This is a genomic window from Desulfovibrio sp. X2, assembly GCF_000422205.1.
Lineage (GTDB): Bacteria > Desulfobacterota > Desulfovibrionia > Desulfovibrionales > Desulfovibrionaceae > Alkalidesulfovibrio.
This window is the reverse complement of record NZ_ATHV01000002.1, coordinates 1-55,761: the sequence shown is the minus strand read 5'-3', so window position 1 is coordinate 55,761 and position 55,761 is coordinate 1. Positions and strand designations below refer to the sequence as shown.

Annotated in this window: 51 protein-coding genes and 1 tRNA gene (1 of these 52 only partly in view); 23 read left to right on the top strand and 29 right to left on the bottom strand. The window is 67.2% G+C overall.

What is annotated here, in order from left to right:
- The 3 genes from DSX2_RS01015 to DSX2_RS01005 all read left to right on the top strand — a co-directional run.
- Positions 1–470, top strand: partial view of an ABC transporter ATP-binding protein gene (locus DSX2_RS01015; RefSeq protein WP_020879162.1) — the 3' portion only. It extends 256 nt beyond the left edge of the window; only the last 470 of its 726 coding nucleotides appear in the window; its start codon lies off the left edge, out of view; it ends in the stop codon at positions 468–470.
- Positions 457–1,167 (top strand): ABC transporter ATP-binding protein, encoded by a 711-nt coding sequence (locus tag DSX2_RS01010; protein ID WP_020879161.1) that lies wholly within the window; start codon positions 457–459, stop codon positions 1,165–1,167. The genes DSX2_RS01015 and DSX2_RS01010 overlap by 14 nt, the downstream gene beginning before the upstream one ends.
- A 383-nt stretch (positions 1,168–1,550) precedes the next feature.
- Positions 1,551–2,915, top strand: coding sequence for an NAD-dependent succinate-semialdehyde dehydrogenase (locus DSX2_RS01005; RefSeq protein ID WP_035040084.1), 1,365 nt, complete (start codon positions 1,551–1,553; stop codon positions 2,913–2,915).
- A gap of 127 nt (positions 2,916–3,042) precedes the next feature.
- On the opposite strand, the gene DSX2_RS01000 is transcribed toward DSX2_RS01005, so the two are convergent.
- Together DSX2_RS01000 and DSX2_RS00995 are read right to left on the bottom strand one after the other, a co-directional pair.
- Entirely contained in the window at positions 3,043–3,906 is an 864-nt protein-coding gene (locus DSX2_RS01000) for a DUF2156 domain-containing protein (protein ID WP_020879159.1), read from the bottom strand.
- Entirely contained in the window at positions 3,896–5,344 is a 1,449-nt protein-coding gene (locus DSX2_RS00995; protein WP_020879158.1) for an MATE family efflux transporter, read from the bottom strand. The genes DSX2_RS01000 and DSX2_RS00995 overlap by 11 nt, the downstream gene beginning before the upstream one ends.
- Before the next feature lie 252 nt (positions 5,345–5,596).
- Between DSX2_RS00995 and DSX2_RS00990 the strand changes: the two genes are divergently transcribed.
- The 5 genes from DSX2_RS00990 to DSX2_RS17360 all read left to right on the top strand — a co-directional run bounded on the left by DSX2_RS00990 (position 5,597) and on the right by DSX2_RS17360 (position 12,168).
- On the top strand, positions 5,597–5,965 hold the full coding sequence (locus tag DSX2_RS00990) for a winged helix-turn-helix domain-containing protein (RefSeq protein ID WP_020879157.1): 369 nt from the start codon (positions 5,597–5,599) through the stop codon (positions 5,963–5,965).
- Positions 5,962–7,632, top strand: a complete 1,671-nt coding sequence (locus DSX2_RS00985; RefSeq protein ID WP_020879156.1) for an FmdE family protein — start codon at positions 5,962–5,964, stop codon at positions 7,630–7,632. Before DSX2_RS00990 ends, DSX2_RS00985 begins: the two co-directional genes overlap by 4 nt.
- Positions 7,633–7,995: 363 nt before the next feature.
- Complete coding sequence (locus DSX2_RS17365) at positions 7,996–9,318, top strand: CHASE3 domain-containing protein (protein ID WP_020879155.1); 1,323 nt, start codon at positions 7,996–7,998, stop codon at positions 9,316–9,318.
- The gene (locus DSX2_RS00975; protein ID WP_020879154.1) at positions 9,315–9,740 is read left to right on the top strand and encodes a response regulator; all 426 of its coding nucleotides are present in this window, start codon (positions 9,315–9,317) and stop codon (positions 9,738–9,740) included. The genes DSX2_RS17365 and DSX2_RS00975 overlap by 4 nt, the downstream gene beginning before the upstream one ends.
- Positions 9,741–9,789: 49 nt before the next feature.
- Entirely contained in the window at positions 9,790–12,168 is a 2,379-nt protein-coding gene (locus DSX2_RS17360) for a response regulator (protein WP_020879153.1), read from the top strand.
- Positions 12,169–12,225: 57 nt separating this feature from the next.
- Here DSX2_RS17360 and DSX2_RS00965 read toward each other — a convergent pair whose 3' ends face one another.
- The 9 genes from DSX2_RS00965 to DSX2_RS00925 form a co-directional block, all read right to left on the bottom strand.
- Positions 12,226–13,350, bottom strand: coding sequence for an ATP-binding protein (locus DSX2_RS00965; RefSeq protein ID WP_020879152.1), 1,125 nt, complete (start codon positions 13,348–13,350; stop codon positions 12,226–12,228).
- Positions 13,351–13,562: 212 nt separating this feature from the next.
- Positions 13,563–14,579, bottom strand: a complete 1,017-nt coding sequence (locus tag DSX2_RS00960; protein WP_020879151.1) for an ABC transporter ATP-binding protein — start codon at positions 14,577–14,579, stop codon at positions 13,563–13,565.
- Positions 14,580–14,588: 9 nt separating this feature from the next.
- On the bottom strand, positions 14,589–15,590 hold the full coding sequence (locus DSX2_RS00955) for an ABC transporter ATP-binding protein (protein WP_020879150.1): 1,002 nt from the start codon (positions 15,588–15,590) through the stop codon (positions 14,589–14,591).
- A 12-nt stretch (positions 15,591–15,602) separates the two neighbouring features.
- Positions 15,603–16,517 carry an ABC transporter permease gene (locus DSX2_RS00950; protein ID WP_020879149.1) on the bottom strand — a complete coding sequence of 305 codons (915 nt, stop codon included), beginning with the start codon at positions 16,515–16,517 and terminating at the stop codon, positions 15,603–15,605.
- 3 nt (positions 16,518–16,520) lie between these two features.
- Entirely contained in the window at positions 16,521–17,498 is a 978-nt protein-coding gene (locus DSX2_RS00945) for an ABC transporter permease (RefSeq protein WP_020879148.1), read from the bottom strand.
- A 103-nt stretch (positions 17,499–17,601) separates the two neighbouring features.
- Positions 17,602–19,194 (bottom strand): ABC transporter substrate-binding protein, encoded by a 1,593-nt coding sequence (locus DSX2_RS00940; protein WP_020879147.1) that lies wholly within the window; start codon positions 19,192–19,194, stop codon positions 17,602–17,604.
- A gap of 355 nt (positions 19,195–19,549) precedes the next feature.
- Positions 19,550–20,299: a hypothetical protein gene (locus tag DSX2_RS17355; RefSeq protein ID WP_020879146.1), complete on the bottom strand. Its 750-nt coding sequence runs from the start codon at positions 20,297–20,299 to the stop codon at positions 19,550–19,552.
- 109 nt (positions 20,300–20,408) lie between these two features.
- Positions 20,409–21,197, bottom strand: coding sequence for an EF-hand domain-containing protein (locus DSX2_RS00930; protein ID WP_020879145.1), 789 nt, complete (start codon positions 21,195–21,197; stop codon positions 20,409–20,411).
- Positions 21,198–21,429: 232 nt separating this feature from the next.
- Positions 21,430–21,879: an EF-Hand domain protein gene (locus DSX2_RS00925; protein WP_020879144.1), complete on the bottom strand. Its 450-nt coding sequence runs from the start codon at positions 21,877–21,879 to the stop codon at positions 21,430–21,432.
- Between the two features lie 573 nt (positions 21,880–22,452).
- Between DSX2_RS00925 and DSX2_RS00920 the strand changes: the two genes are divergently transcribed.
- The gene (locus DSX2_RS00920) at positions 22,453–23,106 is read left to right on the top strand and encodes a flavodoxin family protein (protein WP_020879143.1); all 654 of its coding nucleotides are present in this window, start codon (positions 22,453–22,455) and stop codon (positions 23,104–23,106) included.
- Positions 23,107–23,183: 77 nt separating this feature from the next.
- Here the strand turns inward: DSX2_RS00920 and DSX2_RS00915 are convergent, their stop codons facing one another.
- Positions 23,184–23,645, bottom strand: coding sequence for an EF-Hand domain protein (locus DSX2_RS00915; RefSeq protein WP_020879142.1), 462 nt, complete (start codon positions 23,643–23,645; stop codon positions 23,184–23,186).
- Positions 23,646–23,870: 225 nt separating this feature from the next.
- On the bottom strand, positions 23,871–25,226 hold the full coding sequence (locus tag DSX2_RS00910) for an MATE family efflux transporter (protein ID WP_020879141.1): 1,356 nt from the start codon (positions 25,224–25,226) through the stop codon (positions 23,871–23,873).
- A 628-nt stretch (positions 25,227–25,854) separates the two neighbouring features.
- Between DSX2_RS00910 and DSX2_RS00905 the strand changes: the two genes are divergently transcribed.
- Positions 25,855–27,060, top strand: coding sequence for a pyridoxal phosphate-dependent aminotransferase (locus tag DSX2_RS00905; RefSeq protein ID WP_236615053.1), 1,206 nt, complete (start codon positions 25,855–25,857; stop codon positions 27,058–27,060).
- 18 nt (positions 27,061–27,078) lie between these two features.
- Here the strand turns inward: DSX2_RS00905 and DSX2_RS00900 are convergent, their stop codons facing one another.
- Both DSX2_RS00900 and DSX2_RS00895 read right to left on the bottom strand, forming a co-directional pair.
- Positions 27,079–27,864 (bottom strand): ABC transporter permease, encoded by a 786-nt coding sequence (locus DSX2_RS00900; RefSeq protein ID WP_020879139.1) that lies wholly within the window; start codon positions 27,862–27,864, stop codon positions 27,079–27,081.
- A complete protein-coding gene (locus tag DSX2_RS00895; RefSeq protein ID WP_020879138.1) occupies positions 27,857–28,792 on the bottom strand; it encodes an ABC transporter ATP-binding protein in 936 nt (311 codons plus the stop codon). The genes DSX2_RS00900 and DSX2_RS00895 overlap by 8 nt, the downstream gene beginning before the upstream one ends.
- A 248-nt stretch (positions 28,793–29,040) precedes the next feature.
- On the opposite strand from DSX2_RS00895, the gene DSX2_RS00890 reads away from it, so the two are divergent.
- Positions 29,041–29,892 (top strand): hypothetical protein, encoded by an 852-nt coding sequence (locus tag DSX2_RS00890; protein ID WP_020879137.1) that lies wholly within the window; start codon positions 29,041–29,043, stop codon positions 29,890–29,892.
- A 33-nt stretch (positions 29,893–29,925) separates the two neighbouring features.
- Here DSX2_RS00890 and DSX2_RS00885 read toward each other — a convergent pair whose 3' ends face one another.
- From DSX2_RS00885 to DSX2_RS00870, 4 genes are all read right to left on the bottom strand, one after another.
- A complete protein-coding gene (locus tag DSX2_RS00885; RefSeq protein ID WP_020879136.1) occupies positions 29,926–30,552 on the bottom strand; it encodes a hypothetical protein in 627 nt (208 codons plus the stop codon).
- A complete protein-coding gene (locus DSX2_RS00880) occupies positions 30,549–31,193 on the bottom strand; it encodes a DUF2085 domain-containing protein (protein ID WP_020879135.1) in 645 nt (214 codons plus the stop codon). The genes DSX2_RS00885 and DSX2_RS00880 overlap by 4 nt, the downstream gene beginning before the upstream one ends.
- A 95-nt stretch (positions 31,194–31,288) precedes the next feature.
- Positions 31,289–31,579, bottom strand: a complete 291-nt coding sequence (locus DSX2_RS00875; protein ID WP_020879134.1) for a hypothetical protein — start codon at positions 31,577–31,579, stop codon at positions 31,289–31,291.
- Positions 31,580–31,584: 5 nt separating this feature from the next.
- Positions 31,585–32,820, bottom strand: a complete 1,236-nt coding sequence (locus DSX2_RS00870) for a PAS domain-containing protein (protein WP_020879133.1) — start codon at positions 32,818–32,820, stop codon at positions 31,585–31,587.
- Between the two features lie 188 nt (positions 32,821–33,008).
- Between DSX2_RS00870 and DSX2_RS00865 the strand changes: the two genes are divergently transcribed.
- From DSX2_RS00865 to DSX2_RS18490, 5 genes are all read left to right on the top strand, one after another.
- Positions 33,009–33,314, top strand: coding sequence for a hypothetical protein (locus DSX2_RS00865; protein WP_020879132.1), 306 nt, complete (start codon positions 33,009–33,011; stop codon positions 33,312–33,314).
- Positions 33,315–33,766: 452 nt separating this feature from the next.
- Positions 33,767–34,021: a twin-arginine translocase TatA/TatE family subunit gene (gene tatA, locus DSX2_RS00860; RefSeq protein ID WP_020879131.1), complete on the top strand. Its 255-nt coding sequence runs from the start codon at positions 33,767–33,769 to the stop codon at positions 34,019–34,021.
- A 309-nt stretch (positions 34,022–34,330) separates the two neighbouring features.
- Positions 34,331–35,596, top strand: coding sequence for an Nramp family divalent metal transporter (locus DSX2_RS00855; protein WP_020879130.1), 1,266 nt, complete (start codon positions 34,331–34,333; stop codon positions 35,594–35,596).
- Positions 35,597–35,890: 294 nt separating this feature from the next.
- Positions 35,891–37,336 carry a putative sulfate exporter family transporter gene (locus tag DSX2_RS00850; protein WP_020879129.1) on the top strand — a complete coding sequence of 482 codons (1,446 nt, stop codon included), beginning with the start codon at positions 35,891–35,893 and terminating at the stop codon, positions 37,334–37,336.
- Between the two features lie 15 nt (positions 37,337–37,351).
- Positions 37,352–37,510: a hypothetical protein gene (locus DSX2_RS18490; RefSeq protein ID WP_020879128.1), complete on the top strand. Its 159-nt coding sequence runs from the start codon at positions 37,352–37,354 to the stop codon at positions 37,508–37,510.
- A 103-nt stretch (positions 37,511–37,613) separates the two neighbouring features.
- Here the strand turns inward: DSX2_RS18490 and DSX2_RS00845 are convergent.
- Positions 37,614–37,689: transfer RNA gene (locus DSX2_RS00845), tRNA-Phe, on the bottom strand.
- Positions 37,690–37,974: 285 nt separating this feature from the next.
- On the opposite strand from DSX2_RS00845, the gene DSX2_RS00840 reads away from it, so the two are divergent.
- Entirely contained in the window at positions 37,975–38,223 is a 249-nt protein-coding gene (locus DSX2_RS00840; RefSeq protein ID WP_020879127.1) for a hypothetical protein, read from the top strand.
- A gap of 65 nt (positions 38,224–38,288) precedes the next feature.
- Here DSX2_RS00840 and DSX2_RS00835 read toward each other — a convergent pair whose 3' ends face one another.
- Positions 38,289–38,792: a YbaK/EbsC family protein gene (locus DSX2_RS00835; RefSeq protein WP_020879126.1), complete on the bottom strand. Its 504-nt coding sequence runs from the start codon at positions 38,790–38,792 to the stop codon at positions 38,289–38,291.
- A 172-nt stretch (positions 38,793–38,964) separates the two neighbouring features.
- Here DSX2_RS00835 and DSX2_RS00830 point away from each other — a divergent pair, with 172 nt between their 5' ends.
- Entirely contained in the window at positions 38,965–39,549 is a 585-nt protein-coding gene (locus DSX2_RS00830; RefSeq protein WP_020879125.1) for a helix-turn-helix domain-containing protein, read from the top strand.
- A 244-nt stretch (positions 39,550–39,793) separates the two neighbouring features.
- The gene (locus DSX2_RS00825; RefSeq protein WP_020879124.1) at positions 39,794–40,906 is read left to right on the top strand and encodes a linear amide C-N hydrolase; all 1,113 of its coding nucleotides are present in this window, start codon (positions 39,794–39,796) and stop codon (positions 40,904–40,906) included.
- Positions 40,907–40,960: 54 nt separating this feature from the next.
- On the opposite strand, the gene DSX2_RS00820 is transcribed toward DSX2_RS00825, so the two are convergent.
- Complete coding sequence (locus DSX2_RS00820; RefSeq protein WP_020879123.1) at positions 40,961–41,443, bottom strand: helix-turn-helix domain-containing protein; 483 nt, start codon at positions 41,441–41,443, stop codon at positions 40,961–40,963.
- Between the two features lie 131 nt (positions 41,444–41,574).
- Between DSX2_RS00820 and DSX2_RS00815 the strand changes: the two genes are divergently transcribed.
- Complete coding sequence (locus tag DSX2_RS00815; RefSeq protein ID WP_020879122.1) at positions 41,575–42,189, top strand: flavodoxin family protein; 615 nt, start codon at positions 41,575–41,577, stop codon at positions 42,187–42,189.
- A 67-nt stretch (positions 42,190–42,256) separates the two neighbouring features.
- On the opposite strand, the gene DSX2_RS18155 is transcribed toward DSX2_RS00815, so the two are convergent.
- The 5 genes from DSX2_RS18155 to groES form a co-directional block, all read right to left on the bottom strand.
- Positions 42,257–42,859: a hypothetical protein gene (locus DSX2_RS18155; RefSeq protein ID WP_152512793.1), complete on the bottom strand. Its 603-nt coding sequence runs from the start codon at positions 42,857–42,859 to the stop codon at positions 42,257–42,259.
- Positions 42,860–42,908: 49 nt separating this feature from the next.
- Positions 42,909–43,481 carry a TetR/AcrR family transcriptional regulator gene (locus DSX2_RS00810; RefSeq protein WP_020879121.1) on the bottom strand — a complete coding sequence of 191 codons (573 nt, stop codon included), beginning with the start codon at positions 43,479–43,481 and terminating at the stop codon, positions 42,909–42,911.
- Between the two features lie 951 nt (positions 43,482–44,432).
- Positions 44,433–46,766 (bottom strand): nitric-oxide reductase large subunit, encoded by a 2,334-nt coding sequence (locus tag DSX2_RS00805; RefSeq protein WP_020879120.1) that lies wholly within the window; start codon positions 46,764–46,766, stop codon positions 44,433–44,435.
- 247 nt (positions 46,767–47,013) lie between these two features.
- Positions 47,014–48,654, bottom strand: coding sequence for a chaperonin GroEL (gene groL / locus DSX2_RS00800; protein ID WP_020879119.1), 1,641 nt, complete (start codon positions 48,652–48,654; stop codon positions 47,014–47,016).
- A 45-nt stretch (positions 48,655–48,699) separates the two neighbouring features.
- Positions 48,700–48,987, bottom strand: a complete 288-nt coding sequence (gene groES, locus DSX2_RS00795; RefSeq protein ID WP_020879118.1) for a co-chaperone GroES — start codon at positions 48,985–48,987, stop codon at positions 48,700–48,702.
- A gap of 296 nt (positions 48,988–49,283) precedes the next feature.
- On the opposite strand from groES, the gene DSX2_RS00790 reads away from it, so the two are divergent.
- The 3 genes from DSX2_RS00790 to DSX2_RS17885 all read left to right on the top strand — a co-directional run bounded on the left by DSX2_RS00790 (position 49,284) and on the right by DSX2_RS17885 (position 53,627).
- Entirely contained in the window at positions 49,284–50,297 is a 1,014-nt protein-coding gene (locus DSX2_RS00790) for a phosphate/phosphite/phosphonate ABC transporter substrate-binding protein (RefSeq protein WP_020879117.1), read from the top strand.
- Positions 50,294–52,408 (top strand): ATP-binding protein, encoded by a 2,115-nt coding sequence (locus DSX2_RS00785; RefSeq protein ID WP_020879116.1) that lies wholly within the window; start codon positions 50,294–50,296, stop codon positions 52,406–52,408. The genes DSX2_RS00790 and DSX2_RS00785 overlap by 4 nt, the downstream gene beginning before the upstream one ends.
- A gap of 472 nt (positions 52,409–52,880) precedes the next feature.
- Entirely contained in the window at positions 52,881–53,627 is a 747-nt protein-coding gene (locus tag DSX2_RS17885; protein WP_020879115.1) for a type II toxin-antitoxin system death-on-curing family toxin, read from the top strand.
- A gap of 159 nt (positions 53,628–53,786) precedes the next feature.
- Here DSX2_RS17885 and DSX2_RS00780 read toward each other — a convergent pair whose 3' ends face one another.
- Positions 53,787–54,971 carry an FAD-binding domain gene (locus DSX2_RS00780; protein WP_020879114.1) on the bottom strand — a complete coding sequence of 395 codons (1,185 nt, stop codon included), beginning with the start codon at positions 54,969–54,971 and terminating at the stop codon, positions 53,787–53,789.
- A gap of 79 nt (positions 54,972–55,050) precedes the next feature.
- Positions 55,051–55,587 carry a DUF3795 domain-containing protein gene (locus DSX2_RS00775; RefSeq protein WP_020879113.1) on the bottom strand — a complete coding sequence of 179 codons (537 nt, stop codon included), beginning with the start codon at positions 55,585–55,587 and terminating at the stop codon, positions 55,051–55,053.
- Positions 55,588–55,761 lie beyond the last annotated feature (174 nt).

The window sequence follows — 55,761 nt, the reverse complement described above, 5'->3', positions numbered from 1 at the left end:
TCGTCAAGCCCTTCGCCACCAAGAGCGTGCTCTTCAACGTCATGGTCGGCGCCTTCGCGGTCACGGACGACACGGAGGAGGCGCGCGAGAAGGCGCTGGCCGTGCTCGACTTCCTGCACCTCAAGAAGCACAAGGACACGCGCGCGGGCAACCTGACCATCGCGGACAGGAAGCGGCTGGAGATCGCGCGCGCCCTGGCCACGGAGCCCAAGCTCCTGCTGCTCGACGAGGTCATGGCCGGGCTCCGCCCGACGGAGGTGGACGAGGTCATCGCCATCCTGCGCACCCTGAAGGAGCGCGGCATGACCATCTTCGTCATCGAGCACATCATGCGCGCCATCATGGCGCTTTCGGACCGCGTGGTGGTCATCCAGTTCGGCAGGAAGATCTGCGAGGGCACGCCCGAGGCGGTGGCCTGCGACGAGAACGTTATCAAGGCCTACCTGGGGGAGGACTATGTCGCTTCTTGAGGTCAGCAACATCGACGTCGCCTACGGCGACGTACAGGTCATCTACGACCTCTCCCTCAAGGTGGAGGAGGGCGAAGTCGTCTCCATCATCGGCGGCAACGGCGCGGGCAAGTCCACCCTGCTGAAGACCCTCTCGGGCCTGCTCAAGCCCCGCGCAGGCAGCGTCAGCTTCGAGGGCGCCGCCATCCAGGGCGCCGCGCCCGAGGCCATCGTGGACAAGGGGCTCATCCACGTGCCCGAGGGCCGCAGGCTCTTCTCGCTCATGAGCGTGCGCGACAACCTCGTGGTGGGCGCCTACAACGCCCGCGCCAAGGCCCGCGAGGAGAAGACCCTGCGCGAGGTCTACTCCATGTTCCCCCGCCTGCTCGAGCGCCAGGACCAGCTGGCCATGACGCTCTCGGGCGGCGAGCAGCAGATGGTGGCCATCGGCCGCGGCCTCATGGCCGTGCCGCGCCTGCTCATGCTCGACGAGCCTTCCCTCGGCCTCGCGCCGATCCTGATCAAGGAGATCTTCAAGAACGTGCGCAAGATCGCCGAGGCCGGGACCACGGTCCTCCTCGTCGAGCAGGACGTGCGCCACTCCCTGGCACTCTCGGACCGCGGCTACGTGCTCGAGCACGGCCGCATCGTCATGGAGGGCCCGGCCAAGGAGCTCGTGGACAACCCGCACATCAAGACCGCCTACCTCGGTATCTGACGGGACGTCCGCGAAACACGCAAGGCCGTGTTTCGCGGAGGACCGCTCGCCGAAAAACGTGGTTTTCGGCTCGCTCCGCCGCCTTTCGGCGGCGGAGCCGGACATGCGTCCGGCTCGCGCGCCGCGCATCACGCCGTGGGACTGCCCGGTCCCTCCACGGATGCGGCGCGCCCGCCCGGCATCCCCGGACGGATTCACGGTACCCGGCCCGCGCGTGAGCGCGGGCCGGGTACCCGGAGTTTCCGCGTTCCCGCGGGGTTGCATCCCGGGCCGTCACGAAATATTCAAGCTCCCTCGGCTAGACACCCGAGGCCGGTGGTGCCCGCCGCCGCGACCGGCCGCATTCGGAAGACCATATTGCGAGGCGGGAAAGGATGAAGAACATGGCCATGATATCCGTCAATCCGGCGACCGGCGAGGAGCTCGAGCGCTTCCGGGAGATGACGCCCGAGGAGGTCCGCGCCGTGGTCGAGCGCACCCGCGTGGCCCAGCTCGCCTGGCGCGAGACCGCCCTCGAGGAGCGCGCGCGGCTCCTGCACCGCGCGGCGGAGGTGCTGCGCGACGACGTGGAGAACCTGGCGCGGACCATGACGCTCGAGATGGGCAAGCCCATCGTCCAGGCCCGGGCCGAGGTCGAGAAGTGCGCCTCGGTCTGCGACTTCTACGCCGACAACGGCGCCGCCTATCTCGCGCCCGAGGCCGCCGTGAGCGACGCCGCGCGCTCCTACGCCGCCTTCAGGCCCCTGGGCACCGTCTTCCTGGTCATGCCCTGGAACTACCCCTACTGGCAGGTGTTCCGCCAGGGCGCGCCGAACCTCATGGCAGGCAACGGCCTCCTGCTCAAGCACGCCTCCAACGTGCCCGGCTGCGCGCTCTCCATCGAGAAGGTCCTGCGCGAGGCGGGCTTCCCGGAGGACATCTTCCGCACGCTGATGATCGGCTCGTCCCAGGTGAACGCGGTGCTCGAGGAGCCGAGCGTGCGCGCCGTGAGCCTCACGGGCAGCGACGCCGCGGGCCGCGCCGTGGCCGCCAAGGCCGGGTCGCTGCTGAAAAAGTCCGTGCTCGAGCTCGGCGGCTCCGACCCCTTCGTGGTCCTGGCCGACGCGGACATCGAGCGCGCAGCGGCCGTGGGCGCCATGGCGCGCTGCGGCAACACGGGCCAGGCCTGCATCGCGGCCAAGCGCTTCATCGTCGTCGGGAAGGTCTACGACGAGTTCCTGGCGCGATTGAAGGAGCACATGGCCGCGCTCAAGGTGGGCGATCCCCTGGACGAGTCGAACCAGCTCGGCCCCATGGCGCGCGAGAACCTGCGCCGCGAGCTGCACGCCCAGGTCGAGGCCTCGGTGGCCGCGGGCGCGAAGCTCGCGCTCGGCGGCGCGCCCCTGCCCGGGCCCGGCGCCTACTACCCGCCGACCATCCTCACGGACGTGAAGCCCGGCATGCCCGCCTGGCGCGAGGAGTTCTTCGGCCCGGTGGCCATCGTCATCCGCGTCGCGAACGACGAGGAGGCCGTGGCCGTGGCCAACGACACGCCCTTCGGCCTGGGCGGCTCGGTCTGGACGCGCGACGAGGCCAAGGGCGAGGCCCTGGCCGCGCGCATCGAGGCGGGCTGCGTGTTCGTCAACGGCATGGTCAAGAGCGACCCGAGGCTCCCCTTCGGCGGGGTCAAGGAGTCCGGCTACGGCCGCGAGCTCTCCCACTACGGCATGCGCGAGCTGGTGAACATCCAGACCGTCTGGATCGCGTAGATCGCGCAGAACTTCGTAGAACCTCGTAGACCGCGCACGCGCGGATCCCCGAAATAAAACGGCGGGGGAAGGGATCGTCCCTTCCCCCGCCGTCGTGCGTTGCGGGAGTCGCAAAAAAGGCCCGCCGCTAGATGGTGACCTCGAACTTCTTGAAGAAGTCCACGGGATTGTAGGACAGCTTGGCCTTGCGCAGTCCCTCGTCGCCCAGGTCCTGCTCGCGGTTGACCAGCGTGAAGCCGTCGGCGTCGTGGTCCAGGAAGGCCTGGTTGATGGCCTGGTACACGCCCTTGTAGTCCGGGTGGCCCTTCTCGAAGTGGATGACCAGGGTGGACTCGTCCAGGGCGTCGGCCACGGTGTAGGCCACCATGCGGCCGTCCACGCGCAGCGAGCCGCCCATGAGCCCGGGCAGCCGGTCCCAGTCGGTCAGCACGCGCACGATGGCCTCGTTCTCCTGCACCAGGGTGGCCTCGGACTCGCAGTCGCGCCACATGCACCACGACTCCTGCAGCTCCAGGGCCTCCTCGATGCAGTCCGGCGTCAGGGAGCGGTATTCCCAGTCGTAGAGCTTGCGGAACTGGTTCAGCAGGTTCTTCTTCTTGTGGAAGCGGTTGCCCGAGAGGTTCACGAGCTCCTCCACGGAGTAGAGGTAGTCCCAGTGCTCGCGCGCCTCGCGCGTCTCGGCGCCGAGCTTTTCGGCGAAGAGCGCGGCCACGGCCTCGGAGGCGCGGATGATGCGCCGCTCGGGGAACATCTCCGGCGTGAGCGCCACGCTGCCCACCGGGCCGACCGGGGCCCACAGCGCGGGCTCGGGCCGTTCCTGGCGGATCCAGCACAGCCCGTCGCGGAACATCCAGGACAGGCCGTAGACCTCGGCCCAGCCCCAGAGGTTGATGAAGCTGTAGTCGGAGGAGCGCGCGGGCGAGGCCGCGAGCAGGGCGGCGTATTCCTCGCGCCGGTCGAGGCATATGGGGGAGAAGTCTTCAGTCGCCATTGTTCTTCCTTCTGCGGACCAGGGAGAATCTGCTCCAGTCCTTATACGCGAAGATATACAGCACGATGACGGCCTGCAACCCTTGCGAAAGGAGCATGGCCAGCCACACGCCGCGCGAGTTGCCCATGACCACGTGGCCGAGCAGCCAGGCCAGCGGCAGGCGCACGAGCCACGAGGCGCCGCCGAAGGCGAGCAGGATGTAGAGTGTGGCGCCCGCGCCGGTGAGCGCTCCGGCCATGGTCATGGTCGTCAGGGTGAAGGGGATGGCCAGCAGGTTGTACGAGAGGTAGCTCACGCACTGCCTGGCCACGGCCGGGTCCGGGGCGATGAAGGCGGCGAGCGGCGCCACCCAGTGCCACACGGCCACTGCCGCGACGGACATGCTGACCACGCCCAGGGCCAGCACCTTGAAGCCGTAGGACTTGGCGAGGTCCGGCCTGCCCTGGCCCAGGTACTGGCCGACCAGGATGGAGGCGGTCATGTTGAAGGCCACGCCGGGCAGAAAGAGGAACGACTCCACGCGCAGCCCCGCGCTCATGCCCGCCAGCGCGGGCACGCTGCCCACGGGCAGGGAGCCCACGATGGCGAAGAGCACGAGGTAGGCGCCGTTCCAGACCACCTGCATGAGCCCGCCAGGCCAGGCCACCTTGACGATGTAGGGCAGGGCCTTGCGCGCCCAGCGAAGCGGCGGGAAGGCCTCGGCCGTGAGCATGCCCCGGCGGCGCAGGAGCCAGATGTCGAGGCACATGCCCGCGGTGATGGAGCCGAAGGTGCTCCAGGCGAGCCCCCGATAGCCCATGTTCGGGAAGCCCCACCAGCCGAGCCCCAGGCCGAGGTCGCCGATGGTGTTCACGATCGTGGCCAGGACGATGACGTAGAGCGGCTCCATGACCCGCTTCTGGGCGCGGAACAGGGCGTTGCAGACGATGAACACGTAGTAGAAGGGCAGGAGCAGCAGGAAGACGTCGTAGTAGACGTCCATGACCGGGGCCACGGCTTTGGGCACCTGGAGCATGGCCAGCACCGGGTGCTTGATGGGCAGGCCCACGAGGAAGATGCACAGCCCCGAGAGCACACCCGTGACCAGCACGAGGCCGATGTAGCGCTGCACCCGGCGCCTGAGCCCCGCGCCCATGGACTGCGAGACCGCGGCCACCGCGCCGTTGGCCACGGCCGTGGCGATGACCAGGAAGAAGAAGAGCAGCGAGTTGACCATGCCCATGGCCGCCTGCACCGTGCTGTCGATGCGCCCGGCCACCAGGATGTCCACGAAGCCGATGAGGAAGTTGAAGAACATCATCAGCATCTGGGGCCAGGCCAGGCGCCAGATGGTGGATATGGGCCGCGGAGCGGGCGCGGCCTGTCCGGCCTGCGCCTCGCGCGCGCCGGAAGCGGTCCCGGCCGTGCGGGGAGAACGTTTGGGGGAAACTCTCGTCATGTGTGCCTCGTGGAAAGGCCGTTTGTCCTATCCCACCCGCACGGGAAAAGCAAACCGCGGCCGTACGGAAAGCGGTCGTACCCGGGGTACGCGGTCCGCACCGCCTGAAGGTTTTCCATCCTCTATCCACCGAAGCCCGCCTATGGACACGATTACGTCCTGCAATCACGCATTCTGTCCTGGACGTGACCCGTCGGCTATGTTAGCGTTAACACATGTTAGCTTGAACACAAAAACGGAGAGGGGGGCAGCATGTCCTTACCCGAAGCCCGGCTGCGCCTGCGTATGTGGCTCGAGATGGACGGCGAGCAGGCGCTCGGCCTCGGCCGCGCCATCCTGCTGCGCGAGGTCGAGCGGCAGGGGTCGCTGAACAAGGCGGCCAAGGCGCTCGGCATGTCGTACCGCGCCGCCTGGGGGCGCCTGAAGAAGACCGAGGAGGTCCTGGGAGAGCACCTGGTCGTGGAGCAGGAGAAGGGGCGGGGCTTCACCCTCACCCCGCATGCCCGCGAGCTCGTGGAGGCCTTCCAGGAGTGGTACGCCGACGTGGAGGCCTACGCCGTGCGCACCGCGCAGAACCGTTTCCCCTTCCCCGTCGCACCGTTCGAAAGCGAGGAACCATGACCACCAACCCCGCCCTGGCCGCCTGCGCGGTCGCCACCATCGGCCCCTGGACCTTCGACGAGTACATCGAGGAGTGCCGGAAGTTCCACAGCTACCCCGCGCCGGGCCTGATCCTGGGCGGGATCATGGTGCAGGCCGCCCGCCGCCGCCTGCCCGAGGGCGTGCTCTTCGACGCCGTGGCCGAGACCTCCTCCTGCCTGCCCGACGCCGTGCAGCTGCTCACCCCCTGCACCGCGGGCAACGGCTGGCTGCGCGTCGTGGACCTGGGCCGCTACGCCGTCTCGCTCTACAACAAGTACAACGGCGAGGGCGTGCGCGTCTCCCTGAACGCCGAGGCGCTGGACGCCTGGCCCGAGATCAAGGGCTGGTTCTTCAAGCTCAAGACCAAGAAGGAGCAGGACTCCGACCGCCTGCGCGAGGAGATGCGCCTGGCGGGCGAGTCCATCCTCTCCGTGGCCGAGGTGCAGCTGAAACCCGCCCACGTGGGCAAGACCTCCAAGGGCCCCATCGCCGTCTGCCCCCTGTGCGGCGAGGGCTACCCCCGCCGCCACGGCGCCATCTGTCGCGGCTGCCAGGGCGAGGCCCCGGCCGACCTCCTGGGGCGTGACGATGCCCAGATTCCCGATGCCCCGCGGCTTACGGCCGTGCCCGCGGAAGAGGCCGTGGGCAAGACCGCCCTGCACGACATGACCCGCATCGACCCCGGCGAGAGCAAGGGCGCCGAGTTCACCCACGGACAGACCCTGACCGCGGGCGACGTCTGCCGCCTGCAGGCCATGGGCCGCATGCGCGTCTACCTCCTGGAGAACAACGAGCCCGGCGAGGAGTGGGTGCACGAGGACGACGCCGCGCGCGCCTTCGCCCACGGGCTTTCCGCCGACGACGCCATCGTGGCCAAGGGCGAGCCACGCGAGGGCAAGATCACCCTCCTGGCCGCCCGCGACGGCCTGCTCAGCGTGAACGAGGAGGCGCTGGAGCGCTTCAACCTCGTGCCCGGCGTCATGGCCGCCACCCGCCACAACTGCTCCGTGGTCAAGGCGGGCCAGCCCGTGGCCGCCACCCGCGCCATCCCGCTCTACCTGGCGCGCCGCGACTTCACCAAGGCCTGCGCCCTGCTCGACACCGAGCCGCCCCTGCGCCTGCTGCCCATCAAGCCCGCGCGCGCGGGGCTGCTCATCACCGGCACCGAGGTCTTCACCGGCCTCATCGAGGACAAGTTCGCGCCCATCCTCACGAAGAAGATCGAGGCCTTGGGCGGCTCGGTGGTCAAGACCCTCTTCGCCCCGGACGACGCCGGGCTGATCCGCGACGGCGTGAAGAGCCTGCTCGACGCGGGCGCCGACCTGATCATCACCACCGCGGGGCTCTCCGTGGATCCCGACGACGTGACCCGCAAGGGCCTCGTCGAGGCCGGGGCCGAGGACCTGCTCTACGGCATGTCCGTCACCCCCGGCGCCATGAGCCTCCTGGGACGCGTGGGGCACGCCCGGCTGCTCGGCGTGCCTGCCTGCGCCCTGTTCTTCCCCACCACGGCGGTGGACCTGCTCCTGCCCCGCATCCTCGCCGGAATGCCCATCACCCGCGCCGACCTCGCGCGCTCCGGCCACGGCGGCCTGTGCCAGGAATGCCCCACCTGCTCTTTCCCGCACTGCCCCTTCGGCAAGTAGCGGCGATTTCGCAGACCATCCGTTCGACTCCGACAGGCAGGGGAGGGCAAGGCGCCCTTCCCTGCCTTTTTTTCGACCTCTCCGTGACCACCCTCGGCCCCATTCCCACGCGCCGCGGCTGACGCCTGCGCGGTCCCCGCAGTCCGTCGCGGGCCCAATATGCCGCTCTTGGCATAAATGTTCGGAATTGCGTGAATTCGCTTGGAACTGTCATTTATAGTCGTGATATGTATCGGAAAAAATAATAATATAAAGGTATGGTGAAGAAGGGTAGCCAGGTAAATGAGCAGGCATATCGCTCCCCCCGGCGCGGCCGTCGCGCCGGGGAGCGCAAGACCGTGGTCCTGATCAGGGGGAACGTCGGTGCAACGGTTTTTCTCCGCGTTCGGCGCACGCCGACTGGGCATCGTGGCCGCCCTGTGCATCCAGCTCGCGGTGGGCATGTACGTCTACGCGGTCTTCTCCTCCTTTGCCGAGCAGGACGTTCGAAACGGCATCCTGTCCGACCGTCTGGGGCGTATCGCGGACCTGCGCGGGGATCTCGTGGACATGGAGACCGGGCAGCGCGGCTATCTCCTCACCGCCTCCCGGAAGTATCTCGAGCCGTACGACACCGCGCGCGGCCGCGTGAAGATAGACCTCGACGCCTTGCGCGGACTCCTTGGCGCCTCCGAGGCCGAACTCCTGGAAAAGCTGGTCGCGGTCAAGACCAAGGAGATGCAGGAGACCCTCGCCCTCTTTGACTCGGGAGACAGGGACGGGGCGTTCAAGATGGTCCGCTCGGACCTCGGCAAGCGGAGCATGGACGAAATACGCGCCGTGGTGGAGCGGGTGCAGGCTCGCGACCGCGACGAGGTCGCCGCGATCAGGGGGCGGCAGGAACGGGCGCGCGGCCGCGTGCGCCTGGCGCTGCTCGCCGGATTCGTTGTCAGCGCCGGGCTGCTGCTCGGGGCCTTCGGCCTGCTCGAACGGGAGGTGCGCCAGCGCCGGACCGTGGCCGTGGAGCTGGCCGCGCGCAACCGGGAGATGGAGAACTTCACCTACTCCGTGTCCCACGACCTGAAGGCGCCCCTGCGCGGCATCGACGGCTACAGCCAGCTGCTGCTCGAGGACTATGGGGAGAAGTTCGACGAGGACGGCCGCAGCTTTTTGCGCAACATCCGCCACGGCACGCTGCAGATGCACCGCCTGATCGACGACCTGCTCGAATATTCCCGCCTGGAGCGGCGGCCTTTCGAGTACGGCACGGTGGACCCGCGCGCCCTGTTCGAGACGCTGCTGGCCGAATGCGGAGCCGCGGCCGAGGATGTCGACCTCTCGCTGGACGTGCGCTGCGGCCCGGTGCGGGCTGATGCCAAGGGGCTCGGCATGGCCTTGCGCAACCTCGTGGACAATGCCGTGAAGTTCACGCGCGACGTGAACCCGCGGCAGGTCGAGATAGGCGGCGAGAGGACGGACGCGGGCGCGTGCAGATTGTGGGTGCGGGACAACGGCGTGGGCTTCGACATGAAGTTCCACGACCGCATCTTCGACATCTTCCAGCGGCTGCAACGGGCCGAGGACTACCCAGGCACGGGCATAGGCCTCGCCATCGTGCGCAAGACCATGGAACGCATGGGCGGCAGGGCCTGGGCCGAGAGCGAGCCCGGCAAGGGCGCAACCTTCTACCTGGAGTTTCCCGGATGACGGTGAACGAGATCGGCCCGATCCTGCTTGTCGAGGACAACCCCATGGACGTGGACCTGACCAAGCGCGCCTTCGCGCGGCGCAACCTCTCCAACCCGCTGCAGATCGCGCGCGACGGTGAGGAGGCCCTGGGCTTCGTGGAGCGCTGGGAAGACGGGGAGGCGCAGCCCGTGGTCATCCTCCTGGACCTGAAGCTGCCCAAGGTGGACGGCCTGGAAGTGCTGCGCCGCATAAAGGCCCACGAGAAGTACCGCAACATCCCGGTGGTGGTGCTGACGACCTCGGCCGACGACCGCGACGTGAACGAGGCCTATCGGCTCGGGGTCAACTCGTACATCGTCAAGCCCGTGGACTTTCAGAAGTTCATGGAAGTGGCCGGGCAGATAGAGATCTACTGGTGCGTGCTCAACACGCGGCTGTGAAGAGGGCGGGGCCGGTGAGGCGGCCCCGCGCGCCAAGGAAGGATGCGAGATGAAGCTTCTGTACGTGGAGGACAACGCCCTGGACGCCGATCTGGCGCGGCGCGCCATCCGTCGCTCGGCCCCGGGCACGGTCGTGGACACGGCCTCCACCCTCGGCGAGGCGAGGGCCTGCCTGGCGGCCGGAAAGGACGGCGAGGCGGGCTACGACCTGGTGATGACCGATCTGAACCTGCCGGACGGAAGCGGCCTCGAGATCCTGACCGAGATCAGGGCCAGGGACCTGCCCCTGGCCGTGGTCATCCTCACGGGGCTCGGCGACGAGCGGACCGTGGCCGCCGCGCTCAAGGCCGGGGCGGACGACTATCTTCCCAAGCGCCAGGGGTATCTGGAGCGTCTCCACGAGACGGCGACCGGGGCGGTGGAGCGTTTCCGCGCCGAGAGCGCGCGCAAGGCCCGTCCGCTGCACGTGCTCTACGCCGAGAACAACGCGGCGGACGCCGACCTTGCCCGGCGCCATTTCGCCCGCTACGCGCCGCACATCCGGCTGGACGTGGTGGGCAGCGCGCAGGAGGTCTACGCCCGGCTGCCCCGGTCGCCCGGCAGGCCCTGCGCCTACGACGCGCTGCTGCTGGACTACCACCTGCCGGGCGAGGGCGCCCTGGAGGTCCTGCGCACGGTGGCGCGCGATCTCCGCCTCGAGCTGCCGGTCGTCCTGGTCTCGGGGCAGGGCGACGAGGAGGTCGCCTCCAACGCCCTGCGCCTGGGCGCAGCGGACTACGTGGTCAAGCACCGGGACTACCTCTTCCAGCTCCCCCCGGCCCTGGAGAGCGTCAGCAACATGGCCAGGCTGCGCCGCGAACGGGCGGCGCTCAGAAGCGAGGAGGAAAAGTACCGCAGCATCTTCGAGAGCATCCAGGACGTCTACTGCGAGGTTTCGCTGGACGGCCTGATCCTCGAGGCCAGCCCCTCGGTCTCGGCCTTTTCCTGCGGACAGTACGAGCGGGGGGACTGGATCGGCATGTCCTTCTCGTCCCTGTGGGCCGCGCCGGAAGAGTGCGCGCGGCTTCTGGAGGAGCTGGAGCAGGCGGAGAGCGTGGCCGACCATGAGATCGTCCTGCGCAACAAGGACGGCTCGCCCCTCCATGCCTCGCTCGCGGCCTCGCTGTATCGCGACGGACAGGGCAGCGCCGTCTCCTTCAGGGGGACGCTGCGCGACGTCTCGGCCCGCAAGCGGGCCGAGGCGGCGCTGCTCGAGGCCAAGAACCAGGCCGAGGCCTTCAGCCACGCCAAGGCCGAGTTCCTGGCCAACATGAGCCACGAGCTGCGCACCCCCATGAACGGCGTGCTGGGCATGCTCCAGCTCCTGGAGGAGTGCGGCCTGGACGACGAGGCGTCAAGCTACGTCGGCATGGCCCGGCAGTCCTGCGAGCGGCTGACGCGCCTTCTGACCGACATCCTCGACCTCTCGCGCATGGACTCCGGACGGATGCAACTCGTGGAGCGCGAGCTGGTCGTGGACGATATCCTGAAATCCGTGGTGGACACCTTCCTGCTCTCGTGCCGACAGAAGGGGCTGCGCCTGGAGACGGTCAACGAGGTGGACGGCGGCGCGCGCCTGCTCGGCGACAAGACCAGGATCCAGCAGATCCTCTTCAACCTCGTGGGCAATGCCGTGCGTTTCACGGCCGCAGGAGGGGTGCGCGTCCTGGTCGGCCTGCTGCCGGGCGGGGCGGGCGACGCCCGGCACCTGTACATCGAGGTGGCGGACACGGGGCCGGGCATGTCTTCCGAGATGCAGGAGCGGCTTTTCGAGACCTTCTACCAGGGCGAGGGAGTCTACCGGAAGAAGCATCAGGGCGTGGGCCTCGGCCTGGCCCTGGTCAGGCGTCTCGTGGACCTCATGGACGGCGCCGTGGTCGTCCGCAGCGCGCCCTCGAAAGGCACGGCGGTGGAGTGCGTGCTCACGGTCAAGGCCGAGGCCCAGGCGGCGCAGGACAAGCCGGCCGCCGGAGCGGGCAGGCGGGACGCGCGCGGCATGGACATCCTCGTGGCCGAGGACGACGCCATCAACCAGATCTACATCAAGTCCGTCCTGGAGAAGATGGGGCACCGCGTGACCACGGTTGGCAACGGGGAGCAGGCGGTCTCGTCTCTCAGCCGCAAGGCCTTCGATCTCGTGTTCATGGACATCCAGATGCCGGTCATGGACGGCCTTGAGGCCACGCGGCGGATCAGGGGCGGGGCGCAGGGCGGGCTGAGGCCCGACATCCCCATCGTGGCGGTCACGGCCTACACCATGCCGAGCGACCGCGAGGCCTTCCTTCAGGTGGGCATGAACGGCTTTCTGGCCAAGCCCGTGGAGCCCCAGGACCTGGCCGACGTCATCGAACGCATCCTGCCCGCGACCGGGACGGACGGCGCGGCCTGAGCCCCGCCCCGGCCAGGCATCCCGGGCGGACCGGGCGGACCGGACAGGCCCGGCGGCTCACAGCTCCCCGAGCCACAGGCCGAAGACCGGGTCCACGACGCGCCAGCGGCCGTCCGGCCCCTGCTCGATCAGGTCCTCCTCGGCCAGCCTGCGCGCGGTGAAGGCGATGGACGAGGCCGGGGCCCCGGCCAGGGCCACGAAGTGCGCGCTCTGCAGCTCCCGCTCCGGATGCGCGGCCACGGCGCGCAGGATGCGGATCTGCCCGGGCGTAAGCATGGCCAGCACGGCCTGGTAGCCGTAGCGCTCGCCGTGCACCACGCGGCGCAGGGCCGCGTCGATGTCTTCCCGCGAAATCGTCTCGCCCGCGCCCTGGTGGACCTCTCCGGCCAGGCGCTGCACGTAGTAGGGGTAGCCCGCGACCAGGGCGTGGATGGCGGCCGCGTCGTCCGGCGCGATGCGCTTGCCGCTCTGCGCGAAGAGGTCGCAAAGGAAGCGGACGGTCTCGTCCGCGGGCAGGGGGCCGAGCTCCATGGGCAGGGCCGACTGGAAGAGGGGGCGCTTGCGCTCGTTGAAGATGGCCCGCAGCACGCCGCGGCGGCTGCCGAGGAAGAGGAAGCCCGCCTCCATGCCCTGGGTGGCGGCGCGCAGCATGCCCTCGATCTGCCCGGACTCCTTGAGCCGGGTGATCTCCTGGAACTCGTCGAGGACGACGTAGAGCGGAAACGGGGCCTCGGCGGCCACGTGGGCGAGGTCGTCCAGGGTGTTTTCGAGCAGCTGTTCCGGGGCGATGCTCTCCGAGGCGCGCTCCACGCTCAGCGAGAAACCGTCGCCGCTCGGCTTGAAGACCGGACGAAAGGCGGAAAGCCCCTTCAGGAACCGCTTGCCCTTGTGCAGCAGGGATTCGCGCCGGTCCAGGCCGCGCAGGAGCGCCCGTCCGATGCGCCGGGCCACGTCCTCCACCGAGTCCGCGCCGAAGAAGTCCGCGTGCACGCAGACGAAGCCCTCGCCCGCCAGGGCGTCCTCGGCGCGCAGGGCGAGCGAGGTCTTGCCGTAGCGCCTGGGCGAGGTGAGCATGACGTTTCGGAAGTCCCGGGCGTGGCCGAGCAGCAGGGCGAGCTCCTCCTGCCGGTCGCAGAACGGCTGCCCGGGCCGGATGGCCTCTATGCGGAAGGGGTTGCTCATGGCGTCCTCGTCACAAATGAGTTGTGACAAGAGTATTGTCATGAAAGGACCCGCATGACAAGCCGGGCTTCGCACCAGCCCGAGAAGTCCGGAAGCGGGCTGAAGCGCCCCGAAACGGCGACGGCCCCGGCGCCGGGAAGATACCCGGCGCCGGGGCCGCGCGGGGGCGATCGCCCCGGACCCTCCGGGGAATCCCCCGGGGGCGCGTCACGCTATATCCTGCCTTCCTCCACGCCGTGGCAGGCCACGAGGCCGCCGCCTGCGCGCTCCATGCCCGCAGGGATCTCCGCCTTGCAGCGCGCGTTTGCGTGGGGGCAGCGGCCGTGGAAGACGCAGCCCGTGGGCAGGTGGATGGGCGTGGGCACGTCGCCCGAAAGGCGCATGTGGCCGAAGCCCTTGCGCCCCAGGCGCGGAATGGCCGAGAGCAGGGCCTTGGTGTAGGGGTGCTGCGGGTTGTGGAAGAGCTCCTCGGGCGTGGCCAGCTCGCAGAGGCTGCCGAGGTACATGACCGCCACGCGGCTCGAGATGTGCTCGACCACGGAGAGGTCGTGGCTGATGAACATGTAGGTCAGGCCGTGCTGCTCCTGCAGGTCCATCATCAGGTTCAGGATCTGGGCCTGGATGGAGACGTCGAGCGCGGCGATGGGCTCGTCGGCCACGATGAACTCGGGGTTCACGGCCAGGGCGCGGGCGATGGACATGCGCTGGCGCTGGCCGCCGGAGAACTCGTGCGGGTAGCGGTTGCGCCACGAGGGGTCCACGCCGACCTGGCGCATGACCGCCTCGACCTTCTCGCCGACCTCGGCCTTGGAAAGGCCCTGGTTGTGGAAGCGGATGGGCTCCTCGAGGATCTGGCCGAGCATCATGCGCGGGTTCAGCGAGGCGTAGGGGTCCTGGAAGACCATCTGCATGCGCCGCCGGTACTTGATCATCTCGTGGCGCGGCAGGTTGTCCACGCGTTTGCCGTCGTAGTGGACCTCGCCCGCCGTGGGCTCGTAGAGGCGGATGACGACGCGGGCCAGGGTGGACTTGCCGCAGCCGGACTCGCCCACCACGGAGAGTGTCTCGCCCTGCATGATCTCGAAGGAGACGTCGTTCAGCGCCTTGACCACGGTGCGCTTGCGCACGACCTTGCCGCCCTGGATGCGCAGCTGGTCGAGCAGGCTGCCCGAGATGTCGAAGTGCTTGACGACGTTCCGGATGGAGACGAGGGGACGCTGCTGCTTCATATCAAGGTCCTAGTCGAGCAGGTGGCAGGCCGCGTAGCAGACGCGGTCCTTGGACTCGAGGAGCGGAATTTCGTTGCGGCAGACTTCCTCGCACCGCGGGCAGCGGTTGTGGAAGGGACAGCCGGGGGGCATCCGCGTGAGCGAGGGCATGACGCCGGGGATCTGGTTCAGCCGCTTGCCGCGCCCGGCGTTCTCGGGCAGGGCCGCGAGCAGCCCCTGGGTGTAGGGGTGGCGCGGCGAGGAGATGATTTCGGCCGAGGGGCCGAGCTCCACGATGCGGCCCGCGTACATGACCGCGATGCGCTGCGTGACCTGCGAGACAACGGCCAGGTCGTGGGTGATGAGGATGAGCCCCATCTTCTCGGTCTCGCACAGCTGCAGCAGAAGCTCCATGATGTCGGCCTGGATGGTCACGTCGAGCGCCGTGGTGGGCTCGTCCGCGATGATCAGGGCCGGATCGGTGAGCAGGGCGATGGCGATGACGATGCGCTGGCGCATGCCGCCGGAGAACTCGTGAGGATACTGCCTGAGGCGCCGCTCGGGCGAGGGGATGGCCACCTTGCGCAGCTTGTCGAGGGCGATGGCCTCGGCTTCGTGGCGGCTCACGTCCTTGTGCGCGAGGATCGTCTCGACCATCTGGGTGCCGATGGTCAGGACGGGGTTCAGGGTCATCATCGGATCCTGGAAGATCATGGAGATGCGGTTGCCGCGGATGTGGCGCATCTCCTCGTCGCGCAGCCGGGTCAGGTCGGCGCCCTCGAAGAGGATGGAGCCGCCCGAGATGTAGCCGGGCTTGGAGACCAGGTTGATGATGCCGAAGCCGGTGACGGACTTGCCCGCGCCGGATTCGCCCACAAGGCCCAGGCGCTCGCCCGGGGCCAGGGTGAAGCTGACCTTGTCCACGGCCCTAAGCTCGCCCTCGCGGATGCGGAAGGCCACGGAGAGCTCGCGCACGTCGAGCAGGACGTCGCCCGCCTGGGCGGTCTTCTTGTTCTTGGTCTGTTTCGTCATGGCGCTCTCCCCCTAGCCCTTGTAGAGCTTGGGGTTCAGGAAGTCGCGGAGCCAGTCGCCGAGGAGGTTGATGGCCAGCACCAGGACCACCAGGACGATGCCCGGGAAGAGGGTGATCCACCACGAGCCCGAGAAGATGAAGTCGAAGCCGGCCTTGATGAGCGAGCCGAGCGAAGGCCGCGTGACCGGCATGCCCAGGCCCATGAACGAGAGCGCGGCCTCGGACATGATGGCGTTGGCCACCTGCACGGTGGAGATGACCAGCACCGGCGTCAGGGTGTTGGGAAGGATGTGGCGGAACATGATCCGGGCGCGCGAGAGGCCGACCACGCGCGCGGCCTCCACGTACTCCTTCTTGCGCTCGGCCAGCACCGAGGCGCGCACGGTGCGGGCGTACTGCGGCCATTCGGCGATGCCGATGATCACGATCAGCATCGGCACGGCCATCTCCTGGTAGAACTCGAAGCCGAACGCCGCCTGGAATATGGCTCCGAAGAAGATGGCCACCATGTATGTCGAGAAGGACAGCTGCACGTCCGCGATGCGCATCAGGATGGCGTCGAGCTTGCCGCCCATGTAGCCCGCGAGCAGGCCGACGATGATCCCGATGCTCGCCTGCAGCGCCACGGCGCCGAAGCCGATGATGATCGAGACGCGCAGGCCGTAGAGCATGGTCGAGTAGAGGTCGCGGCCCTGGGAGTCCGTGCCCAGGATGAAGTTCGAGCTGCCCCCGCTCATCCACTCGGGCGCGGTCTGGGCGTCGAGGATGTCGATGGTGGCGATGTCGTACGGGTTGTGGGGCGCGAGGATGGGCGCGCCGAAGCCGAAGACGAGCATGATCAGGAGCACCAGGGCGCTGCCCCAGGCCGTCACGTCGCGGCAGAAATTGTAGAAGAACCAGGAGTCGAGGCAGCGGCGCATGAACATCGGCTACTTCCTCCCCGCCACGCGGACCATGGGGTTGACCATGCCGTAGATGAGGTCGACCACGGTGTTCACGAGGACGAAGACGAACCCGACGAAGACCATGTAGGCCACGATGAGCGAGCTGTCGGCCCGCTGCACCGCCTCGATGAACAGAAAGCCCATGCCCTGCCACTGGAAGACCGATTCGGTCAGGATGGTGAAGGCGATCATGAGGCCCAGCTGCACGCCGCCCACGGTGATGACCGGCATGAGGGTGTTCTTGAAGGCGTGCACGATGAGCACGCGCCAGGGCCTGAGCCCCTTGGCCCGGGCGAACTTGATGTATTCGCTCTCCAGGACCTCCTTCATCTCGGCCCGGATGAGGCGGATGAAGAGCGGCAGCATGATGGAGGAGAGCGAGACAGTGGGCAGGATGAGGTGGAGCAGTCCGTCGCGGGTGAGCAGGCCTGTCTCCCAGATGCCCCAGAGCATGACGGTGTCGCCGCGGCCGTAGGACGGCAGCCAGCCCAGCGTCACGGAAAAGATGTAGATGAGCAGGATGGCCGTGAGGAAGACCGGGATGGACACGCCCACGATGCTCGCGCCCATGAAGAGCCGCGAGAGGAGCGCTTTCGGCCTGACCGCCGCGTATATGCCGATGGGGATGGAGAGGAGGACGATGAGGACGGAGGAGCAGAGGACGAGCTCGAGGGTGGCCGGCGCGTGTCGTAGGATGACGGGTAGGGCCGGGCGCTTGTAGAAGAACGAGTAGCCGAGGTCCCCGTGAGCCGCGTCGTCCACGAAGCGGAGCCATTGCACGATGAGCGGGTCGCGCAGCCCCATCTTCTTGGCCAGGGCCTCGCGCTCCTGCGCGGAGACGCTCATGCCCGTCAGTTCGCGCATCGGGTCGCCGACGGTCTTCTTGATGGCGAAACCGATGACGCTGATGACCAGCATGACGATCAGGGCTTGTGCGAGGCGCTTGACTGTGAAGGCGAACATGGTCTGCGGGCCGTCCTTGAAAGCTTTTCGGGAAGAAGGCCGCCCGGCTGGTTTCGGCCAGCCGGGCGGCGGTGTTGTGCGTCAGTCCGGACTTATTGTCAACCTAGTCGACCACGAGGTCGCCGAAGTGGGGGAAGTCCATCATGTTGACGATGGCGCGGGCGTTCTTCACGCGGCTGTCCGCGGCCCAGGAGTTGATCTGCCAGTGCAGGGGCACGAAGGCGGCGTCGTCGTACAGGATCTTCTCGACTTCCTGCAGCTCGGCGGCGCGCTTGGCGGGATCGGTCTCGGTCTGGGCGGCGAGCGTCAGCTCGTCGACCTTGGGGTTGCAGTACTCGCCGGAGTTGTAGGCGCCCATGCCGGTGTCCTTGTTCGGGCACATGTACAGGTACTCGAAGTAGTTGCCCGAGTCGCCGGTGTCCGGATCCCAGCCGATCATCTGCATGTCGGCGACCTTGGCGTCGAACTCGTCCCAGTACTGGGCCTTGGGCATGGTCTTCAGGTCGACCTTGATGTTGATCTTGGCCAGCATGGAGGCCACGGCCTCGGCGATCTTGTAGTCGTTCACGTAGCGGTTGTTCGGGGCGATCATGCTGACGGTGAAGCCCTTCTCCTGGCCGGCTTCCTTCATCAGCTCCTGGGCCTTCTTCAGGTCGTAGCGGGGCTTGAGCGTCGGGTTGTGGCCGACCAGGCCCTCGGGGGAGTTCTGATCAGCCGTGGTGGCCTTGCCCTGCATGATCTTGGCCACGATGCCGGCGTTGTTCACGGCGTAGACGATGGCCTGGCGCACGCGCTTGTCGGCCAGGGCCTTGTTGCGCTTGCCGTTCATCTGGAAGGTGATGACGCGCAGGCCGGGCATGGTCAGCAGCTGCATGCCGGAGGCCTTCTTGATGCGCTCGTAGTCCTGGGTGGGCACGGGCTGGATCCAGTCCACGTCGCCGGACAGCAGCGCGGCCACGCGGGTGGCGTCGTTGTTGATCTGGGTGAAGACGATGGTCTGGATGTTACCCTTGGAGGACTTGTCCCAGTAGTTCTTGAAGCGCTCGAAGACGACCTTCTGGCCGGGCACGTACTCCTTGACCAGGAAGGGGCCGGTGCCGGACTCGTTCTCGTTGGCGAAGGAGTAGCCGGTCTTGTTGATGAAGCCCTTGTCCTGGCCCTTGGCGTCGGTGCCGGTGTAGAACTTGGAGTCCATCGGGAAGATGTAGGTGGCCATGTTGAGCAGGAGGCCGTAGGGCTTCTTGGTCTTGATGTCCACGGTGTAGTCGTCCACGGCCTTGGCGCCCTCGAAGGGCTCGTAGAGGCCCTTGAAGTCGGGGCTCTTCTTCAGGCGGTCGAGCGTCCAGACCACGTCCTTGGCGGTGAACTCGTTGCCGGAGTGGAACTTGACGCCGTGGCGCAGATGGAAGCGGATGGTCAGCGGATCGATGCGCTCCCACTTCTCGGCCAGGCGGGGCTCGAAGCTCTTGTGGTCCTGGGTCCAGCGGACCAGGGGATCGAAGGAGATGGTGCTGTATTGGAGCATGCCGCCGGAAAGCTGCATGTGGGGGTCGAGGCAGACAGGAATGGCGTCCATGGCCAGGCGGAACACGCCTTTGGACGCGGCGACCTTCTCCATCGGGGCGTCCTGGGCCGACACGACCTGGGGCAGGGCGATGGCGAGGACGAGGGCGAAGAGCCAGAGGGCTTTTCTCATGATGATCCTCCGTTTCGTGAGACATGAAGAAAGCGGCGGGGCCGCCACAAGGCCCCAGACTCCCGCGGGTGAGGCGGCACCGGATGCTCCGTCCGCCGTCAGACAAACCTTCGAACTTTAGGGCGAAATTATGATGAAAATCAACACAATTGTGTCTGAAACGTAACGTTCTAATTTTTCTCGGCCTTCCAAAAAGTGATTGAACACACAGCGGGAGAGGACAAAAACGTGAGGTTTCGACCGCGCAGGTGTGGCAGAATGACCTGCCCGGTGCGCGGCGCGTGAACTGCGCGGGTAAAGTGACGGACCAGCGCGATGCGGCTGGAGAGCGGAAAACGGCTGCGAATTATCGGGTTCAGGAAGCCTCTTCGTGGTCAGCTTCATGGCGGAGCAGGCGCAGCAGCGCGGCGCGCAGCCTGGCCCAGGGCGTGCGGCGCGCGGCCCGGCCTGCGGCAGGGGGCAGGTCGCGGAGTCCGGCCGCCTGCCCGGGGGCTCCGGCCGCGACCTGTTTTTCCGGCTCCCAGGGCTCGCGGGGAGGCACGGGCTTCCCGGCGTCCGGGAACGCCGTGAAGGCGGGAAGAAAGCTTTCGCCGCCGCCTTCCTTCCGGCCGTCGATCCGCCGCAGCTCCTCGAGGCACAAAAGCCCCGCGAGAACGCGCTCCCCGCCGGGCGGGCGCCTGCGCGGCGCCTGCCCATGCGCCTGCCCGTGGGCCTGGCCCGCTGCCTGGCCCGCCATTTGACCCGGGCGCTCGCCCCTGCGCCAGGCCTCACGCCAGTAGCGCGCGCACTCGCCGAGCGCGGCCACGGTCAGCCAGGCGCCGAAGCTCCGGCCGCCGAGCCCGAGCGGCCCCTCGGGCGAGGACAGGCCCTGGAACGCGGCGGCAAAGGCACGCCGCGCCATGCGCTCCACGTCCGGGCCGGGCACGTGCACGGCGAGCAGCGCGAAGAGCCGCTCCTTGTGGCGGCCCACGAGCACGGCCAGGGCGCGCGCGTCCCCGGCCAGGGCCAGGGCGGCCAGCCGCTCGTCTCCGCGGCCGTCCAGTTCGCCGTGTGCGCCGCTTGCGGCGCCCGTGTCGTCCATGACGCCGCCCGCGCCCTGTTTCATGTCGCCCGCATCCTCATGGCCGGCCCTCGCGCCGCAAAAGAAACTCCCCTCCCGCTGCGCCGGGCGCTCCGTCCGGTCTGCGGCTCCCCGGCGTGGACCGGCCCGCGCGTCAGGCCGTCAGGGAGACGCCCTGGTCCTCGAAGAGGCCCAGGAGCGTGTCCATCTGGTTCTGGTAGGCCTGCATGCCCTGCAGCAGGCTGCTGTTCTGCAGGAGCGAGCCGATCAGGCTGTCGCCGTTCGAGGCCGAGGACGCGGCGGACTGCATCTGGGACATGGCCTCCTGCCGCTTGGCCTCGATGTTGGCCTTGATCTCGTCCGAGGAGATCTCGCCGTCGCCGTCGGTGTCGATCTGGTCGAAGACCTCCTGGGTCATCTTGGTGCCGGACATCTCGGACATGCTGAGCGTGCCGTTGCCGTCCGTGTCGAGGTCGGAGATCAGATCGTTCGTCATCCGGTCCAGGGAGCCGCCCTGCATCCCGCCGTCCGGGGGCGGCGGAGGCGGCATCATGCCCGCCTGGCCCGCCTGGCTCATCTGGCCGAGCAGGCTCATGATGTCCTCGGAGCCCGCGTTGGAGGCGCTGCTCATGGAGCCCATGATGGACTGCATCTGGGTCATGAGGGCCTGCTGCCGGGCCTTGACGTCGGCCTTGATCTCGGAGGCGGAGAGCTCGCCGTCGCCGTCCGTGTCGATGGAGTCGAAGAGGTCCTGGCTCATCTTCGTGCCCGACGTCTCGGACAGGCTGATGGAGCCGTCGCCGTCCGTGTCGAGCGAGGAGATCAGGTTCTCCGTGATCCGGTCCAGGAAGTCCCCGCTCGAGTCCTGGTTCTGCTGCTGCTTCTGCAGAATCTCGTACAGGCTGCTCGAGCTCGAGGACCCTGAGATGGTGCTGATGCTCATGGGTCTTCTCCTTGGTTTGGGGTCGCCTCGGGTCGGAATCGAACCGGCTTCGCCGGGATCCGGCCGGATTCCGCCCGCAGATACGTTCCCTCGCCCCGGTTTCATCCATGCGCATCGTCTTCTTCCTGCAAGATCGTTTCGTCTTTCATCCGCGGTCGCCGAAAAAGACTCCCCTCCCATGTCGGCAAGGCGCGCAAACGGCCCGGACTCCCCAGTGCGGACCGCCGCGGGCCTAAGCCACCATGGAGACGCCGCCCGCCTCGAGCAGGCTCAGGAGGTCCATCTGGCCCTGCTGGTTCTGGTAGGCCTGCACCCCCTGCGACAGCGAGGAGCTGCTCTGCATCAGCGAGCTGACCAGGTTGCCCGCGTTGGACGAGGTCGCGTCGGCCATGGGCGGCATGCCGTCCGGCTTGTGGCTCTTGAAGTCGGTCGCGATCTCGTCGGAGGAGAGCTCTCCGTCGCCGTTGGTGTCGATGGAGTTGAACTGGTCCTCGCTCATGCCGGAGTCGGACAGCTCGTCAAGGCTGATGGAGCCGTCGTCGTCGCTGTCGAACTGGGAGATGAGGTCGGCGGCCATCTTGCTCTCGACGTCGCCGTCCGAGCTCTGGGCCTGCTTCTGCTGCTGCAGGATCTGGTAGATGTCGGTCGAGCTCGAGGAGCCCGAGATGGAGCTGATGCTCATGATCATCCTCCTTTAAGGTTGTCGTGGTGTTGTACCGGTGCCTCGTTGCTCGCGACCGCCGGCCGCCGCGGTTCAGGCCATGCCTTCCTCCCCGGGGCGCGCGCCTCCCGCGCCCCGACCGTCCCTGGTCCTCGGGGTTTCGGGACGGCCGCGAGGGCGAACGCCGCCCTGCGCGATCCGGTCCCCATCTGAACATGTTTACGAGGGCTTTGGGGCGGAACATGGCGGCTTGAGCGGGAAAATGACCAAACTCGGCCTGCGCCGGTCCGGCTTGACGGAGGGTGACGCGCCTTGACGGTCGTTGCCGTCCGGGGAGCGGCGGGAGGCGGCGCGCGATGCGCTCTCGAAAGGCGGGACGAGGGGGAGGCGACGGGTTCCGGCGGGGGATGGCTGGACGGGCGAGCTGCTTGGGAACTAGGCGGGTGGTATACTTTTGGTGCGTATGTACCGTTTCTGTCAGTTCTTGTTCTTATGGGCCGAATCGTCCATGCTGCACCACGCTGGTCGGACCGACCCGAACACGACAACGCCGCGCGTCCGGGGCGCGCGGCCGGAGAAACCCTGGAGAGACCCATGAAGGCCATCGCGATCAACGGCAGCCCGCGCAAGAAGTGGAACACCGCCACGCTTCTCGAGAAGGCCCTGGAGGGGGCGGCGTCCAGGGGGGCCGAGACCGAGCTCGTGCACCTCTACGACCTCTCCTACTCGGGCTGCATCAGCTGCTTCGCCTGCAAGAAGATCGGCGGGAAGAGCTACGGGAAATGCGCGGTCGAGGACGGGATCACGCCGGTGCTCGAGCGCGCCGCGAAGGCCGACGTGCTGATCCTCGGCTCGCCCATGTACCTGCACGCGGAGACGGGCGAGATGCGCTCCTTCATGGAACGCCTCGTCTTCCCCTACCTGACCTACACCCCGGGCTACGCCTCCATCTACCCCGGCAAGACGGCCGTGGGGCTCATCTACACCATGAACGTCACCGAGGAGCAGATGGCCGCCATCGGCCAGGACGTGACCGTGAAGAGCGCCAGGGGCTTCCTGACGCGGGTCTACGGCGGCTGCGAGGTCCAGCTCTGCTTCGACACCCTGCAGTTCGACGACTACGGGAAGTACCTCTCCACCGCCTGGGACCCCGCGGCCAAGGCCAAACGCCGCGCCGAGGTCTTCCCCGAGGACTGCGGGAAGGCCTTCGCGCTGGGCGCCGCCCTGGCCGACAAGGCCGCCGGATAGGCCGAGGCGGCCCGCCGGACGACGGGAAAAGGGGCGTGGCCGGGCCGCGCTCGTGCGGCGGCGGTCCGGCCCCGGGATCAGGCGGTCAGGGAGATGCCCGTGCCTTCGAGCAGGCTCATGAGGTCCGGCTGGTCCTGCTGGTTCTGGTAGGAGAGAAGGCCCTGCAGCATGCCGTTGCCCTGCAGCAGCGAGCTCAGGATGTCGCCGCTGTTGGAGGCGGCGGACTGCATGGACTGCAGCTTGGACATGAGCTCGTCCCGCTTGCTCTGGATGCCGTTCTTGAGCTCGTCCTGGGAGAGCTCGCCGTCCCCGTCGGTGTCGAGCTTGTCGAACTGTGCCTCGGTCATCTTGGTGCCGGACAGCTCGGACATGCTGAGCGAGCCGTTGCCGTCGCCGTCCAGGGAGGACATCAGGTTGTTCACGACCTGGTCGGCGAAGCCGCCGCCCGAATCCTGGTCCTGCTGCCGCTGCTGCTGCCGCTGCAGGATGTCGTAGATGCCGTACTGGTTGGAATAGTCCGAAACGGAAGTGATGCTCATCTCGTTCTCCTCGCTTCTGGGCGGCGTGGAATCTGCCTGAGATCAAGCAGGCTCTCAGGGCGGCAATATTTGCCGACCGGACCGCTCCGCCCCAATGCTGTGCAAGAAGAATTCCGCTCTGCCGGACGGTGAGCCATGGATTCTGCCGGATAGGACCGGCCGTCCGCATCCGTCGGTGTGCCGCCGGGAGGGAAGGGGATTGCGCGCCCGGTCCGGGCGCGTGTCTTAAGAGATGACGCGGAACTCCCGCCAGCGGTTCGAGCGCCAGCGGCGGTAGAAGACGAGGCCGAGGGTGATGATGTAGGCGGCGAGGCAGCACCACAGGGCATAGATGCCGAGGTCGAGCCAGAGGGCGGCCGCGCCGGGCAGGACCATGAGGCAGACCGCGGCCAGGGCCATGACGACCATGCCGTAGTGGATATCGCCCGCGCCCTTGAGCGCGCCGAGGTAGACCAGGGTCAGTGCGTCCACCACGGAGTAGGCGGCCACGAACCACAGCAGCCGCCGCGCCAGGGAGGCCACGGCCGGATCGCGGCCCGGCTCGCCGAAGAGGGCGAGCAGCGGGGAGGGGCAGGCCACGAACAGGAGCGCCATGGAGCCCATGTAGAGCAGCGTCAGGTGCAGCGTGCTCGTTGCGGCGTAGGCTCCCTCGTCCGGCCGTCCGGCCCCGATGGCCTGGCCGACCATGGTGCTCACGCCGATCGAGAGGCCGACCATGGGCAGGAAGGCCAGGTGGTTCAGCGCCAGGACCACGTTGGTGGCAGCGAGCTCGAGCGTGCCGAGCCGCCCCACCAGGAAGGTGAAGAACGTGATCGCGAAGAGATCCAGGAAGAACTGCACCCCGCTCGGCAGGCCGAAGCGCATGAGCTTGGCGAAGAGCGCCGGGCGGAAGCGCCAGCCGGAGCGCACCCGCCAGCGCGTCTCGTTGCCGCGCCGGAAGATGAGCAGCAGGTAGCAGCAGAGGATGGCGCTCCACGAGATGACCGTGGCCAGGGCCGCGCCCGCTATGCCCATCTCCGGGAAGGGCCCCACGCCGTTGATCATGCAGTAGTCCAGCGGCACGTTCAGGCACATGCCCAGGAAGTTGACCACCATCACCGTGCGCGTCAGCCCCCGGCCCGTGTAGAACGAGGAAATGCACGCCTCGAGCACGTTCACGCCCGCACCGAGCGTCACGATCCTGAAGTACGCGGCCTCGAGTTCCACGACCTCGGGCGGATGCCCGGCGGCCGCGAACAGCCACGATCCGGCGGTCGAGATCGCCGCCAGCGCCACCCACGAGCCGAGCGCGAACCAGATGCCCTGCCACAGGGCGGGCCCCACCTCCTCGTGCCGCCCCGCGCCCGTGTACTGCGCCACGAAGACGTTCACGTAGGAGACCGTGCCCATGAAGAAGCAGGTGAACAGGAACGCCGCCACGCCCGCGGGCATGCAGGCCGCGATGGCGTCCAGCGAATAGCGCGCCAGGAAGACCCGGTCCGTGAAGAACATCACCGTGACCGAGCCCAGGCTCAGGACCAGCGGCAGGCTTATCCTGAGCACATCGCGGTAGCCGCCCACCGCCCCATAGCGTGAAAACACCGTCCGACTCCTCGTAAACCACGTTCAGCGAAGCATGCCCTTAGCCCGGGGATGGGGATTGGGCAAGCATCACGGCCGAAAGGTTCGGAAACGTCGCTTCGGGCCGCGCGGTCCGCGCCGAACCCGCGCGCCCGACGCGACGCTTGCCTTTGCGGCCTTCTCCTCCTATGCTCCCCCCATGAACTGCAAAGCTCCCTTCAGCCCATCAGGCAGGCGCCTCGCGGGACACGCTCCCGAAGGCACCCGGCCGTGCGGCGTAGGGAATCCTTCCCTGCCGCCGTTCTCTTCTCTCCTTTCCCGGGCCCCCGGGAACGCCCCCGCCTCCGCTTCCGCCGCCTCCGCTGCTGCCCCTGCTGCTGCTCGATAGCCGGGCAGCGCCTCCTGGCGCACCGCTCGGCTGATCCTCGTGATCCGGACACCTCATCGGCTCTGGCCATGCAGCCGCGACCTTGCGTCGCGCGGCCGCGCGCCCGTTTCGAACACGCAGCACGTTTGGAGAGAGATCATGCATTTGCCGCAATCTTTGCCGCAATCCCTGTCGCAGTCTTTGTCGCAGCCCATTCAGCCGTCCGCCGACCCTGGTCTTCCGCATTCCGCCGACGCGGGCCGCATTCCCGGCTTCAGGTCCGTGCCGCGCACGGGCGTCATCCACGTCATGCACCGCGCCCGGGCGCTCGGCTTCACCCCGGACCATCCCGAGTGGGCCAACCTCGGCCAGGGCGCGCCGTCCACGGCAGAGCTGCCCGGCGCCGCGCCGCGCATCGAGCGCATCGCGTGCGACACCTGGGATCTGGAGTACGCGCCCGTGGTGGGCAGGCGCGACCTGCGCCAGAAGGTGGCCGAGTTCTACAACCATTTCCACCGCCAGGGGAAAGCCTCCCAGTACACCTGGCGCAACGTCTGCATCGCGCCGGGCGGGCGCGCCGCCCTGACGCGCGTGGCCGCGGCGCTCGGCAACGTCAACCTCGGCCACTTCATCCCGGACTACACGGCCTACGAGGAGCTCCTGTCCGTGTTCCGCTCCTTCACCTCCATCCCCATCCTCCTGGACCCGAAAAGCGGCTACCGCATGGCGCCGTCCGACCTGGAGCGGGAGATCGTCTGCCGGGGGCTCGGGGCGCTCCTGGCCTCCAACCCGTGCAACCCCACGGGGCGGCTGGTGGCCGGGGAGGAGCTGGCGCAGTGGGTGGCGCTCTCGCGCCGCCACGACTGCGCCCTGATCATGGACGAGTTCTATGCCCACTACGTCTACGGCGGGCGCGAGGGCAGGGTCTCGGCCGCGGAGTTCGTGGAGGACGTGGACCGCGACCCGGTGCTCGTGGTGGACGGCGTGACCAAGAACTGGCGCTATCCCGGCTGGCGGCTCGGCTGGATCCTGGGACCGGCCGAGGTGGTCGAGGCCGTGGCCAGCGCCGGGTCGTTCCTGGACGGCGGCGCGAACCATCCCCTGCAGCGCGCGGCGGCCGACCTGCTCTCCCCGGAGGTGGCCGAGCGCGAGATGGCGGCCATCCGCGCGGAGTTCGGCCGCAAGCGGGAGTACCTGCTGCGCGCGCTTCAGGGGCTCGGCTTCGTGGTCGAGGCCGCGCCCGAGGGCGCCTTCTACGTCTGGGCGAGCCTCGAGGCGCTGCCCGCGAAGTTCCGCGACGCCATGGTCTTCTTCGAGCGGGCCCTGGAGGAGAAGGTCATCGTGGTGCCCGGGCAGTTCTTCGACGTGAACCCCGGCAAGCGGCGGCCCCACTCCTGCTACCGCGACCACCTCCGCCTGAGCTTCGGGCCGGACATGGAGGTCCTCGAACGCGGCGTGGCCGGGCTCTCGCGGATGCTCGGGCGGTGAGCGCGGTGTAGGGCGCGCCTACTCCAGAATCTGCCTGCTCAGCCGCCCGGCCTTGCGCACGTAGGAGATGGTGGAGCCGAAGTAGATGCCTCCGGCCACGAGCCAGGGGAGGCAGAGGAGCCAGGCCCAGGTCAGGGAGGAGAGGTTGACGGTGCCGGTCTGCAACGCCTGGCGCATGCCCTCGAAGACGTAGGTGGAGGGGAAGATGCTGCTGAGCGCGCGCAGGCTCGGCGGCAGCACGCTCACGGGGTAGAAGACCGCGGAGAGCGGCTGGAGCAGGAAGGGGATGCCCCAGATGAGGGCTTCCGAGGCCCGGCCGTAGCGGAAGATGAGGCCCATGGTCATGAGGCCCACGGACCAGCCGAAGAGGAGCAGCGCGCCGTAGAAGGCCGGGAAGGTCCAGCCCATGCGCAGCATGTCGAAGCCGTAGAAGCTGCGCGCCAGCACGAGCAGGAAGACCGTGGTGACCACGGACTTGACGATGCCCACGGCGCAGGCCGAGATGACGATCTCGCTGGAGCGCAGGGGCGCGATGAAGAGGTTGATGATGTTGCGCACCCAGAACTCCTCGGTGATGGACAGGGAGACGGACTGCTGGGCGCGGTAGAGGACTTCCCAGTAGATCATGGAGCCCAGGAGGAACGAGACCACGCCGGGCCTCGCCACCTGGCGCATGTAGAGCGTGAGGAAGCCCCAGACGAAGAGGTTCATCAGCGGCCAGAAGAAGATCTCCATGATCCGGGGCAGGCTCCTGCGGTGCAGGTAGAAGTAGCGCAGCAGCATGGCCGCGATGCGCCTAGCCATCGCCGCGCTCCCGTGGGCAGGCCGGAGGGGTGTCCGGCTGCCTGCCGGACGGAGCCTCGGGCGGGATGTCCGGGGGCGGCGCGTCCGGTTCGGCCTCGGCTTCGTCTGCGGGCCGCGCGAAGATGTCGCCGCCGCGGGCGATGGAGATGAAGAGGCGCTCCAGGGACTCGGAGTGCGCCATGCGCACCACCTCGGCCGGGGTGCCGCGCGCGGCGATGCGGCCCTTGGTGATGAAGACGACCTCGTCGCACAGCTCCTCCACCTCGTGCATGTTGTGCGAGGTGTAGATCATGGTCGTGCCCTGCTCGGACTGGATGCGGCGAAGCGCAAGGCGCACGCGCTCCGCGATGTCCGGGTCGAGGCTCGCGGTGGGCTCGTCCAGGAAGAGGATTTCCGGGTCGTTCAAGAGCGCCTTGCACAGGTTCAGGCGCGTGAGCTGGCCCGAGGACAGGGCGCCGGTGCGGGCGTCGCGCAGGTGCTCTATCTCGAGCAGGCGCAGAAGCTCCTCGGTCTTGGCCTCGGCGCCGCGCACGCCGTAGAGCATGGCGAAGACCTTCAGGTTCTCCCAGACGCGCAGGTTGTCCGGCATGGAGATGTAGGACGAGGTGAAGTTCACGCGCGCGAGGATCGCGTGGCGGTCGCGCGGCATGTCCAGGCCGAAGATGCGGATGGTCCCGGCCGTGGGCGTGACCAGGCCGAGGAGCAGGTGCAGCGTGGTGGTCTTGCCCGCGCCGTTGGGCCCGAGCAGGCCCAGGATGGTGCCGCGCGGCACGGAGAAGCTGATGCCGTCCACGGCGTTCCCGTCGCCGAAGTTCTTGACCAGCCCGCTGACCTCTATCGCGGGTCCGACGGGCGCCGGGCCTTTTGCGGGCGCGTGCGGCGAGGCGGCGGGCATCGCCTGCGGGGAGGGGCGGTCGTCTGGGGACATGGCGCCATTGTAGCGCGCCCGGGCGTGAAGGCAACAAATTATAGGCCGCGACGTGAACGTGGGCATGCGGGATCGTGAACGGCGCGCAGGACGCGGAAAAGACCCGCACGACCCGCGCGGCGGGCTGATCGGGATGACAGGGGCGCGGCGGCCGTGCTAGCGTGAACACGCGCAGCCGGAGGTCCGGCGCGGCTTCCGGGATCGTCCCGGGATGCGGGGCCTGTCTGCGCGAGGAGGAACGCGGCGGCATGCCGGACATGCGGATGGTCGTTTTCATGCTGTGCGGGCTCGCCCTGCTGGGGCTCGCGCCGTGGGGGCTCGCGCCGGGCGCGGGTCCGGGGACGGCGCGGGCGCAGAAGGCCGAGGCCGAGGGCTATTCCATCCGCCGTCCCGGGCGGGCCGGGCTCTCGTCCCGGGAGGCGCTGCCCGCCGGGGCCACGGGAATCCGCGCCGTGCAGCTGCCTGAGGGCCGGGTGGACGTGCTCTGCGGGCGCTCGGCCTCGAGCCTGTGGGACTGCCTGAACCAGGCCAGGAAGCACGGCCGCGGGACCATCGACCTGCCGCCCGGCGTGGGGCTGGCGCACGTGGTGGACTTCTTTCGGGGCGCGCTGCGCTACTACGACCTGGACAGCGACTTCAGCCGCTACCGGGGATACCGCTTCGTGATGCGCTTCCGCATGCTGCGCGACGACGAGATCGAGGAGCGCCGGAACCTGCGCGCCGGGTCGCTGGGCGCGGGACTCGCGGGCGGGGCCGCGCTCGGCGTGCTGACGCCCTATCTGCCGCTCACCCCGGTGCTCTTCCTCGTGGACACGGCCCAGGCCGAGGCGGACCTGGACCACGCGACCGAGGACGCGGCCCGGCGCGGCGTCCCCCTGCCGGACAGGGGCTCGCTCGAGACGACCTACGAGGACTACCAGCGCAGGTACGAGGGCTACATGCAGGGAAGCCTCTCCCCGTCCGGGGAGGAGGGTGTGCTTGCGGAATACGCGGTCACGCAGTGCTACATCGCCCGGCCGAGGGAGCGAAAGCCCCTGCGCCTGGTGGAGGACGGCCGCTGGACCGTGCCTGCCCAGCCCCGCGTCCCCTCCGCGCCCTGAGCCTTGCGGCTCCTCGCCGTTTCTCCGCTCCGCCTAGTCTGCCTTGTCCAGGCCCGCAACCGGAACCGCGGTGTCCTCGGCCACGTAGCCCTTGACCTCCGAGCCCGCGGCATAGGTCGCGGAGTCGCCGCGGTTGAACATGAACGCGGGGCAGACAGCCAGGCCGAAGATGGAGGTCGCGGTCTCCTCGCTCTTGCCGCGCGCGGTCTGGATGCCGGAGGAGAGGAAGATGCTGCGGCCGTTGGCCGTGGCCATGGAGACGAGCTCGAACTGGATGGTCCCCGGCTTGCCCTCGTAGCCCGCCTTCTCGGACAGGGTGACGCGGCCGATGGCCATGTCGCCTTCCTTGACCACCCCGTAGCCGCCCGCGGTGACCGGCCTGATCACCGTGAGATAGACCGTGTCCCCCTCGGTGTAGTTGTCGCTGGAGATGGTCTTGGTCAGCTTCATGTAGACCGGCGTGTTGCGCGCCACGGTCACTTCCTGCAGCTGCGCCCCGGAGGCGGCCGAGGCAACGGCCGTGGCAGCGGCAGGGGCAGCGGCCGAGGCGTCGCCCGAAAAGGCGGCGGCAAGGCCCGCGCACAGGACGAGGAGGGCGGCGAGCAGGGCGGCCCCGATCTTGGACGGCACGGGCAGCGGGCGGGGGGCAAGGCGTCTCACGGGCGTTCTCCGGGTGCGGGGTTCAGGATCGGCAGGGGCCGATCCCGGAAAAGCGCGGTCAAGAATACGCGGTATCGGGGATAAAGGAAGAGCGAAATCACGCTTCCGGCCAGCGCTCCTGTGACGAGGCGCGAGGCCGTCGTGCTCGTCCAGGGACCCCCCCAGACGTCGCTCGCCAGGCCGTCCAGCAGGCAGGGCAGCAGGCCGAGCGCGAGGGCGGGGGGGGGCAGGGGCCGGGCCAGGCGGCGCGGCCGCCCGAGCAGCGCGGGCAGGGAGCAGAGCGCCATGGCGGCGTAGAGCGCGAAGCAGCGCTCGCACAGCCCCAGGTTGGAGTCGCCCAGGAAGAGGCAGCGCGAGGGGAGCTGGTGGCAGAAGCGGTGCAGGGCCGCGTACACGGAGGCGGACGCGGGCAGCCCCATGATCTCCATGACCGGCGCGGCCAGCGAGGCCAGGACCAGCCCCCAGGCCGCAAGCGCGGGCAGGGCCGTGAGCAGGGCCGCGGGCAGGTCCGGGAAAAGGCGCCGGGACAGGGCGCGAAGCGCCTCGGACGCGGCATGCGCCGCAGCACCAGCGGCGCCGCGTTCCCGGGCGTGGCCGAAGATGCGGACGGCCCGCGCGTCATGGAGGAGACAGGGGCTCATCCTATTTGAGTACGCCTGTCCCGTGCAGTCGGCAACGGATATCTGCAATCCGCATGGGAAGGCGCGGGGGGTGCCTCGCGCCGTTCTCGGGTGCGTCAGTCCTTGCCCGGGGGAGGGCAGTTGGGGCAGTCGTCCGGCGGGGCGTCCCTGTAGTGGGTCTGCCAGTCCGGGGCCAGGCAGTCCACGGTGCCGCCGAAGCCGGTCAGGAAGGCCTCCTGCGAGGGCACGCGCGGGGCGCGTTCGTCCGGGCACTCGGCCCGGCTGCGGTCCATGCGCCGGATCTCGTCCACGGAGAGATATTCCAGGCAGCCGCAGAAGACGCACTTGAAATAGGTGGCCTTGCGCAGGCAGTTGCAGTCGGTCTTGGCGAAGAGGTGCTTGCGCATGGGGCTCAGGCGGGCTGCTCGCGGGCGCGCAGCCTGTCGTCGCGCAGCATGACCACGGCGCCGAGCAGGATGCCGGAGCCGTCGCTGAAGGGCGTGACCGTGGCGAAGCGAAGCTCCGAGCTTCGCGTCTCGCGCAGGATGATGTTGTAGGCCGCGGGGGTCGTCTGCAGCCGGGCCACGTGGCCCGCGTCCTCGGGCGCCAGCACCTCCAGCCACTCGGCCAGGGCGCGGCCCGGGGCCTCCTCGGGCGGCAGGCCGTAGCGCTCGGCGAAGACCTCGTTGCAGAAGACCACGTTCTCGTCGAAATCCACCAGGGCCATGGCGTCCGTGATGGTGTCCATGACCTGGCGCAGCATGTCGAGCCCGGCCTGCCGGGTGCGCTCGGCGGCCTTGGCCTCGGTCACGTCCACGCCCAGGCCCAGCAGCAGCCGCTCGCCCGTCGGGCCCGTGTGGACGGTCAGATTCTCGCGCAGCCAGAGGAGCTGTCCGTCGCGGCCGTAGACGCGGACCTCCCGCACCAGGGGGCCGCCCCGGGCGGGCGCGCCGTTCGCGGCCGCGGCGAGCGCCAGCGGCCAGACCTGCCAGTCCTCGGGGTCGGCGTAGACCTGCGCCCCGATGTTCACCACCTGGCCGAGCAGCTCCTGGGACGAGGCGTAGCCGAGCAGGCGGGCGAAAGCCGTGTTGCAGTGCACGTAGCGGCCGTCCTCCGCGGCAAGCCACATGCCGACCTCGGCGTTCTCGAAGAAACCGCGATAGATCTCGAGGGCCTTGGCGCGGAGGCGCGCCGTGCGCAGCCTGCGGGCCGCGCGCTCGGCCGCGCGCACGAACTCCTCAGCGGCCGGAACGGGCGCGAAATCGGCGCCGCCCAGCCGCAGGGCGTGCAGGAGGAGGTCCGGCCCGGGCCGGGGGGCCGTGAGCACGAGGGGCATGGCCGGGAACTCCAGGCGCACGGCCTGGGTGAACTCCGCGTCCGTCTCCGCGCCCGTTCCCGCGGCCTCCGTCGCGGCCGGGGAGCCCTGGGACAGTCCGCAGCCGAGCACCGCCATGTCCGGCATGTCCGGGCCCTGTGCGCGAAGCGCACGCAGGGCGCCCGCCCTGTCCGCCGCGAGCAGCGGCAGGGCTCCGGCGGCGGACAGCAGCGCGGCCTGGCGCCGCGCCTCGGCCGGGTCGGCCTCGGCGCAGAGCACGCGCAGTCCGGTGAGCGGTGCGTCGGGCTCCTGCCCGGGAAGACTGTCGATCATCACGGCTCTGTCGTTGCTGTCTGGTTCGCGAAGCGGGGAGTGGGACGAAGTAAAGACTACGGGATGGTCGCGGGGTTTGTAAAGGATGCCGGATGGCGTCTATGGGGCCGATGCATGGACAGGTGAATTCTCGCACCTGGGTTGACAGTTTTTTACTCTGGGGTAGAAAGAATAGAATTATGAGAGAAATGTGTGATTGCAGTACCCCGAGGGAAGCTCGCGAGGCGGTCGAGAGGCCGTTCGACGGGGAGCCTGGCTGCACGCCGGTCAACGAGGCGGCCACCCGCGGCGGCGAGACGGCCGCCGAGCCCAAGGACTTCTGTCCCACCTGCGGCCGAAGGCTCGCGCCCGACGAGCGGCTCTACAAGTGCGGGCAGTGCGGTTCCTGGCTGTGCGAGGTCAACGAGCGCGTCCTGTCCGGCTCCGGATGGCTCTACTGCCCTGTCTGCCGCAGCATGTCCCGCTCCGAGTGGCTCGAGAGCTGGCCGGACTAGGCTCGCTTGCGTCCTTCCCCCCGCATTTCGTCGCGCGGCCCGGGTCTTCCGGCAGCGGCGGGCGGGCGCGTTCAGCCCGGCCTGGGAACCCGACGCCGTGTCTCCTCCCCCGCATCTTCCCGCATCTCTCGGTATCTCCCCGCATCTCCCCGCATTTCCCCGCAGCCCCCGCGCGGCATCCGGACATCATGCGGGCATCGGGCACACGCCGGACCGCAAAATCGTGTCCCCCATCCTGTCATCCTTTCGGGGTCCTCGTGCGTTTAATGGATTGCAATGCCCGGCCCGCATTGCGTGGGGCGTCATGATTTCGGATTTTTGCGGGCAACATTGTTCACGCCCCCTGCGGGGGCTTGCCCTTCGCCTTGAAAGAGCCTACCGTGGGCACGCTCCAAACAACCCGACCTGCCTTTCGGCAGCACTCCCCACGACCTTTTTTTGGGAGGAACACCATGTTTTTCAGAGTTTTGCAACCCGAGCACCTCATCGTCATCCTCGGCATCGCCCTTCTGGTCTTCGGACCGAGCAAGCTGCCTCAGCTCGGCAAGTCGCTGGGCAAGGCGATCCGTGAACTCAAGAACAGCATGAACGACGACGAGCCCGCGGCTGCGCCCGCTCCGGCCGCCGCCGTCCGGCCCGAGCCCATCCAGCAGGCCCAGGCCGCCGAGACCGTGCAGGCCGCGAGCGCGCAGACGGTCAAGGAGTAGCGATCAGGACGCGGCCCCGCCCGGGGCCGCTTGCCATACCCCGTGCGGGTCCGGCGCGGCCGCTTCGGCCTGCCGGAACGCGCCGCGAGAGGGGCCGTGGGCATTTCGCCCGCGGCCCCTCTCGCGTCCGGCGGTCCTTCTCCTCCATATCGCCTCCCGCCTTCTCCTCTGCGCCTGGGGCCCGCCGCGCTCGCGCTTGACAAGGCGGGCCGCTTGGCGAACTCTGGGCCGCATGTTCGGGCCCTGCGCCCGGCGGATTTCCGCGAGCGAAAACGACAGACGGCAACGGCATACAGGAACGGCTCCGCAATGCGCGCACTCCGCGACCTCATCCGCCTGCGCGACCGGCGCACCCCCCGCCGCACCGCGCTCAGCATCTGGAAATACGTGGGGCCGGGCTTCCTGGTCACCGTGGGCTTCATCGACCCGGGCAACTGGGCCTCGAACGTGGCCGCGGGCTCGGGCTTCGGCTACCACCTCCTGTGGATGGTCACCCTGTCCACGATCATGCTCATCGTCCTGCAGCACAACGCCGCGCACCTGGGCATCGCCACGGGGCTCTGCCTCTCCGAGGCGGCCACGCGCCATCTGAGGAAGCCCCTGGCCGTGTTCCTGCTGGCCTCGGCCCTCGCGGCCTGCGTCTCCACGGCCCTGGCCGAGCTTCTGGGCGCGGCCATCGCGCTGCGCATGCTCTTCGGGCTGCCGCTCTACGCGGGCACGCTGCTCACCGCGGCTCTCGTGGGCGTCATGCTCTACACCAACTCGTACCGCCGCATAGAGCGCTGGATCATCGGCTTCGTCTCGCTCATCGGCCTGTCCTTCATCTACGAGCTGTCCATCGTGCGCATCGACTGGCACGCGGCGGCCGCGGGCTGGGTCACGCCGCACCTGCCCGCCGGGGCCATGCCCGTGCTCATGAGCGTGCTCGGCGCCGTGGTCATGCCGCACAACATCTTCCTGCACTCGGAGATCATCCAGAGCCGCCAGTGGAACCTGGACGCGCCGGACGTCATCCGCCGCCAGCTGCGCTACGAGTTCCTGGACACGCTCCTGTCCATGATCGTGGGCTTCGCCATCAACAGCGCCATGATCCTGCTCGCGGCCGCGGCCTTCTTCTCGCACGGCATCGCGGTGGACGCCCTGGAGCAGGCCCAGCGCCTGCTCACGCCCATGGTCGGCGGCGCCTCGGGCCTCATCTTCGCCGTGAGCCTGCTGCTCGCGGGCATCGCCTCGAGCGTCACCGCGGGCATCGCGGGCGGCGCGGTGTTCGCGGGCATCTTCAACGAGCCCTACGACATCGGCGACAGCCACAGCCGCATGGGCGTGGCCCTGACCCTGCTCCCGGCCGTGCTCGTCATCCTCTTCATCAAGGACGCCCTGCAGGGCCTCATCGTCTCGCAGATCGCCCTCTCGGTGCAGCTGCCCCTGACCATCTGGCTGCAGGTCCACCTGACCTCGAGCCCCAAGGTCATGGGCCCCTACGCCAACTCCCTGGTGGACAAGACGCTTTTGTGGGTCATCGGCGCCGTGGTCGTGGCCTTCAACGTCATGCTCCTCGTGGACGCCTTCTCCTGATCGGCCCCCCCCGCGCCTCCTCTCCCACCCTGCCGTCTCCTCCGGCCGCGCGCAGCTCCCGTCGTGCCCGTCCGGCAATCCCGGCAGACAGGGATTACAGGCGTGCAAGAATATTCACGTGAAAATTGTTGAAATATACCGTGGAAGTCGTATGGGAAAAGCTGTGAGGCTTAAAAAAACGTAAGGAGGAAAGGGAAGGGAGGAACACGGACAAGACACACCAACGAGCCAGTCGCGTCGGCGAGTACATTGTACAAGTCACTGTCCATTTTCCATCACCAGGAGGGATGGGTCATGGAACAGAAAAAGACGGGTATCAGTGAAGACTGGATGGCGCTGTGGCTGGGGCTGCTCATTTTCATCCTGGCGATGCCGTATCTCTCGGGCGTGGATCTGCTCGGCTGGGCGGCAAAGCTCAACGTCTGGACCGACCTGGGCAAGGCCATCGCGCCGGTGTCCAAGACCGGCTATCCCGGGCTGTCGGGCTTCGGCTCGATGCTTCTCACCTTCGTCTTCCTGACCATCGTCATGCTCATCGGCGCCAAGGGGCTGGGTGCACCCTTGGGCAAGTTCACCGCATCCTTCACGGTCATCTTCTGGCTGAGCGTCATCTGCTTCATGATCGGCCACTGGGCGCCCATCGCGGCCACCCCGGACCAGCTCGGCAAGTTCGGGCTCTCCTGGTCGCTGAACCTGACGGGCGAGGCAGGCTTCATCGTCGCGCTCCTGGCCGGGCTCTTCGTGGGCAACTTCATGCCCGGCCTGGCCAAGAAGATCGAGACCGCGACAAGGCCCGAACTCTACATCAAGATGGGCATCGTCATCCTCGGCGGCGCGCTGGGCGTGAAGGCCGTGCAGGCCTCGGGCCTGGCCTCGGCGGTCATCTTCCGCGGCATGTGCGCCATCGTGGAGGCCTACCTGATCTACTGGGCGGTGGTCTATTTCATTGCCCGCAAGTACTTCAAGTTCAGCCGCGAGTGGGCCGCGCCGCTCGCCTCGGGCATCTCCATCTGCGGCGTGTCCGCGGCCATCGCCACGGGCGCGGCCATCCGCGCGCGGCCCGTGGTGCCCATCATGGTCTCCTCGCTCGTGGTCATCTTCGCGGTGGTGGAGCTTCTGCTCCTGCCCTTCATCGGCCAGCACTTCCTGTGGCACGAGCCCATGGTGGCGGGCGGCTGGATGGGGCTGGCCGTGAAGACCGACGGCGCGGCCGTGGCCAGCGGCGCCATCGTGGACTCGCTCATCCGGGCCAAGGCCCTGGCCGAGACCGGCGTGGCCTACAAGGAAGGCTGGATCCTCATGGCCACCACCACGGTGAAGGTCTTCATCGACATCTTCATCGGCGTGTGGGCCTTCATCCTGGCCATCATCTGGTGCACGATCATCGAGTGCAAGGCGGGCGAGAAGGTGCGCGTGGTCGAGATCTGGGACCGTTTCCCCAAGTTCGTGCTCGGCTACATCGCCACCTTCCTGCTGCTCCTCGTGCTCTGCGGCTCGGACAAGACCATGGTGCCCACGGCCCAGGCGGCCACGGGCCATGCCGACCTCTTCCGCGGCATCCTCTTCGCCATGACCTTCTTCACCATCGGCGTGGTCTCCAACTTCAAGAAGCTGTGGGAAGAGGGCATCGGCAAGCTGGCGGCCATCTACATCCTGTGCCTGTTCGGCTTCATCATCTGGGTCGGCCTGCTCATCTCCTACATCTTCTTCCACGGCGTCATGCCGCCGCTGGCCTCGTAGCAAAAGGAGGACGCGATGAATCAACAGCCGAAACTGGCCGAAGAGATCAGCAAGATGGAGTACGAGCCGCTCCTGCCCGTGGAGAAGAAGCTCATCGTCTGGAGCCTCTGCCTGGGCGTGGGACTGCTCTTCGTGCTCATCTGGGTCAGCTACACCTTCTTCCCGGGGCAGTAGGCGGGGAAGGGGAGCCAAGGGCAGGGAACCGCCCGCGCGCAGGAGCGCGCGGGCACGAAAAAAGGGCCTGGAGTCGCTCGACTCCAGGCCCTTGGACTTTCTGTGGTGCCGCGGCACAGAATTGAACTGCGGACACGGGGATTTTCAGTCCCCTGCTCTACCAACTGAGCTACCGCGGCACACGTCAGGGAAAAGCGATTTACACAAAAGCCCGGGGGCTGGCAAGGGCTTTTTTCCCGGGAATGGGCGCGCGAGGCTGACAGACAGGCGCCCGGGGCCTGAGGAATGCACTCCCCGCGGGCACTCGGGCGGTGCGCTCGCGACTGTCGGACAGGGGAGCCCCGGGCGTCCGTGGACCGATTTCAGGGGAGGCGCGGCGGGAATTCTGGAAAGGCCGTTGGTCCGGGCGCGGCAATGCGGTATGCTGGAGGCAATCCCTTTTTGCACCCGAATCGGAGGAAGCCATGTCGAAAAACACGAAGCAGACGTCCGCGACCATCGCGCAGCTGGCCTCGGAGGTGCTGCGGTCCGGCAGAGCGTCCAAGATCCAGAAGGAGTTCGCCGCATCCGCGCTGGCACAGGCCGACACCGACAAGCAGACCGGCGCCGAGATGGAGGAGAAAGCCGCTCGCGCGCTCACGAGCGGCAAGTACAACGAGACGACCAAGGCCCTGGCGGGCTCGATCCTGTCCCAGTCCAGGAAGGAGGACTAGGCCTTTCGCCGAAGCCTCTTTCGGGAGGCGGGGAGCTGCTGCGTCCGTGCCGCGGCCGTGCCCGGCTATGCTGCGCCCTCGCGCATGTCCAGCCAGGTCCCGCCGGTCATGGTTCCGAGCCCGTCCGGCGTGAGCCTGAAGACCGCGAACGGGCTGCCCGCTGCGGCCCAGATGGTGTCGTAGCGCTTCAGGTCCTCGTCGAGCAGGGTGCGCAGGGGCGCTGCGTGGCCTGCCGGGGGGATGCCGCCGATGGCGAAGCCGGTGGCCTGCTTGACGAAGTTCCCGTCCGGCTTTTCGAGGACAATGCCCGTGGCGGCGCGGATCTTGGCCGTGTCCACGCGGTTCACGCCCGAGGCCACCACGAGGACCGCCTGGCCCGTGGCCGCGTCGCGAAAGACCAGGGACTTGGCGATCTGGGCCACGGTGCAGCCGATGGACGCGGCGGCCTCGGCCGCCGTGCGCGTGGAGCCGGGCAGCTCCTTCACTTCGTAAGGACCGTCGGGTGAGTCGCCCAGGGACGACAGGAACTCCTGCACGCGCCTGGCGCCCGAATTCGTCACAGAAGCCATCGCTTCCTCCGCTCGTGCATCATGTTCGGCGGCTGCCTCTGCGGCCCGCCTGTTCCCGCTCCCGGGGCGCCGCCCGGCTTGCGCCGCGCGGCTCCGGCTGTTAGAAGCACCTTGTGCGCTAAAACGCACAGAGAATTTCTAGCACCGTACGCTATAACGCACAAGGGGCGCCATGACGCCGGATGATTTCAAGCGCTCCATCTCCCGCGCGTTGAAGGAGCAGCGCGAGCGCCAGGGGCTGAGCCTGGACGGCGCGGCGCGGCTCACGGGCGTGTCCAAGGCCATGCTCGGCCAGATCGAGCGGCGGGAGTCCGTGCCCACCATCGCGGTGCTCTGGAAGATCGCGAGCGGGCTTCGGGTCTCCTTCTCCGCCTTCTTCGCCTCGGCGGTCACCGGGGCGGCCGCTCGCGCCGGGACCGGTGCGCCACGCCCCCTGCCGGGCGATCCTTCGGACGAGGCGGCCTTTGCGGACGACCCGCACATGAAGGTCAGGGTCGTCTTCCCCTTCGATCCCGCCACGCGCATGGAGTTCTTCGAGGTCGCGCTCAGCGGATCGCACGAGCAGCTCTCCTCCCCCCATCAGCCCGGGGTCGTGGAGCACGTGGTGGTCCTCTCGGGCCGCCTCGCCGTGCTCTTCGACGGACAGTGGCACGAGGCCGAGCCCGGCCGGGCCCTGCGCTTCCCCGCCGACCAGCCCCACGGCTACCGCGCCGTGACCCCTGAGGCCACGTTCCAGAACGTCATCTGCTACACGTAGGCCCGGCCCCGGGCTCTGTCCTCTGCCCCTTGCTCCCGGCGGCCTCGCCTGTGCGCGTCAGGCCCGTGGCGCGGCGCTCGGACCATGGAATCCATTTTCGGCACTCCAGCCTGGACGGCGACGGCAGAGTGCGTATGCTTCGGGAAACAGATGCGGGAGAAGGGCTTCGCCAAGCCCCTCATCCCGCCGACCTGGCGCCCGCGGAGGCGCGCAGGGAACCCTCATCCGACAAGGAGCCAAGACCATGCCTGTCGTGCGAATCGTCCTGTCATTCCTCTCCCTGCTGCTTCTGCTCTCCGTCCTCCTGGCCGGAAGCGCGTCCGCCTGCACGGGCGTGCGGCTCATCGCCAAGAACGGCGACACGGTCTACGGCCGCACCATGGAGTGGGGAACCTTCGACCTCGAATCCCGGGTGGCCGTCGTGCCCCGCGGCCACGCCTTTGCCGGGCTCACCCCGGACGGCCCGAACGGCAAGCGCTGGAAGGGCGCATACGGCTTCGTGGCCCTGGACATGCTGCACAAGGAGATCTTCGCCGACGGCATGAACGAGAAGGGGCTGACCGTCGGGCTCTTCTACCACCCGGGCTTCGAGACCTATCCGGTCTACGAGAGGGCCAAGGCCGGGGAGAGCATCACCGCGACCGACGTGGTCTCCTACATCCTCTCGCAGTGCGCCGGCGTGGACGAGGCCCTCGCGGCCATGAAGAAGGTGCGCGTGGTCCCGGTGGTGGAGCCCTCCATCGGCATCCCCGTGGAGGGGCACTGGATGGTCACGGAGCCCTCGGGAAAATCCGTCGTCATCGAGTTCCACGACCACGTCATGCACGTCTACGACAACCCGCTCGGCGTCATCACCAACTCGCCGGGCTACGACTGGCACATGACCAACCTGCGCAACTACGTGAACCTCTCGGCCGTGGCCGTGCCGACCAAGCGTATCGAGGACATGAACTTCAAGCCGCTCGGCGGCGGCAGCGGCATGATCGGCCTGCCGGGCGACTTCACGCCCCCCTCCCGCTTCGTGCGCGCCGTGGCCTGGTCCCAGACGGCGCGTCCCCTGCCGGACGCGGGCGAGGCCGTCTACGAGCTGTTCCGCATCCTGGACAACTTCGACGTGCCCCTGGGCGCGTCCGAAGGCCCGGAGGCCGAGGGCCAGAAGGGCATGCGTAGCGACACCCAGTGGACCACGGCCTGGGACACGGCGGACAAGGTCTTCTACTTCCACACCCAGCACAACCGCCGCGTGCGCGAGGTGGATCTCAAACGGCTCGACTTCGCGGGAACGGACATCCGGCACATCCCCATGGACGCCCGCAAGGCGCAGGATGTGAAAGACATCACCGACGGCAATTCCTGACGCGCCCCGGCGGAACCGTCAACGGCGCGCCTCGCAGTCGAGCGGGGCGCGCCGTCAGTCCGCCTCGCCGCCGGTTCCCCTGTCAGCCCCGCAGCACGCCCCGCGGTCCTTCGGCATTTCCACCACCCCGTCCACCACCACCGGGTCCTCCCTGCTCTCGTACTCGTCCGAGGCGAAGAGGTCGCGGCCGCCGAGGAAGTCCTCGTAGTCCATGCCGAAGCGGCGAAGCGCCAGGAGGGCGGGGATGATCTTCCGGCCGATGGGCGTGAGCGTGTAGTCCACGCGGGGCGGCACCTCGGCGTGGGCCTCGCGCAGGATCAGGCCGTCGGCCTCCAGCTCCTTCAGCTGCCGCGCCAGCATGCGCTCCGAGACTGCCGAGATGGTGCGCCTGAGTTCGCCGAAGCGCAGTCGCCCGCACAGCGCGAGGTGGTAGAGGATGATCGGCTTCCACTTGCCGCCCACCAGGTCCAGCGCAAGCTCGTAGAAACAATGGTACTCCTTGCCCGCAAGGCGTTTCATGGCGCAGACCCTGAGCATCCTTCTCTCCTCGGCGGCTTTTGGAGGTTACCTTGGGGTAACTCCCTTACATCGCTGTAACTACTTGTCATGGTTAATTTTTGAGTTATGAAAAGGATCGCACACACGATTCGTTCCGACAAGGAGAAACCATGTACGCTTTGGCAATCAACGGCAGCCCGCGCAAGGGCGGCAACACGGAGACGCTCCTGCGCGCGGCCCTGGCCCCGCTCGAGAAGGGCGGCTGGGAGACGGAGTTCTATCAGCTGGGCGGCAGGCAGGTCAGGGGCTGCATCGCCTGCTACAAGTGCTTCGAGCGCAAGAACCGGCAGTGCGCCGTGGCGAACGACTGCTTCAACGAGGTCATGGAGAAGATCATCCGCGCGGACGCCATCCTGCTCGGCTCGCCCACCTACTTCAGCGACGTGACCGCGGAGATGAAGGCGCTGCTCGACCGCACGGGCCTCGTGTCCATCGCCAACGGCAGGCTGCTGCGCGGCAAGATCGGCGCCGCGGTCATCGCCGTCAGGCGCGGCGGCGGCATCCACGCCTTCGACTCCATCAACCACATGTTCCTCATGTCCCAGGTCATCGTGCCGGGCTCGCTCTACTGGAACCTCGGCTTCGGCCTGGACAAGGGCGAGGTGGAGAGCGACGCCGAGGGGCTGAACAACATGAAGAACCTGGGCGAGACCGTGGACTGGCTCGGCAAGGCCATGGCCCCGCACAAGGACTCCTACCCCACGGACGACTCGAACTACGGCTAGGCGGCCTGCGGCCCTCGGCCGCGGCGCACGCAAAGGAAAAGGGCAGCCTGGAGGCTGCCTTTTTCTTTCAGTCGCAATGGCATGGTAAGCCCAATTTTTGCGTGTGCGCGGTCAATCCATTTTGAAGGATCGCAACTTGTCTTCCAATTTCAATAGATAGTTTTACTACTTCATTAGAATAATGCTTTTTTGATGCTTCATTATTTTGATTTTCAGAAATCATGTACTGCCGCTGAGCCATCCAGAAACAGTTTGCTTTGCCAATCAGAGCGTTGCAGATTTCATCCAAATTGTTAAAATACAGTCCTATAATCATGCGCAAGTCATTATATTTATTTAATTCATTTAGCCATTTCTTATCCCAATCAGAGGAGTCTAATTTGGATTCAGAATGGATATACCAACTTGTTTGTGAATGAAAAGAAGACAGTGATGAAAGGATTATATGTGCTTTTTCTATTTTTTTAGCAATGAAAAATCTATCTAGTCGATCGTCTTCAGCGAAGGCACTTTCTCTATCTAATTCTACGCGCTGTCCGGAAATGCGCTCTTGTGATTCAATCTGCTTTTCCGTTATCCTCAGCATTAAACGAGAATTAAGATAGCTGACGATAAATGCTGCTACCACAGCAGCAATAACTGATGCAGAAAATGTGCTGAGAAAATTCATCAATATTTCTCATTTCCACAAGAGTATTTTTCGACCGGCACTCCGGGCGCTAGCAGCCCTTGAGCGAGGCCTCGATGCGCTTCATGACCTCGTCGTAGAGGCCGGGGGTGGCGTAGGGGGTGAGGCACTTGGTGCGCACGGCGCCGACCAGGACGCAGCTCAGGAACTGCGCGGCCAGGTGCGGGTCGTTGGCGGCGATGGTGCCGTCCTCCAGGCCCCGTCCCGTGCACTCGCGCAGCAGGATGTGCACCTCGGTGAACTTGGTGATCATGATCTCGCGGTCTTCGCGCGTCTTCATGTCCGAGTAGGGCGAGCAGCGGATGAGGACCAGGAAGTTCGCCCCGGGCTCGCGCGAGAATTCGAGATAGCAGCGGCAGAAGCGCAGTACGGCCTCGAGCCCGGTGGGCGCGCCTGCAACGCTGGCGCGCAAGGCGGTCAGCAGATTCTCGAGCACGTCCATGCCCGCGGCCAGGAAGAGTTTTTCCTTGTTGCCGTAGTGGTGGGCAAGCAGCCCCATGGCGACCTGGGCTCGTTGCGAAATCATGGCAAAGGTCGTCTCGGCGTAGCCGTACTCGCCGAAAAGTTCCTTGGCCGCCTGAAGAAGTGCTTCCTTCTTGGTCATCCTGGTCCGGCCCCCTGCGCTCTGCGCGCGATATGGTGAATGGCAAGTGGATACGGAGTGCTCGGCCGCCTGTCAATCCACTGAACGATCAGACAGGCTTGCGCACCGTCCTGCCCGGCGAAGGGCGAGGTGAAGCGCCGGGCGGTTGGACCCGGCGCTTCGTGGGGCGAGATGGTGCGGAAGAAAGGCTTGAAAAGAGGCGGGGCCCCGTCGGACTGGGGCCCCAACAAAGGCGGAGGTGTTGTGTGGAGCCAATGCATGGTATGTCAACCGTCTTGCCGCGGGACTCTATGCGTCGTCGGCCGAAGCACGGACCCCGGTAGAGGGGCAAGCGGGGAACATCACGATCATCCCGGTTCGGGCCGGCCGCCTGTGGCGCCGGGCGGAAGTTGGTGCGCGCGTGAACAGCGTGGCGGGCTTGCGCGCCTTCCGCCCGGCAACCAGGCGTCGTTTTCCAACCCTCACCATGGCAGGATCGGGGGCGCCGTCCTGCCAACCTGTGATTGATTACTCAATCAGCAGGCAAGTCCCTTCTAGCTATCTGGGCCGGATGGGTCAAGCAAAAAAATGCGTTCAGCGAAATTTTTTCCACTCCTTTTTGGGCTGAATCTCAATATACCGAAAAGACAGTTTTTATTTGTTGAGGAAGAGTTGCCGAAATATGGCCCGAGGGCCTCCTCCCGACACGGGTGCGTTTACTTGTTTCAGCTCCCGACCCCGAGAGCCGATGGACCGGCCTCTTCGGCACCGTCTTGCGGGCAGACCGGTGGTCCAATCACCGGACCACTTGCGGGCCGCAAATGGACCAATCCGGTGCAGCGGACAGCGGCGCGCGCCATGGCGTGCATCGTGCCCGCGCCGCTGGCGGCACCCCCGACGGAGGCCGGGCGCTTCCCTTTCTCTTTCGCCGCCCGTCCGCTCCTCTCCCGGCGCCGGGCCTCCCCCCGCCGCTCAGACCTCCTTCACCGCGCTCGGGGCCGGGCCCCGGCGCATGCGCGCGTAGGTCATGCACGCGGCCACGACCATGGGCAGGGCGCCCAGGAAGATGAAGACCAGGTCGCCCGGCAGCCGCGCCCATTCCAGGGCCCGGGCCATGCCCCCGCCGGTGTAGGCCAGGCTGCGCGCGTGCCAGTAGCCGTTCTGCAGCACGTCCAGGAACTGCAGCACGCCGCCCGGGAACAGGCTGCCCAGGAGCATCAGCGCCAGCCCGGCGTTCAGCCCCCAGAACGAGACCCGCACCCACTTCACCGGCCCGGCCCACTGCTCGTCGGAAAGCACCTGGCGGAAGGCCAGGACCATGAGGGCCATGGCCTCCATGCCGAAGACGCCCATGAGCGCGCCGTGGCCGTGGTTGGGGGTGAGCAGGGTTCCGACCTCGAAGTAGCTGACGATGGGCAGGTTGATGAGGAAGCCGAAGATGCCCGCGCCCACGAAGTTCCAGAAGCCCACGGCCATGAGGAAGTAGAAGGTCCACTTGTGCGGGATGTCCACCCGCTCGCCGCAGACGTCGCAGCGCGAGCGCGTGAGGCTCACGAAGTCCCAGGCGTCCAGGGTGAGCAGCGTGAGCGGCACCACCTCCATGGCCGAGAAGAGCGCGGACAGGGCCATGTTCAGGTTGGTCTGGCCGGTCCAGTACCAGTGGTGGCCAGTGCCCACGATGCCGCTGCCCAGGAAGAGGATGGCGTCCAGGTAGATGACGCGCGCCGCGGTCTGCCGCGTGACCAGCCCCAGGCGGTGGAAGGTCACGGCGACCATTACGGTCACGAAGAGCTCGAAGAAGCCCTCCACCCAGAGGTGGATGATCCAGAAGCGCCAGTTGTCCACGATGGTGAAGTTGGTGGTGCTGCCGAAGAAGAAGGCGGGCAGGTAGAACAGGGGGATGGCCACGGCCGCCAGCAGGTAGAGCGAGGTCAGCTCGCGGCGTTCCGGGTCGCCCAGCGCGGGCTTCACCGCGCGCAGCAGCATGACCACCCAGCCCACGAGGCCCACGGCCAGCAGTATCTGCCAGAAGCGGCCGAGGTCCAGGTACTCCCAGCCCTGGTCCCCGAACCAGGACCAGAGGTTGCCGAAGACCTGGTGGATGCCCAGGAGCTCGCCCAGGAGGCTGCCCGCGATGACCACCACTAGGGCCCAGAACAGGGCGTGTACGCCCGCCACCTGTCCCTTGGGCTCGGTCTGTCCGCCCAGGGCGCTGCCCAGCACCAGCCCGCCCGCCACGAAGGCCGAGGCGATCCAGAAGATGGCCGACTGCAGGTGCCAGGTGCGCAGGATGTTGCTGGGGAACACGGCCGAGAGGTCCAGGCCGTAGAAGCTGCCCGGGTCGGCCCGGAAGTGGGCCGTGGCCCCGCCCATGAGCGTCTGGGCCAAAAAGAGCAGCGAGACGGCCACGAAGAACTTGATGGTGGCGCGCTGCGTGGGGCCGCCGCCGCCCGGCAGCATGTGCGGGTGCACGTGCTCGCCCGTGCCCTTCCAGCCCAGGTAGCTGAAGCGGCCGAAGGAGAAGAGCACCAGCGCCGTGGCCGCGAGCAGGGTGATGAGGCTCAGCGCGCTCCAGAGCACGGCGCTGTCCGTGGGCCGGTTGCCGAGCATGGGTTCGTAGGGGAAGTTGTTGGTGTAGGAGAAGGTCTCGCCCGGCCTGTCCGCGATGGAGGCCCAGGCCGTCCAAGCGAAGAAGGCCGTGAGGTCCTTCAGGTCCACCGGGTTGTCGATGAACTTGCGGCTGAGGCCCCCGTTGTCCGTGGGCGCGGCGAAGTAGGCGGTCCAGCGCGCGATCTCGCGCTTGAAGGCCGCGGTCTCCTCGTCCGTGAAGTGCAGTATCCCGTCCGCCGGGTCGTAGCGGTTCTCGCGCAGGAGGGCCGATGCCCGTGCCTGGACGATCTCGCGCTCGTTGTCCGGCAGCGTGGCGTAGCCCGCGCCGTAGCTTTGCTGCGCCAGGTCGTTCGCCGCGTCCATCCCCAGGTCGTGCAGATAGGCGGCGGAGAAGTCCGGCCCCAGGTAGGCGCCGTGGCCCCAGATGGAGCCGTTCTCCATGAGCCCGTAGCGCAAAAAGACCTCCTGCCCGGCGCGCACGTCGTCGCCGGTGAAGACCGTGGCTCCGGCGGAGTCCACCACGCGCTCCGGAATGGGCGGCGCGCCCTGGTAGCTCTTGGCAGCGATCCAGATCTGCAGGCTGAAGCCGATGATCAGCGTCAGGATGACGCCCTGCCGCCACCAGGGCGACAGGCCGCCGGATGCCTGCGGGGCAGGGCCTTGCGGTTTTTTTGGGGGCTGCTGGGCGGACTGCATGGCGGATCCTCCGGTTGCGGGTCGAGACGATTCCGGCGCGGGCCGAGGCTTTTTCGGATGATACGGGCCTAGCCCCCTGGCGAGGAGACGTCAACCGCCGGGGGGACGATCAAAGGATTTGCAGTAGGGGATTTGTGGAGGGGATTTGCGGCTGGAGCGGCGGGCGCGGCGGGCGAAAAAAAGGCCCGCCCCCTTTCGGGGACGGGCCTTTCGTGCGTGCTTGCGTAAGGCTTCGGAGCCTGGGGGCCTAGTACATGCCGCCCATGCCGCCCATGCCGCCGCCCGGCATGGCCGGAACGTCCTTCTTGGCCTCGGGCTTCTCGGCGATGCCGCACTCGGTGGTCAGCAGCAGGCCGGCCACGGAGGAGGCGTTCTGCAGGGCGATGCGGGTGACCTTCTTCGGGTCGATGACGCCCGCCTTGATCAGGTCCTCGTACTCGCCGGTGGCAGCGTTGTAGCCCATCGCTTCCTTGGCGTCCTTGACCTTCTCGACCACGATGGAGCCTTCCTCGCCCGCGTTGTTGGCGATCTGGCGGAGCGGCTCGGTGATGGCGCGGCGGACCAGCTCGATGCCGGCGCTCTCGTCGTCGTCGGCGCCCTTCAGCTTGTCCAGGGACTTGGCGCAGCGCACCAGGGCGACGCCGCCGCCGGGGACGATGCCCTCTTCCACGGCCGCGCGGGTGGCGTTCAGGGCGTCCTCGACGCGGGCCTTCTTCTCCTTCATCTCGGTCTCGGTGGCTGCGCCGACGTTGATCACGGCAACGCCGCCCACGAGCTTGGCCAGGCGCTCCTGGAGCTTCTCGCGGTCGTAGTCGGAGGAGGTGTCCTCGATCTCGCGGCGGATCTGGGCCACGCGGCCCTTGATGTCGTCACCCTTGCCCGCGCCGTCGACGATGGTGGTGTTCTCCTTGTCGATGGTCACGCGCTTGGCCTTGCCGAGCGTGGTCAGGTTGACGTTCTCGAGCTTCACGCCGATGTCCTCGGAGACCACCTGGCCGCCGGTCAGGATGGCGATGTCGGCCAGCATGGCCTTGCGGCGCTCGCCGAAGCCCGGGGCCTTCACGGCCACGGCCTGCAGGGTGCCGCGCAGCTTGTTGACCACCAGGGTGGCCAGGGCCTCGCCCTCCACGTCCTCGGCGATGATCACCAGCGGACGGCCCAGCTTGGCGACCTGCTCGAGCACGGGCAGGAGGTCCTTCATGGAGGAGATCTTCTTCTCGTTGATGAGGATCAGCGGCTCCTCCATCTCGCAGACCATCTTCTCGGGATCGGTCACGAAGTAGGGGGAGAGGTAGCCGCGGTCGAACTGCATGCCCTCGACCACGTCCAGGGTGGTCTCGAGGCCCTTGGCCTCCTCGACCGTGATGACGCCTTCCTTGCCCACCTTGGCCATGGCGTCGGCGATGATGTTGCCGATGGTGGCGTCGTTGTTGGCGGAGATGGTGCCGACCTGGGCGATCTCCTTCTGGTCGCGGGTGGGCTTGGCCAGCTTGCCGAGCTCCTCGACGACCTTCTCCACGGCCTTGTCGATGCCGCGCTTGATGGCCATGGGGTTGCGGCCGGCGGCCACGAGCTTCACGCCGTCGTTGAACACGGCCTGGGCCAGGATGGTGGCGGTGGTGGTTCCGTCGCCGGCGATGTCGGAGGTCTTGGAAGCGACTTCCTTGACCATCTGGGCGCCCATGTTCTCGAACTTGTCCTCGAGCTCCACTTCCTTGGCCACGGTCACGCCGTCCTTGGTGATCGTGGGCGAGCCGAAGCTCTTCTCGATGACCACGTTGCGGCCCTTGGGTCCGAGGGTCACCTTCACGGCGTTGGCAAGCTTGTCGACGCCGCGCTTCAGCTTTTCACGGGCCTTGGTATCAAAAAGAATTTCCTTCGCGGGCATGTTCCATCCTCCTTATGCGGATACTGCGGATCGGTGTCGGGAAAATTAGTCGATGATGGCCAGGATATCGTCCTCGCGCATGACGAGGAACTCGTCGCCGTCGACCTTCACTTCGGTGCCGGCGTACTTGTTGAACAGGACCTTGTCGCCCTTCTTCACGGACATCTCGACCTTCTTGCCGTCGGTGCCGCACTTGCCGGGACCGGCAGCCACGACCTCACCCTTGATGGGCTTTTCCTTGGCGGAATCGGGGATGATGATGCCGCCGGCGGTCTTTTCCTCTTCCTCGAGGCGCTTGACCAGAACACGGTCGTGCAGGGGTTTCAGCTTCATGAATGAACCTCCTAATGGTGTTGTTCTCTTGTCTGCGTGACGTTGGCACTCCACTCGGGCGAGTGCTAACAAGACGACGCATCGTCGTATAAGAATCGGCCCCCTCTTTGTCAACCGGAGCTCCGCAAAATTGTCCGCGTCTTTTTGGTGACGCCCGCGATTCTTCGCCCGCCCCCGCATCGATCCGTCCGGCAGGCCGCCCGGCAGGCCGCGCCACGGGCCGTTCGTGAAGCCGGGCGCAAGCGTCCCCCCGCGCTTCCTCCCGTCCGCGGCCTCGTGTATGCTCGGCCCCAACCATGACCGCCCAGAAGCCCAAACGTTCCCCGAGCGGCGGGGAGATAGCCCGCCTGGCGCTGCTCCTCGCGCCCATCCTGGCCGCCTTCGCCGCCCTGGCCCTGGCCATCCTCGTGGGCAACCTGAGCGACTCGGACAAGCCCGTTCCCGTGGACCTCGACCGCCGCGCCGACGTCACCGTGACCGAGCCGGGCGGGGGCCTCACCTACGCCTACCTGCCCCAGTACTCCCACTCCGTCTCCTACGAGCGCCACCACCTGCTCGTCGAATACCTGCGCAAGGCCACCGGCCTGCCCCTGCGCCAGGTCTACCCGGACACCTTCCAGGACAACATCAACCTCATGGCCCAGGGCGCGCTGGACGTCTCCTTCGTCAACCCCTTCGTCTTCGTGAAGCTGGCCGACCGCTACGGCGCCCGCGCCTTCGCCCGCATCCTGGGCGACGAGGAGGGCGACGGCTTCCGCGGCGAGATCATCGTGCGCGCCGACAACAAGGCCATCCAGACCCTGGCCGACTGCAAGGGCAAGCGCTGGATCGCCGTGGACCCCTCGTCCGCGGGCGGCTACCTCTTCCCCCTCGGCCTCTTCCTCAAGCACGGCATCCGCAAGGAGGACTTCTCCGAGCTGGCCTTCGCCCCCGGGCCCGGCGGCAAGCAGGAGAAGGTCGTCCTGGCCGTCTACTCCGGAAAATACGACATCGGCACCGTGCGCGACGGCACCCGCGCGCTCCTCGCCGACCGCATCGACCTCTCGCAGATCCGCGTCCTGGCCCGCACGCCCGAATACCCCAACTGGGTCTTCTGCGCGCGCAAGGGACTCTCGCCCGAGATCGTCGCCCGCATCCAGAAGGCCCTGCTGGCGCTCTCCCGCGACACGCCCGAGGGCCGCGCCGTGCTCGACGCCGCCCACATCAAGGCCATCGTCCCGGCCCACAACGCCGACTTCGACCCCGTGCGCGAGCTCATCGACCGGCTCGACGCCAACGGCGACCTGCCCAGGGGGGACGTGGCGCAATGACCCGCTGGCTGCGCTCCACCTACGGCCTGCTCGAACGGCTCTCCTTCCCGGCCAAGATCTACGCCGGAATCGGCGTGCTGCTCTTCGCCGCGGGCATCGCCTCCATCATCCTGGCCTCCACCATCGCGGGCAACGCCCTGACCCACGAGGCCAAGCGCCGCGGCGCCTCCCTGGCCCAGAGCCTGGCCGCCCGCTGCGTGGACCCCATGCTCGCCGTGGACTTCCTGCGCCTGAAGAACATGGTGGACGAGACCGCGGACACCAGCTCGGACATCATCTACGCCTTCATCCAGGACTCCCAGGGCCAGGTCCTGGCCCACTCGTTCCAGGGCGGCTTCCCCATCGACCTGCTCGGCGTCAACTCCGCCCCCGGAGGCCACGACATCTCCGTGCGCCTCCTCAAGAGCAGGAACGAGCTCATCTACGACTTCGCCGCGCCCATTGCGCTCGGCGGCAACAGGCTCGGGCAGGTGCGCGTCGGCCTCTCCCAGACCTCCATCCAGGAGGCCCGGCGAGAGCTGGCCATGGCCATCGTCGTGGCCATCGGCCTCGTGGCCGTGCTCGCCGTGGGCGTGGGCTCGGTCTTCGCCCGCACCATCACCCGCCGCATCGAGGTCCTGCGCACCTCGGCCGAGGAGATCATCCGCGGCAACCTCGACGTCGTGGTCGGCCCGGACGTCTCCCACGAATGCTGGGAAATGCTCTCCTGCGACAAGAAGGAATGCCCGGCCTGGGGGGACCGCTCCAGACGCTGCTGGCACCTCGCGGGCACGCTCTGCGACGCCTGCTCGCCCGACATCTTCCCGGCCAAGCTCGAGACCTGCCGCTCCTGCCCGGTCTACCTGGAAAGCCGCGGCGACGAGATCCAGGACCTCGCCGAGGCCTTCGACGTCATGGCCGTCTCCCTCAAGGACCACATCGAGCGGCTGGAGGCCACGCGCAAGAACCTCGCCCACCAGCAGCAGCTCCTGCACACCATCTTCGACGTCACCCCGGACCTCGTCAGCCTGCAGGACGCCGACGGCCGCTACCGCGCCATCAACAAGGCGTTCCGCCGCTACTTCAACCTGCGCGAGGAGGACGTGGTAGGCGCCTCGGACCCCACCCTCTTCGCCATCCAGGACCGCGCCACCAACGCCGCCGAGGAGCGCGAGGTGCTGGACTACGGCCGCACCGTGTCCAAGGAGATCATGGTCGCCCACGACACGGCCAAGCGCTGGTTCCACGTGGTCAAGGTCCCGGTGCACGACGCCGAGGGCCGCATCATCGGCCTGCTCATGACCGCGCGCGACATCTCGGCGCTGAAAAACTACCAGGAACAGCTCATCCAGTCCCAGAAGATGGAAGACCTCGGCCGCCTCGCGGGCGGCGTGGCCCACGAGATCAACACGCCGCTGGGCATCATCCTCGGCTACGCCCAGATGCTCCTCGAGGACCTGCCCAAGGAGTCCCAGCCCCACCAGGACATCGAGATCATCGAGCGCCAGACCAAGGTCTGCAAGAAGATCGTCGCCGACCTCCTCGGCTTCTCCCGCCAGTCCGCCAACATCATGCGCGAGATGGACCTGAACGAATCCCTCGACGAGGTCGTCTCCCTCGTGCGCTCCATCTTCCGCCAGGAACGCGTGGAGGTCGAAACCGACCTCGACCCCACCATCCCCCCCATCTGGGGCGACAAGGAAAAGCTCAAGTCCGTCTGGCTGAACCTCGTCAACAACGCCTTCGACTCCATCGGCAGCGACGGCACCATCTTCATCCGCTCCAAGCTCTGCAAGCACCGTCGCCGCGTCGTCCTCTTCTTCGCGGACACCGGCTCCGGCATCAGCCAGGACAACCTGAAAAAGGTCTTCGACCCCTTCTTCACCACCAAGCAGGTCGGCAAGGGCACCGGCCTCGGCCTGTCCATCTCCTTCGGCATCATCAAGGACCACAAGGGCCGCATCTCCGCCGTCTCCCCCACGCCCGTCGAATACCTCGGACACGGCGACACGGACGGCAAGCAGCCCGGACCCGGCACCGTCTTCATCATCGAACTCCCCCTCACCCGAGACGGCCTCCCCGAAGACGAATGCGAGGAAACCGCCTCCATGCGCGGCAGCGTCAGCGCGTAGGCTGACGCCGGGATGCCGGAGGGAAGAATGCCTCCGGCGGGCAGGGAGGGCTCTGCCCTCCCTGCACCCTCCCGCCAGGAAGGGGCTGCGCGCCCCCTCCCTGGACCCTCCCTGCGCGAGGCTCAGCCTCGACTTTCTTCGCAAGCGGCACTGTGGCTGGCCCGATCGAGGTGACCTGGGCGTGGGGGACTGGTTTCGCGACCGGTGTCGTGCAGGTTTCGTGTCCTGGCCTGCCCGCGCCTGCCCCGCGCCTACCACACCTTATTTGTCCGCGCGAAAGCATTAGAGCGCTAGCGAGAGGTGTAGGGTAAAGGGAGATGGCTCAGGGCTCAGTCAAAAATTATTATAAAAATATGTTGTCATTCCGCTGAGCAAGAGGTGGCGCTTGGAGGTAGGGATATGCATATTGACTATGTATTAAAAAATAAATACTATTATTTATATTTAAAATACGAGTACGGAGCATTGGCATATGAGTAAAGTGACACGGCTGACTGAAGAAGAAGTAGTGGCAATACGGAAAAGGATGGCAGAAACAGAAATCGCCCAAAAGGATGCTTTTGGCCCAGTAGAGCCGTGGAACAAAGATCGTCTCGCATCTGCTGTTTTTCGACAATATACGGGTGTCGGGGAAAAATATAAATATAATACAGTTCCTGAAGTTGCTGCAACATTATTCTATGGAATAGCAATGTCTCATGCATTTGAAAATGGGAACAAACGTACTGCGACAGTATCGATGCTTATTATGCTCGATAAAAATAGGCATATGATTGTAGATACAACAGAAAAAGATTTGTACGATCTTGCAAAATCACTTGTAACACATTCATTGTTGGATGAAAATACAGATGTTACGCCAGATAATGAAGTAGATTATATAGCTGGATGGATTCGTGAGAGATCAAGGGAGAGAGTCCTTGGAGAGCAAATTATCTCTTTCCCACAATTGCGGGCAATTCTTGAGGATATGGGTTGCACATTTGATGCACCATATAAAAATTTCATCAAAATAAAGAAAGGAGGTTTGTCGGTAAAAACAGGGTACCCTAGGCCAAATTTTGAACTTTCTATTTCTGAAATTAAACGTATTCGGCGAGGATTACATTTAGATGAGCTTCATGGAACTGACACTTCGGGTTTTTACAATCTTGGTGGTCAGGTTGATATCTTCATAAATAAATATAGAAACTTGATGAAATGGCTCGCTGATCTGTAGCCCTATGTCTGTGGCTAAGGGTCGTTATGTATTACGTTTTATCATGAATCAACAGCGATCTTAATCTGAATCGTTTCCAAATTTTATAGGTGCCTGAGTCCGCTATGCGGAATCGATTGAGGGGCAGGTGGTTATCCTTCGCCCCTCCCCCCGCGCCTGCTAGAGGCCGTAGTCGGGCAGTTCGATGTCGTCGCTCAGGGAGCGGCCGAGGAGGAGGTTTGCGAGGAGGGGGATTTTGAGCAGGCGGGAGACCTGGTTGCGGAAGGTGATGCCCAGGGCGGTTTTGGGGGCGAAGGAGGAGGCGAAGCGGACCGCGGCGGCCTGCTTGCTTTTGAGGAAGGGCTTCAGGCGCTGCTCGTAGCGGGCGAAGGCCTGGGCGTGGTCGCCTGGGCTGCGGTGCAGCTCTCCGGCGAGCACATAGGCCTCGGCCATGGCCAGCCCGGTGCCTTCTCCGGCGAGCAGGGAGACGCAGGCCGCGGCGTCGCCGAGGAGCGCCGTGCGCCCACGGGTCCAGTGCTCCATGCGGATCTGGCTCACGCGGTCGAAATAGAAGTCCTGGGCGGAGTGCATGGCCGCGAGGATCTCCGGGCTTTCCCATTCGGCGCCCGCGAAGGCGTCGCTCAGGGCGGCCTTCTGCTCCTGCTCGCCGGGCAGGGGCCGGGCGGGCAGGTATTCGTCGCGCAGGACCAGGAGGAAGAGCGTCGTGTCCTCGCCCAGGGAGAGCCGGGTGATCTGGCGTCCCGGGATCGAGCGGTTGACGGCCACGAGGTCGTCGCGCGGCCGGTAGCCCGCGGCCTCGAAGGCGGCGACGTGGTAGCCGAGCCGGACCTCGAAGTCCTGTTCGGGCCCGAACGCCAGCTCGCGCACGCGCGAGTGCAGGCCGTCCGCGCCCACGACCAGGTCGGCCTCGCGCGGCGCGGCGCGGGCGAACTCGACCAGCACGCTGCCGCCCTGGTCCCTGATCGCGGTCACGGAGTCGTTGAAGATGGTCTCGACCTCGCCTTCGAGCGCGCCGTAGAGCGCGGCCGCGAGGTCCGAGCGCCTGAGCTGGGCGTAGCGGCCCTTCATCAGGCGTTTGAGGCTGTCCACCGGAAAGCCGCCCAGCGTGTGGCCGTCGCGGCCCACGAAGCGCACCTCCTGCATCTGGTAGCCAAGCTCCCTGATCCGGGCGGTGAGGCCCATCTTCTCGGCCACGTCGTAGCCCACGCCCCAGAAGTCGATGGCGTAGCCGCCGCTGCGCAGCCCGGGCGCCTTCTCCACGAGCAGCGGCTCGTGGCCCGACCTGCGCAGCCAGTAGGCGAGCGTCGGCCCGGCCACCCCGATACCGTTGATGACGATCCGCATCTCCGCCTCCCACGCCCGCTGAGCGGCGGGCTGCCACCCTTGTACACTGCCCGCCGTCTGCCCGCGAGGGCGGAGACGTTCAGCCGTTCATCTTCCTCTGCCAGGCATAATACCTGTCCCCATAGGGCTTCAGCGCATCCGCCCCGTTCTCCCGCAGCACCTTGAAAGTGTTTTCTATGCTCTCGCCGTACGATTTCCGCACGAAGAGAAGCTTCGCGCAGCCGCTGGAATCGGCGCATTCCCAGCAGCCCTCGTACCCTTTGGCGGCGACGCATTGCACGGCCTCGCATTGGTGGGTCGTTCCGCCCATGGAGCAGCCGCCCGATTCCCGGCAGGTGGCGGTACACTGCAGTTTGATCAGGGCGTCGAGCATGTCCATGAATCCCGGAAGGTTCCTGAACGGCGCGAAGTGCCTGCCGAACTCGGCCTCGTTCGCGCCCAGGTGGGCGGCGATGGCCTTCCAGGCGTCGCTTCCCGCGATCATGCTCAGGAAGACGTCCAGCTGGGAGTTCCTTATTTCGTCCCTCAGCCTTCTCGCCGTCTCGTAGATCTCCGGCTTGCGGAAGAGGCAGTCGCTGCAGACGAGCCCGCAGGGGCAGACGTATTTCTTGTCCAAGGCGCTCTCCTCTCGGATGCAATGGCGACTTCAAGGCTTCCGCCCTTTCCCGTCGGGCTTCGCGCCCACAGCCTTCTCCTCGGCCGCCGGGCGTTTTCCCGCCCTCGTCCGCCCCGCGCGGCAAAAGGTTTCGGGGGGAGGAGGAGAGGGGGTGCGGGGGAGGGGCGGAGGGGG

Coding starts and splice junctions, on each gene's coding strand:
- DSX2_RS01010 (WP_020879161.1), top strand. CDS start 457: ATGTCGCTTCTTGAGGTCAGCAACATCGACGTCGCCTACGGCGACGTA.
- DSX2_RS01005 (WP_035040084.1), top strand. CDS start 1,551: ATGGCCATGATATCCGTCAATCCGGCGACCGGCGAGGAGCTCGAGCGC.
- DSX2_RS01000 (WP_020879159.1), bottom strand. CDS start 3,906: ATGGCGACTGAAGACTTCTCCCCCATATGCCTCGACCGGCGCGAGGAA.
- DSX2_RS00995 (WP_020879158.1), bottom strand. CDS start 5,344: ATGACGAGAGTTTCCCCCAAACGTTCTCCCCGCACGGCCGGGACCGCT.
- DSX2_RS00990 (WP_020879157.1), top strand. CDS start 5,597: ATGTCCTTACCCGAAGCCCGGCTGCGCCTGCGTATGTGGCTCGAGATG.
- DSX2_RS00985 (WP_020879156.1), top strand. CDS start 5,962: ATGACCACCAACCCCGCCCTGGCCGCCTGCGCGGTCGCCACCATCGGC.
- DSX2_RS00975 (WP_020879154.1), top strand. CDS start 9,315: ATGACGGTGAACGAGATCGGCCCGATCCTGCTTGTCGAGGACAACCCC.
- DSX2_RS17360 (WP_020879153.1), top strand. CDS start 9,790: ATGAAGCTTCTGTACGTGGAGGACAACGCCCTGGACGCCGATCTGGCG.
- DSX2_RS00965 (WP_020879152.1), bottom strand. CDS start 13,350: ATGAGCAACCCCTTCCGCATAGAGGCCATCCGGCCCGGGCAGCCGTTC.
- DSX2_RS00960 (WP_020879151.1), bottom strand. CDS start 14,579: ATGAAGCAGCAGCGTCCCCTCGTCTCCATCCGGAACGTCGTCAAGCAC.
- DSX2_RS00955 (WP_020879150.1), bottom strand. CDS start 15,590: ATGACGAAACAGACCAAGAACAAGAAGACCGCCCAGGCGGGCGACGTC.
- DSX2_RS00950 (WP_020879149.1), bottom strand. CDS start 16,517: ATGTTCATGCGCCGCTGCCTCGACTCCTGGTTCTTCTACAATTTCTGC.
- DSX2_RS00945 (WP_020879148.1), bottom strand. CDS start 17,498: ATGTTCGCCTTCACAGTCAAGCGCCTCGCACAAGCCCTGATCGTCATG.
- DSX2_RS00940 (WP_020879147.1), bottom strand. CDS start 19,194: ATGAGAAAAGCCCTCTGGCTCTTCGCCCTCGTCCTCGCCATCGCCCTG.
- DSX2_RS17355 (WP_020879146.1), bottom strand. CDS start 20,299: ATGAAACAGGGCGCGGGCGGCGTCATGGACGACACGGGCGCCGCAAGC.
- DSX2_RS00930 (WP_020879145.1), bottom strand. CDS start 21,197: ATGAGCATCAGCACCATCTCAGGGTCCTCGAGCTCGAGCAGCCTGTAC.
- DSX2_RS00925 (WP_020879144.1), bottom strand. CDS start 21,879: ATGAGCATCAGCTCCATCTCGGGCTCCTCGAGCTCGACCGACATCTAC.
- DSX2_RS00920 (WP_020879143.1), top strand. CDS start 22,453: ATGAAGGCCATCGCGATCAACGGCAGCCCGCGCAAGAAGTGGAACACC.
- DSX2_RS00915 (WP_020879142.1), bottom strand. CDS start 23,645: ATGAGCATCACTTCCGTTTCGGACTATTCCAACCAGTACGGCATCTAC.
- DSX2_RS00900 (WP_020879139.1), bottom strand. CDS start 27,864: ATGGCTAGGCGCATCGCGGCCATGCTGCTGCGCTACTTCTACCTGCAC.
- DSX2_RS00895 (WP_020879138.1), bottom strand. CDS start 28,792: ATGTCCCCAGACGACCGCCCCTCCCCGCAGGCGATGCCCGCCGCCTCG.
- DSX2_RS00890 (WP_020879137.1), top strand. CDS start 29,041: ATGCCGGACATGCGGATGGTCGTTTTCATGCTGTGCGGGCTCGCCCTG.
- DSX2_RS00880 (WP_020879135.1), bottom strand. CDS start 31,193: ATGAGCCCCTGTCTCCTCCATGACGCGCGGGCCGTCCGCATCTTCGGC.
- DSX2_RS00875 (WP_020879134.1), bottom strand. CDS start 31,579: ATGCGCAAGCACCTCTTCGCCAAGACCGACTGCAACTGCCTGCGCAAG.
- DSX2_RS00870 (WP_020879133.1), bottom strand. CDS start 32,820: ATGATCGACAGTCTTCCCGGGCAGGAGCCCGACGCACCGCTCACCGGA.
- DSX2_RS00865 (WP_020879132.1), top strand. CDS start 33,009: ATGTGTGATTGCAGTACCCCGAGGGAAGCTCGCGAGGCGGTCGAGAGG.
- tatA (WP_020879131.1), top strand. CDS start 33,767: ATGTTTTTCAGAGTTTTGCAACCCGAGCACCTCATCGTCATCCTCGGC.
- DSX2_RS00855 (WP_020879130.1), top strand. CDS start 34,331: ATGCGCGCACTCCGCGACCTCATCCGCCTGCGCGACCGGCGCACCCCC.
- DSX2_RS00850 (WP_020879129.1), top strand. CDS start 35,891: ATGGAACAGAAAAAGACGGGTATCAGTGAAGACTGGATGGCGCTGTGG.
- DSX2_RS18490 (WP_020879128.1), top strand. CDS start 37,352: ATGAATCAACAGCCGAAACTGGCCGAAGAGATCAGCAAGATGGAGTAC.
- DSX2_RS00840 (WP_020879127.1), top strand. CDS start 37,975: ATGTCGAAAAACACGAAGCAGACGTCCGCGACCATCGCGCAGCTGGCC.
- DSX2_RS00835 (WP_020879126.1), bottom strand. CDS start 38,792: ATGGCTTCTGTGACGAATTCGGGCGCCAGGCGCGTGCAGGAGTTCCTG.
- DSX2_RS00830 (WP_020879125.1), top strand. CDS start 38,965: ATGACGCCGGATGATTTCAAGCGCTCCATCTCCCGCGCGTTGAAGGAG.
- DSX2_RS00825 (WP_020879124.1), top strand. CDS start 39,794: ATGCCTGTCGTGCGAATCGTCCTGTCATTCCTCTCCCTGCTGCTTCTG.
- DSX2_RS00820 (WP_020879123.1), bottom strand. CDS start 41,443: ATGCTCAGGGTCTGCGCCATGAAACGCCTTGCGGGCAAGGAGTACCAT.
- DSX2_RS00815 (WP_020879122.1), top strand. CDS start 41,575: ATGTACGCTTTGGCAATCAACGGCAGCCCGCGCAAGGGCGGCAACACG.
- DSX2_RS18155 (WP_152512793.1), bottom strand. CDS start 42,859: ATGAATTTTCTCAGCACATTTTCTGCATCAGTTATTGCTGCTGTGGTA.
- DSX2_RS00810 (WP_020879121.1), bottom strand. CDS start 43,481: ATGACCAAGAAGGAAGCACTTCTTCAGGCGGCCAAGGAACTTTTCGGC.
- DSX2_RS00805 (WP_020879120.1), bottom strand. CDS start 46,766: ATGCAGTCCGCCCAGCAGCCCCCAAAAAAACCGCAAGGCCCTGCCCCG.
- groL (WP_020879119.1), bottom strand. CDS start 48,654: ATGCCCGCGAAGGAAATTCTTTTTGATACCAAGGCCCGTGAAAAGCTG.
- groES (WP_020879118.1), bottom strand. CDS start 48,987: ATGAAGCTGAAACCCCTGCACGACCGTGTTCTGGTCAAGCGCCTCGAG.
- DSX2_RS00790 (WP_020879117.1), top strand. CDS start 49,284: ATGACCGCCCAGAAGCCCAAACGTTCCCCGAGCGGCGGGGAGATAGCC.
- DSX2_RS00785 (WP_020879116.1), top strand. CDS start 50,294: ATGACCCGCTGGCTGCGCTCCACCTACGGCCTGCTCGAACGGCTCTCC.
- DSX2_RS17885 (WP_020879115.1), top strand. CDS start 52,881: ATGAGTAAAGTGACACGGCTGACTGAAGAAGAAGTAGTGGCAATACGG.
- DSX2_RS00780 (WP_020879114.1), bottom strand. CDS start 54,971: ATGCGGATCGTCATCAACGGTATCGGGGTGGCCGGGCCGACGCTCGCC.